Origin of the sequence: Clostridium sp. UBA871 (assembly GCF_002295255.1) — a bacterium.
In the GTDB taxonomy this organism is placed as follows: Bacteria; Bacillota; Clostridia; order Clostridiales; family Clostridiaceae; genus Clostridium_J; species Clostridium_J sulfidigenes.
In genome coordinates this window covers 403699-456728 of the sequence record NZ_DBFV01000007.1, presented here as the reverse complement: position 1 = coordinate 456728, position 53030 = coordinate 403699, and the positions used below count along the sequence as shown (strand labels likewise).

58 protein-coding genes, 2 tRNA genes, 2 rRNA genes, 1 pseudogene and 1 riboswitch (1 of these 64 running past the window's edge) are annotated in these 53030 nt (G+C 29.2%); of the genes and pseudogenes, 35 read left to right on the top strand and 28 right to left on the bottom strand.

Annotated elements, in window-relative coordinates; all coding sequences use genetic code 11:
- Positions 1-23: 23 nt before the first annotated feature.
- A tRNA-Asn gene (locus B3086_RS12960) sits at positions 24-98 on the top strand.
- A gap of 106 nt (positions 99-204) precedes the next feature.
- Here B3086_RS12960 and B3086_RS12955 read toward each other — a convergent pair.
- Positions 205-1089 carry a ComEC/Rec2 family competence protein gene (locus B3086_RS12955; RefSeq protein WP_346890609.1) on the bottom strand — a complete coding sequence of 295 codons (885 nt, stop codon included), beginning with the start codon at positions 1087-1089 and terminating at the stop codon, positions 205-207.
- A gap of 121 nt (positions 1090-1210) precedes the next feature.
- Here B3086_RS12955 and B3086_RS12950 point away from each other — a divergent pair, with 121 nt between their 5' ends.
- On the top strand, positions 1211-1921 hold the full coding sequence (locus tag B3086_RS12950; protein WP_346893614.1) for a lysophospholipid acyltransferase family protein: 711 nt from the start codon (positions 1211-1213) through the stop codon (positions 1919-1921).
- A gap of 57 nt (positions 1922-1978) precedes the next feature.
- Here the strand turns inward: B3086_RS12950 and B3086_RS12945 are convergent, their stop codons facing one another.
- From B3086_RS12945 to B3086_RS12935, 3 genes are all read right to left on the bottom strand, one after another.
- Positions 1979-3424: an NADP-dependent glyceraldehyde-3-phosphate dehydrogenase gene (locus B3086_RS12945; RefSeq protein WP_346893612.1), complete on the bottom strand. Its 1446-nt coding sequence runs from the start codon at positions 3422-3424 to the stop codon at positions 1979-1981.
- A gap of 88 nt (positions 3425-3512) precedes the next feature.
- Positions 3513-4178 carry a DUF2284 domain-containing protein gene (locus B3086_RS12940; RefSeq protein ID WP_346893610.1) on the bottom strand — a complete coding sequence of 222 codons (666 nt, stop codon included), beginning with the start codon at positions 4176-4178 and terminating at the stop codon, positions 3513-3515.
- Positions 4179-4332: 154 nt separating this feature from the next.
- Positions 4333-4557: a DUF378 domain-containing protein gene (locus B3086_RS12935; protein ID WP_035134290.1), complete on the bottom strand. Its 225-nt coding sequence runs from the start codon at positions 4555-4557 to the stop codon at positions 4333-4335.
- A 193-nt stretch (positions 4558-4750) separates the two neighbouring features.
- Here B3086_RS12935 and B3086_RS12930 point away from each other — a divergent pair, with 193 nt between their 5' ends.
- Positions 4751-5128 (top strand): hypothetical protein, encoded by a 378-nt coding sequence (locus tag B3086_RS12930; RefSeq protein ID WP_346877175.1) that lies wholly within the window; start codon positions 4751-4753, stop codon positions 5126-5128.
- Positions 5129-5210: 82 nt separating this feature from the next.
- Here B3086_RS12930 and B3086_RS12925 read toward each other — a convergent pair whose 3' ends face one another.
- A complete protein-coding gene (locus tag B3086_RS12925) occupies positions 5211-6815 on the bottom strand; it encodes an amidohydrolase (protein WP_346890613.1) in 1605 nt (534 codons plus the stop codon).
- A 483-nt stretch (positions 6816-7298) separates the two neighbouring features.
- Between B3086_RS12925 and cysS the strand changes: the two genes are divergently transcribed.
- Positions 7299-8705 carry a cysteine--tRNA ligase gene (cysS, locus tag B3086_RS12920; protein ID WP_346893608.1) on the top strand — a complete coding sequence of 469 codons (1407 nt, stop codon included), beginning with the start codon at positions 7299-7301 and terminating at the stop codon, positions 8703-8705.
- A 51-nt stretch (positions 8706-8756) separates the two neighbouring features.
- Here the strand turns inward: cysS and B3086_RS12915 are convergent, their stop codons facing one another.
- Positions 8757-9221: a hypothetical protein gene (locus B3086_RS12915; RefSeq protein ID WP_346846310.1), complete on the bottom strand. Its 465-nt coding sequence runs from the start codon at positions 9219-9221 to the stop codon at positions 8757-8759.
- 384 nt (positions 9222-9605) lie between these two features.
- On the opposite strand from B3086_RS12915, the gene rrf (B3086_RS12910) reads away from it, so the two are divergent.
- The 9 genes from rrf (B3086_RS12910) to B3086_RS12870 all read left to right on the top strand — a co-directional run bounded on the left by rrf (B3086_RS12910) (position 9606) and on the right by B3086_RS12870 (position 15972).
- Positions 9606-9722 (top strand): 5S ribosomal RNA (gene rrf, locus B3086_RS12910).
- 5 nt (positions 9723-9727) lie between these two features.
- Positions 9728-9803, top strand: a tRNA-Lys gene (locus tag B3086_RS12905).
- A gap of 409 nt (positions 9804-10212) precedes the next feature.
- Positions 10213-10312: riboswitch (glycine riboswitch) on the top strand.
- 90 nt (positions 10313-10402) lie between these two features.
- Positions 10403-11140 carry a trimeric intracellular cation channel family protein gene (locus B3086_RS12900; RefSeq protein WP_346846311.1) on the top strand — a complete coding sequence of 246 codons (738 nt, stop codon included), beginning with the start codon at positions 10403-10405 and terminating at the stop codon, positions 11138-11140.
- A gap of 308 nt (positions 11141-11448) precedes the next feature.
- Positions 11449-11790, top strand: a complete 342-nt coding sequence (locus tag B3086_RS12895) for a hypothetical protein (RefSeq protein ID WP_346893606.1) — start codon at positions 11449-11451, stop codon at positions 11788-11790.
- Between the two features lie 138 nt (positions 11791-11928).
- Positions 11929-12276: a PH domain-containing protein gene (locus B3086_RS12890; protein ID WP_346846313.1), complete on the top strand. Its 348-nt coding sequence runs from the start codon at positions 11929-11931 to the stop codon at positions 12274-12276.
- Between the two features lie 79 nt (positions 12277-12355).
- Positions 12356-12473: ribosomal RNA gene (gene rrf / locus B3086_RS12885) — 5S ribosomal RNA — on the top strand.
- 346 nt (positions 12474-12819) lie between these two features.
- Entirely contained in the window at positions 12820-13506 is a 687-nt protein-coding gene (locus tag B3086_RS12880) for a polyphosphate polymerase domain-containing protein (RefSeq protein WP_346846314.1), read from the top strand.
- Between the two features lie 26 nt (positions 13507-13532).
- Positions 13533-14219: a DUF4956 domain-containing protein gene (locus B3086_RS12875; protein WP_346877171.1), complete on the top strand. Its 687-nt coding sequence runs from the start codon at positions 13533-13535 to the stop codon at positions 14217-14219.
- A gap of 19 nt (positions 14220-14238) precedes the next feature.
- Entirely contained in the window at positions 14239-15972 is a 1734-nt protein-coding gene (locus tag B3086_RS12870) for a CotH kinase family protein (protein ID WP_346893604.1), read from the top strand.
- Positions 15973-16068: 96 nt separating this feature from the next.
- Here B3086_RS12870 and B3086_RS12865 read toward each other — a convergent pair whose 3' ends face one another.
- The gene (locus B3086_RS12865) at positions 16069-17277 is read right to left on the bottom strand and encodes a HAMP domain-containing sensor histidine kinase (RefSeq protein ID WP_346846317.1); all 1209 of its coding nucleotides are present in this window, start codon (positions 17275-17277) and stop codon (positions 16069-16071) included.
- A 1-nt stretch (position 17278) separates the two neighbouring features.
- Positions 17279-17950: a response regulator transcription factor gene (locus B3086_RS12860; protein ID WP_346846318.1), complete on the bottom strand. Its 672-nt coding sequence runs from the start codon at positions 17948-17950 to the stop codon at positions 17279-17281.
- A 225-nt stretch (positions 17951-18175) separates the two neighbouring features.
- Here B3086_RS12860 and B3086_RS12855 point away from each other — a divergent pair, with 225 nt between their 5' ends.
- The 4 genes from B3086_RS12855 to B3086_RS12840 all read left to right on the top strand — a co-directional run bounded on the left by B3086_RS12855 (position 18176) and on the right by B3086_RS12840 (position 23005).
- Entirely contained in the window at positions 18176-20236 is a 2061-nt protein-coding gene (locus B3086_RS12855) for a methyl-accepting chemotaxis protein (RefSeq protein ID WP_346893602.1), read from the top strand.
- 264 nt (positions 20237-20500) lie between these two features.
- Complete coding sequence (locus B3086_RS12850) at positions 20501-21130, top strand: lytic transglycosylase domain-containing protein (RefSeq protein WP_346846320.1); 630 nt, start codon at positions 20501-20503, stop codon at positions 21128-21130.
- Between the two features lie 151 nt (positions 21131-21281).
- Entirely contained in the window at positions 21282-21725 is a 444-nt protein-coding gene (locus tag B3086_RS12845) for a DUF805 domain-containing protein (RefSeq protein WP_346877167.1), read from the top strand.
- A gap of 167 nt (positions 21726-21892) precedes the next feature.
- On the top strand, positions 21893-23005 hold the full coding sequence (locus B3086_RS12840) for a sensor histidine kinase (RefSeq protein WP_346879346.1): 1113 nt from the start codon (positions 21893-21895) through the stop codon (positions 23003-23005).
- A 66-nt stretch (positions 23006-23071) separates the two neighbouring features.
- Here the strand turns inward: B3086_RS12840 and B3086_RS12835 are convergent, their stop codons facing one another.
- From B3086_RS12835 to B3086_RS12800, 8 genes are all read right to left on the bottom strand, one after another.
- On the bottom strand, positions 23072-23818 hold the full coding sequence (locus B3086_RS12835) for an ABC transporter permease (RefSeq protein WP_346877166.1): 747 nt from the start codon (positions 23816-23818) through the stop codon (positions 23072-23074).
- Entirely contained in the window at positions 23818-24471 is a 654-nt protein-coding gene (locus B3086_RS12830; protein ID WP_346846324.1) for an ABC transporter ATP-binding protein, read from the bottom strand. Before B3086_RS12830 ends, B3086_RS12835 begins: the two co-directional genes overlap by 1 nt.
- Before the next feature lie 169 nt (positions 24472-24640).
- Positions 24641-25765 carry an ABC transporter permease gene (locus B3086_RS12825; protein ID WP_346877165.1) on the bottom strand — a complete coding sequence of 375 codons (1125 nt, stop codon included), beginning with the start codon at positions 25763-25765 and terminating at the stop codon, positions 24641-24643.
- Complete coding sequence (locus B3086_RS12820; protein ID WP_346879345.1) at positions 25765-26874, bottom strand: ABC transporter permease; 1110 nt, start codon at positions 26872-26874, stop codon at positions 25765-25767. Before B3086_RS12820 ends, B3086_RS12825 begins: the two co-directional genes overlap by 1 nt.
- Positions 26875-26883: 9 nt before the next feature.
- Positions 26884-27816, bottom strand: coding sequence for an ABC transporter ATP-binding protein (locus B3086_RS12815; protein WP_346877163.1), 933 nt, complete (start codon positions 27814-27816; stop codon positions 26884-26886).
- Between the two features lie 173 nt (positions 27817-27989).
- Complete coding sequence (locus tag B3086_RS12810; protein ID WP_346877162.1) at positions 27990-28616, bottom strand: response regulator transcription factor; 627 nt, start codon at positions 28614-28616, stop codon at positions 27990-27992.
- A gap of 323 nt (positions 28617-28939) precedes the next feature.
- Positions 28940-29479: a rubrerythrin family protein gene (locus tag B3086_RS12805; RefSeq protein ID WP_346893599.1), complete on the bottom strand. Its 540-nt coding sequence runs from the start codon at positions 29477-29479 to the stop codon at positions 28940-28942.
- 154 nt (positions 29480-29633) lie between these two features.
- Entirely contained in the window at positions 29634-30002 is a 369-nt protein-coding gene (locus tag B3086_RS12800; RefSeq protein WP_346846330.1) for a hypothetical protein, read from the bottom strand.
- A gap of 207 nt (positions 30003-30209) precedes the next feature.
- Here B3086_RS12800 and B3086_RS18050 point away from each other — a divergent pair.
- From B3086_RS18050 to B3086_RS12780, 4 genes and pseudogenes are all read left to right on the top strand, one after another.
- Positions 30210-30314: pseudogene (locus tag B3086_RS18050) on the top strand (CPC_1213 family protein); the annotation flags it as partial.
- Positions 30315-30728: 414 nt separating this feature from the next.
- Positions 30729-32651 (top strand): cell wall-binding repeat-containing protein, encoded by a 1923-nt coding sequence (locus B3086_RS12790; protein WP_346846332.1) that lies wholly within the window; start codon positions 30729-30731, stop codon positions 32649-32651.
- Positions 32652-32792: 141 nt separating this feature from the next.
- Complete coding sequence (locus tag B3086_RS12785; RefSeq protein WP_346846333.1) at positions 32793-33941, top strand: PdaC/SigV domain-containing protein; 1149 nt, start codon at positions 32793-32795, stop codon at positions 33939-33941.
- Between the two features lie 136 nt (positions 33942-34077).
- A complete protein-coding gene (locus B3086_RS12780; protein ID WP_346893597.1) occupies positions 34078-36054 on the top strand; it encodes a glycoside hydrolase family 25 protein in 1977 nt (658 codons plus the stop codon).
- Between the two features lie 45 nt (positions 36055-36099).
- Here the strand turns inward: B3086_RS12780 and B3086_RS12775 are convergent, their stop codons facing one another.
- The 8 genes from B3086_RS12775 to B3086_RS12740 form a co-directional block, all read right to left on the bottom strand.
- On the bottom strand, positions 36100-36450 hold the full coding sequence (locus B3086_RS12775) for a hypothetical protein (protein WP_346846335.1): 351 nt from the start codon (positions 36448-36450) through the stop codon (positions 36100-36102).
- A gap of 81 nt (positions 36451-36531) precedes the next feature.
- Entirely contained in the window at positions 36532-36855 is a 324-nt protein-coding gene (locus B3086_RS12770; RefSeq protein ID WP_346846336.1) for a hypothetical protein, read from the bottom strand.
- A 96-nt stretch (positions 36856-36951) separates the two neighbouring features.
- Entirely contained in the window at positions 36952-37707 is a 756-nt protein-coding gene (locus B3086_RS12765; RefSeq protein ID WP_346846337.1) for a TSUP family transporter, read from the bottom strand.
- A 125-nt stretch (positions 37708-37832) separates the two neighbouring features.
- Positions 37833-39005: a toxic anion resistance protein gene (locus B3086_RS12760; RefSeq protein ID WP_346893595.1), complete on the bottom strand. Its 1173-nt coding sequence runs from the start codon at positions 39003-39005 to the stop codon at positions 37833-37835.
- A 100-nt stretch (positions 39006-39105) separates the two neighbouring features.
- Positions 39106-40386, bottom strand: a complete 1281-nt coding sequence (locus tag B3086_RS12755; RefSeq protein ID WP_346893593.1) for a 5-bromo-4-chloroindolyl phosphate hydrolysis family protein — start codon at positions 40384-40386, stop codon at positions 39106-39108.
- 297 nt (positions 40387-40683) lie between these two features.
- Positions 40684-42039 carry a radical SAM protein gene (locus B3086_RS12750; protein WP_346880092.1) on the bottom strand — a complete coding sequence of 452 codons (1356 nt, stop codon included), beginning with the start codon at positions 42037-42039 and terminating at the stop codon, positions 40684-40686.
- Between the two features lie 15 nt (positions 42040-42054).
- Positions 42055-42633: a manganese efflux pump MntP family protein gene (locus tag B3086_RS12745; protein WP_346879339.1), complete on the bottom strand. Its 579-nt coding sequence runs from the start codon at positions 42631-42633 to the stop codon at positions 42055-42057.
- Between the two features lie 451 nt (positions 42634-43084).
- Positions 43085-43651 carry a TetR/AcrR family transcriptional regulator C-terminal domain-containing protein gene (locus B3086_RS12740; RefSeq protein ID WP_346877154.1) on the bottom strand — a complete coding sequence of 189 codons (567 nt, stop codon included), beginning with the start codon at positions 43649-43651 and terminating at the stop codon, positions 43085-43087.
- Positions 43652-44199: 548 nt separating this feature from the next.
- Between B3086_RS12740 and rlmD the strand changes: the two genes are divergently transcribed.
- Positions 44200-45552, top strand: a complete 1353-nt coding sequence (rlmD, locus tag B3086_RS12735) for a 23S rRNA (uracil(1939)-C(5))-methyltransferase RlmD (protein ID WP_346893591.1) — start codon at positions 44200-44202, stop codon at positions 45550-45552.
- Between the two features lie 83 nt (positions 45553-45635).
- On the opposite strand, the gene B3086_RS12730 is transcribed toward rlmD, so the two are convergent.
- The 3 genes from B3086_RS12730 to B3086_RS12720 are packed head-to-tail and all read right to left on the bottom strand — an operon-like array spanning position 45636 to position 47734.
- Positions 45636-46775, bottom strand: a complete 1140-nt coding sequence (locus tag B3086_RS12730) for a site-specific integrase (RefSeq protein WP_346893589.1) — start codon at positions 46773-46775, stop codon at positions 45636-45638.
- A 58-nt stretch (positions 46776-46833) separates the two neighbouring features.
- The gene (locus tag B3086_RS12725) at positions 46834-47271 is read right to left on the bottom strand and encodes an ImmA/IrrE family metallo-endopeptidase (protein ID WP_346879336.1); all 438 of its coding nucleotides are present in this window, start codon (positions 47269-47271) and stop codon (positions 46834-46836) included.
- A 25-nt stretch (positions 47272-47296) separates the two neighbouring features.
- Positions 47297-47734, bottom strand: coding sequence for a helix-turn-helix transcriptional regulator (locus B3086_RS12720; RefSeq protein WP_346877150.1), 438 nt, complete (start codon positions 47732-47734; stop codon positions 47297-47299).
- Positions 47735-47942: 208 nt separating this feature from the next.
- Here B3086_RS12720 and B3086_RS12715 point away from each other — a divergent pair, with 208 nt between their 5' ends.
- The 3 genes from B3086_RS12715 to B3086_RS12705 are packed head-to-tail and all read left to right on the top strand — an operon-like array spanning position 47943 to position 48574.
- Complete coding sequence (locus tag B3086_RS12715; protein ID WP_346877149.1) at positions 47943-48134, top strand: helix-turn-helix transcriptional regulator; 192 nt, start codon at positions 47943-47945, stop codon at positions 48132-48134.
- 10 nt (positions 48135-48144) lie between these two features.
- A complete protein-coding gene (locus B3086_RS12710; protein ID WP_346893587.1) occupies positions 48145-48351 on the top strand; it encodes a helix-turn-helix domain-containing protein in 207 nt (68 codons plus the stop codon).
- 49 nt (positions 48352-48400) lie between these two features.
- Positions 48401-48574 carry a hypothetical protein gene (locus B3086_RS12705; RefSeq protein WP_346893585.1) on the top strand — a complete coding sequence of 58 codons (174 nt, stop codon included), beginning with the start codon at positions 48401-48403 and terminating at the stop codon, positions 48572-48574.
- Here B3086_RS12705 and B3086_RS12700 read toward each other — a convergent pair.
- Positions 48564-48758 carry a hypothetical protein gene (locus tag B3086_RS12700; protein WP_346893583.1) on the bottom strand — a complete coding sequence of 65 codons (195 nt, stop codon included), beginning with the start codon at positions 48756-48758 and terminating at the stop codon, positions 48564-48566. The genes B3086_RS12705 and B3086_RS12700 overlap by 11 nt on opposite strands.
- A gap of 107 nt (positions 48759-48865) precedes the next feature.
- Here B3086_RS12700 and B3086_RS12695 point away from each other — a divergent pair, with 107 nt between their 5' ends.
- The 10 genes from B3086_RS12695 to B3086_RS12650 form a co-directional block, all read left to right on the top strand.
- Positions 48866-49558: a phage antirepressor KilAC domain-containing protein gene (locus B3086_RS12695; RefSeq protein WP_346893581.1), complete on the top strand. Its 693-nt coding sequence runs from the start codon at positions 48866-48868 to the stop codon at positions 49556-49558.
- Positions 49559-49560: 2 nt separating this feature from the next.
- A complete protein-coding gene (locus B3086_RS12690) occupies positions 49561-49803 on the top strand; it encodes an AbrB/MazE/SpoVT family DNA-binding domain-containing protein (RefSeq protein WP_346893579.1) in 243 nt (80 codons plus the stop codon).
- A 112-nt stretch (positions 49804-49915) separates the two neighbouring features.
- The gene (locus B3086_RS12685; RefSeq protein WP_346893577.1) at positions 49916-50116 is read left to right on the top strand and encodes a hypothetical protein; all 201 of its coding nucleotides are present in this window, start codon (positions 49916-49918) and stop codon (positions 50114-50116) included.
- 29 nt (positions 50117-50145) lie between these two features.
- Positions 50146-50661: a host-nuclease inhibitor Gam family protein gene (locus B3086_RS12680; protein WP_346893575.1), complete on the top strand. Its 516-nt coding sequence runs from the start codon at positions 50146-50148 to the stop codon at positions 50659-50661.
- 11 nt (positions 50662-50672) lie between these two features.
- Positions 50673-51287 (top strand): ERF family protein, encoded by a 615-nt coding sequence (locus B3086_RS12675; protein WP_346893573.1) that lies wholly within the window; start codon positions 50673-50675, stop codon positions 51285-51287.
- On the top strand, positions 51280-51507 hold the full coding sequence (locus B3086_RS12670) for a hypothetical protein (protein ID WP_346893571.1): 228 nt from the start codon (positions 51280-51282) through the stop codon (positions 51505-51507). Before B3086_RS12675 ends, B3086_RS12670 begins: the two co-directional genes overlap by 8 nt.
- A 9-nt stretch (positions 51508-51516) precedes the next feature.
- The gene (locus tag B3086_RS12665) at positions 51517-52269 is read left to right on the top strand and encodes a DUF4373 domain-containing protein (RefSeq protein WP_346893569.1); all 753 of its coding nucleotides are present in this window, start codon (positions 51517-51519) and stop codon (positions 52267-52269) included.
- Between the two features lie 11 nt (positions 52270-52280).
- Positions 52281-52580, top strand: a complete 300-nt coding sequence (locus B3086_RS12660) for a hypothetical protein (RefSeq protein WP_346893567.1) — start codon at positions 52281-52283, stop codon at positions 52578-52580.
- A gap of 35 nt (positions 52581-52615) precedes the next feature.
- The gene (locus B3086_RS12655; RefSeq protein WP_346893565.1) at positions 52616-52939 is read left to right on the top strand and encodes a hypothetical protein; all 324 of its coding nucleotides are present in this window, start codon (positions 52616-52618) and stop codon (positions 52937-52939) included.
- A 27-nt stretch (positions 52940-52966) separates the two neighbouring features.
- Positions 52967-53030, top strand: partial view of a single-stranded DNA-binding protein gene (locus B3086_RS12650; protein WP_346893563.1) — the start only. It continues 320 nt past the right edge of the window; the window shows 64 of its 384 coding nt (coding positions 1-64); it begins with the start codon at positions 52967-52969; its stop codon lies beyond the right edge, outside the window.

The following is a 53030-nucleotide window of genomic DNA, read 5'->3' as shown; positions in this document are numbered from 1 at the left end:
GTAGGTTGTTGCCAGGTCAATGTTCCGCGATAGCTCAACGGTGGAGCACTCGGCTGTTAACCGATAGGTTGGAGGTTCGAATCCTCTTCGCGGAGCCATTTTTAGTCTTACAAAGTAAGGCTTTTTTTATTTTTTGATAATATATTTGAAAAGTATGCAACATAGCTATTAATTAAATATTAGCTATGTTGCATACTTTTAATATTAGCTACCTTCATGTTCAGTAGATATCATTAATTTATCATTATTTGTTTTTATTATAATGTTTCCATTTATATCAGTCCTAAGTATTTTAGAATTTAGATTTTCCAATGCTTTTAAAGTATTTTTATGAGGATGACCAAAATCATTTCCCATGCCACAACTTATTACAGCTATTCTAGGGTTTACTTTAGATAAAAATCCTTTGGAAGATGAAGTCTTACTTCCATGGTGTGCTACTTTTAATACAGTAGATTCTAAAGATTTTTTACTAGCTAATAAAATATTTTCAACTTCTTCTTCCATATCTCCAGTAAACAAAAATGAGGTATTTTTATTTATATATTTTATTACTATAGAATGATTGTTTAAATTATCATCGGAGATATCACCGGTCCATAGAAAATCTATATAATTATCCTCTGAAAGTTGAATTTTAAGATCGTCATTAATATTTCTAATTGTAAGTCCTTTACTTTTAAGTGCGTTTACTAAGTTAGAAAAATTCTTATCTGTGGATAAAACTTTAGGCATAATAAACTCTTCTATATAAAAATTATTAACTATATCATCCATAGAACCAATATGATCTTCGTGAGGATGAGATGCAATAAGGTAATCTAATTTTTTAATTTTATATTTTTTAAGATAAGAAATTAAAGTGTCTTTAGCGCTATTTGGTCCACTATCTATTAAAATATTAAAATTATTATTCTCAATAAGAATAGAATCTCCTTGGCCAACATTTATAAAATGTATCCTAGTTTCTGAATCCTTCAATTTAGTATTAATACTATTTTTGCTAGTATAACCTAGTAAGAAAAAGGAGACAAAAAATATTATAGATAATATAAATAGAGTTCTATTACTTTTATAAAATTTTTTCATGAGACCTCCTTAAGTAGTACATGTAATATATAAAGTATTGACAAAATTTCAATATATACTTCACCAGAATACATATTATTGATATAATTAAATGTAAACATTAAAAAAGGACGTGAATTATTTGAGAAAATTAAGATTTGGAATAAAATTTTCTTTTAAAATGCTTGAAATTGCCATTAAAAGAATTACATATTCAATATGTAAAAATAAATTAACAGAAGAAAAAAGGGAAGAATACTTATATAATTTAGAGAAGGACTGGGCTGCTGCTACAATTAAATATTCTGAATTAAAAGTTCATGTTGTAGGTAGTGAAAACTTATTAAATCAAACATGTGTTTATGTTTCAAATCACCAAAGTATGCTAGATATACCTGTAATAATGATGAATATAAAAGATACTGCAGGAGCTGTGGCTAAAATCGAAATGAAGAAAGTACCGGTTATATCCTATTGGATGAAGGAATTAGGATGTGTATTTTTAGATAGAGAAAATGGACGGGAAGGTTTAAAGGCAATCCTTCAAGCTATAGAAATAATAAAAAGTGGCAGATCTATGCTTATATTTCCAGAGGGTACAAGAAATAGAGACAAGGGTGTAGGTGATTTTAAAAAGGGAAGCCTAAAACTTGCAGTTAAGGCTAATGTACCAGTGATACCAATTACGGTAAATGGAACCTATAAGGGATTAGAGGGAGAGCCAGAAGATTTAAAAGCTCAAATTATTTTTCATAAACCAATTTATATGGAGGACTTAAGTAAAGAGGAAAAAGCTAATTTATCTGAGATATGTAGAGAGATAATAGCAAGACCACAAGATGGGAATATATAATATATAAATAAAAAGCTTCAAAGAAAATTTCTTTGAAGCTTTTCTATTAAGTTTAATTTAGTCTATGGTTAATACTATGGATTTAAGTCTAGTCATAGCTTCAATACTATATTTTATGCCTTGAGTACCCATACCTGAAGCTTTAACACCGGAGAATGGGAAGTGATCTGGTCCTCTTTCAGACTTATTATTTATTTGAACAGCCCCCACTTCTAATTTGTTAGCTACATAGAAGGCATCATTAATATTTCTTGTAAATACACTAGATTGAAGTCCATATTGAGATTTATTAGCAATTTCAATTGCTTCATCTTTATCCTTTACTCTAATTATAGGTAGTACAGGACCAAAAGGCTCTTCCCATGCAATACGCATATCACTAGTTACCATATCAAAAAGAGTTGGGTGTAGTAAGTTACCCTCTCGCTTATTACCATATAGTAATTTTGCACCTTTACTTAAGGCATCTTGAATAAGCTCTTCAACAAAATCAGCAGATTTTTTATCAATTAAAGGAGTAATTTTAGCTCCAGATTCAGGAGTGCCTATAGTGAGTTTTTTTACTTGTTCCAAGATTTTAGAGGATAATTCATCGGCAACATCTTCTGTAACTAATACACGTTTAATAGCTGTACATCTTTGGCCAGAATAACTATATGCACCTGAAACAATTTCTCTAGCTGTGTCATCTAAATCAGCATCTTTTAGTACAATGGCAGCATCCTTTCCACCCAGTTCCATAATCATAGGTACCATACCAGCAATTTTAGCTATATGTTTACCTACTTCTGTAGAACCGGTAAAGTTGATAAAGTTTATATTGTCGTTAGTAACTAGATAGTCACCTATTTGAGAAGATTTACCAGTAACAGAGTTTATTACCCCATCAGGAACACCTGCTTCTTGAAATATCCTAATAAGATGAAGAGCACTTACAGCACCCTGTGTTGGAGGTTTAAGAATAACACTGTTACCACCAACTAAGGCAGGAGCAATCTTGGAAGCTGATAGGTTAATTGGATAGTTAAAAGGTGATATAGCAAGGACTAAGCCTATAGGTACTCTTTGAACTAGACTCATCTTATTTTTTTTAAATCCTGGGAAAGTATCAGCAGCTATTGTTTCTCCTTCTAGATTTTTACCAGCATCTGCAGTAAATCTTATAAAATCTGCAGTACGCTTTACTTCAGAAATAGAGGAATTAATATCTTTGCCTATTTCCATCATAAGAACTTTAGATAATTCATCACAATTTTCTTCAAGCAAAGTTGCTGCTTTATGTAAGATTTCAGAACGTTTACTTACAGGTACATCACTCCAGGAATTTTGGCTTTCTTTAGCAAAACTTATTATCTTATCCACATCATCTTGACTCATTTGAGGTATAGTACCTATTAATGAGTTATCGCTAGGAGAAAAAATATCTATAGTATTTTCCGTTGTCATCCATTGACCATTTACTAAATTACAGTAATGATTTTCTTTCTTTACACATTTGAACAAAGAAAAACCACCTCTTTCATATTTTAATTTATTAATAATATTATTATCAAAGAGGTAAGTTTAAATACTAGAAATAGAATATTAAGTTTTAATTACTATGCAATATTTGCAAAATTTTATCTTCAGAAATATCTAAATTGGAAAGTAATCCAGATACGCAGGTTACATATTCTGGTGTTGAGTTACTGCTCCATTGAATTTTATCATTAATAATATTTTCAACTATCCCGCATACATCAAAACCAAGACCTTCTAATGAATATCTTAATTTCCTTGGGAATATACAAGGCATGTTATTGCTACGAGAGCAGTTGTTGCAAATTAGGCATCTTCCAGAAAATAGTGCAATGCTGTCATTATAATAAGATTCTAAGGAGAGTATTTTATTATCATTAAATTCTCTAAAACTATAATAAAGACCATTAAAAGTATTAGTAAATTCATCAGTGCTATTACTTATATCACTATATTTACTTAGAGAGTAGGTAACAATATTATTTAGTTCTTCCTTTGGAATTTGCTCTATATAGGTTTTACCACTAATTACATAACAATATTTGAACTTAGAAACATATTCTAAATCACTAAAAGAGAGTGGAGGACAAGACCATACCTTATTAAATTTATTACAACTTTCGCAGTATTTATTTACTATCTCAGGAGTATAATACTTTAATAATTCATCAATACTACACTTTTTAACATTATAAGAAATATATTTTATCATTTTTAACACCTCAGCTAAGTTTTTCATAGGATATTTAGGCATAGAGCATTTTTATATAAGTTAAAAAATTTATTTAAATTACATTATGCTATTGCCAACCTATCTAAACTATTATAAATTAAAAACAAAATAAATCCTATAAAATTATAAAATAAAAAAGCCGCAATTGCGGCTTTAGAAATTATTCCACATCAGTATATTTACTCTTTGCAAAGAATGATATAGCATAAAGACCTGCTAATCCTACTATGGCATAAACAATTCTACTAAATGTGCTTATAGCACCGAAGGCACTAGAACCTGCAAATAAAATTGCAACTAAGTCAAATTGGAATAATCCTATTAGGCCCCAGTTTACCGCACCAACAATAACTAAAATTAGTGCAATTGAGTCTAATACTTTCATAAAAACATCTCCTTTTAAATAGATTACAGTTGATAGTATTACCATTAGTTTTAAATTTTAAACAAAAAATCATAAAAAATCCTATTGTTAATATTTTGTGAACATATTAAAAATCTGTTATAGTAAGTACATTTTTATAGATATATATTATATAATACTATTTAGTTACAATATATTTGAAAGAAGGAATTTTATGAAAAATGTATTAATATTTTTAGGAAGTATTTTATTATTTTCAATTATAGTATTAGGTATATATGCTTTACTAAAGAAATTTGTATTTAATAAAATAAAAATAAACAAATGGTTAGTACTTATAATGGCTTTTATTGTGTTTGTAGTACCACCACTAGTATTTACAACATTACCAGTGTTAGTAACAAATTATGTAATACCAGGTATATTCGTTATATTATTTCTATGGTTTTGGGATTTGTGTGGCTTCATGTCTAAGACTCAAAATAAAATTGCCAAGGCTGCTTATAATAAACCTAAGAGTAAGAAAAATGATATAGTAATAAAACCAAAGGCAAAACCTAATAGAGTTAAAAATAATCCTAATAATAAATAAAAATATAGTTGAATTAGATAAAGAAAAGGATGCAAGTATAATTAAATACTTACATCCTTTTCTTTATTTTTTTATAAATATGCTATAAAACCTTTATTCCATTAACATAGGTTTCTAAAATTTTGGTTTCTTTAATTTTGTTTTTAGGTACAGCAGTTATATCTTGAGATAAAACTACAAAATCAGCTAGATAATTTACTTTAATTTTACCTTTTATATCTTCATCAAAGGACATGTAACTAGGTCCTGTAGTATAAGCTTTTAAAGCATCTAAAGGGGTAACACCTTCATCAATATTAAAGCCATCTATAGGTTTATTATTTAGATCTGTTCTATTTACAGCTCCATGGATTCCTTGGATTATATTAAAACTTTCAATAGGAGCATCAGAGCTAAAGGCTACAGGAATGCCTTTCTGTATCATAGAATTAAAGGCATAACTACTTTTAGTTCTAGCTTTGCCTACTGCTTTTTCAACTATAGGATAATCACTCATAACAAATGCTGGTTGTACATTAGCTATTATATTGAGCTCCTTGAATCTATCTAATAAATCCTCATTAGTAAATTGACAGTGAACTATAACAGGTCTAAGATTATCATCAGTATCTTTAGAAATTTTTTCATAGGAGTTTAATATCATTTCACAAGCTCTATCTCCAATACCATGGATAATAATTTGAAATCCTTGTTTAAAACCCTTAGTAACAAAACTATCTAAATCCTCTTGAGAATAAATACTAATACCATTATCAGGAGTATCCTCATAGTTGTCTATCATAGCTGCAGTACGAGCACCTAAAGAGCCATCTTGAAAAAGTTTAAGACCTCCAACTTTAAGAAAATCACTACCTACCTTTGATTTCAAACCAAAACTATTAGCTTTCTCTAATAATTCATCAGTATTAAGGCATAGCTGAAGAGTTATTCTTACAGGGAGGTTGCCTTCTTCTTCTAACTCTCTATAACTTTGAATTAAATTAGGTAAACTTCTACAGTGAGTTAAGTCTTCAGTTTGAACAGAGGTTATGCCACATTTAATTAAGTCATCAAAGGTGCTATGGAGAGAAGCTTTTATTTCTTCCACAGAAGTGGGAGGAACCTTACTAAGTGCAATATTTAAAGCATTTTCACGAAGAATTCCAGTAGGAACTCCATTTTCTCTATCTATAGCACCACCAGTAGGATTTTCTTTCATTTTATCTATACCTAAGAGTTCAATAGCTTTTGAGTTAATTACCCCTATGTGACCACATATTCTAGAAAATATAATTGGATGATCACAGGAGATTTTATCCAGATCATATCTATTAGGAAGTCGTTGTTCTTTAAAATAGTTATCATTCCAGCCTCTAGAAATTATGTATGTATCCTTTGGAATATTGTTTTTATTAAGATAAGACTTCACAACACTAATCATTTCATCTATGGAGGATAAGTTATTTAGCCTTACTGCAGTCTTTTGAAACCCATAATTAAGTAGATGCATATGAGCATCATTAAAACCTGGAACTACAGTATTGCCTTTTAAATCTGTAACTTTGTAGCCCTCTTTAGAAAATAATGACAGTAAGTCGTCATTACATCCTACCGCTAGAAATTTTCCATCTCTCACAGCAAAGGATTCATAAACCTTATTGTTATCCAAGGATATAACGTTTCCATTAACGTATATATCTATAGACATATAATCACCACCTATTATAATATAGTTAAATAATATATATAGTTATTCTTTAGAATAATATAAAATCCTCTTTAAAACTTGTAAAGGTTTTAGTTGTTGAGAAATTTTAAATAAATTGTAGTGTTATTTATACATATAACTTGTAAAATTATTATTATATGATAAAATTTAAATATAAATTATTTTAAAGGAGAGCATTATTATGTGTAGATGTTGTTGTTGCTGTTGTAACATATGTATAATTTAACAAGATACTACTGAGCTATAATAATGTAATTAATAATTGATATAAATTTTAATCGTTATTTAAGCTACAGTTGGTTCTGTAGTTTTTTATATTTTATACTAATATGATTTAGAATAAGAACAGTTTAATGTTATGTAAAGTATAAATATAGTTAAGCATATATTATATAGATAAGTTACAGAACAGTAATTATCATTAAAACATTAGTTATAAGAAATATGTAAAGGAGACATGAGATGAGTTTTTATTTATACAACACCATGACTAGAAATAAAGAAGAATTTATTCCTGCCAATAAAAATAAAGTTGGAATGTATACTTGTGGCCCTACTGTCTACAATTATGCCCATATAGGAAACTTAAGAACATATATATTTGAGGATGCATTAAAAAAATCCTTAGAGTATGTAGGTTATAAAGTTAAGCATGTTATGAATGTAACAGATGTAGGTCATCTTCAATCAGATGGAGATGAAGGTGAAGATAAAATGGCTTTAGGTGCAAGTCGTGAGCATAAAACAGTATGGGAAATCGCAAAATTTTATGAAGATGCTTTTTTTGAAGATTGTAAAAAGCTAAATGTAAAAAGACCAACAGTGGTATGTAGAGCAACAGAACACATAGAGGATATGATCAAATTTGTTCAAAAGCTTGAAGAACGTGGTTACACATATGAATCAAATGGAAATGTATATTTTGAAATAGATAAATTTGAAGATTATACAAAGCTTGCAAATCTAAGTATAGATGAGTTAGAAGCTGGTAGTAGGATAGAAATAGATCCAAATAAGAAGAATCCTTTAGATTTTGTACTATGGTTTACAAATTCTAAATTCTCCAATCAAATAATGCAATGGAATTCTCCCTGGGGTAGAGGATTTCCAGGATGGCACTTAGAGTGCTCAACCATGAGTATTAAATACTTAGGTGAGAATATTGATATTCACTGTGGTGGAATAGATCATATACCAGTTCATCATACAAATGAAATTGCTCAATCAGAAGCAGCTTTGGGTCATAAATGGGTAAATTACTGGGTTCATGGAGAATTTTTAGTGTTAGATGGAGGCAAAATGTCTAAATCAAGTGGAGACTTTTTAACAGTATCTAAACTTGAAGAAGAAGGATTTAGTCCATTAGATTATAGATATTTCTGCTTACAATCTAAGTATAGAAAACAACTGGTATTTAGTTTTGAAAGTCTAAAAGATGCCCAAAATGGCTATAAGGCATTAAAGAAAAAAATAGGGACTATATTAACTAATATTGAGGAAACCAATAATATGAATAAGGAACTTATTAGCGGATATCAAGAAAAGTTTAAAACTCAAATAAGTGATGATTTAAATATAGCCAATGCATTTACAGTGCTTAATGAGGTTATAAAAGATGGTGAATTAAATAATAAAGAGAAAGCATTTTTAATTGAAGATTTTGATAAAGTTTTCTCACTTAATTTAATGACTATTGAAAAAGAGTCTATTGAAGTGGATGAGAAACTAATAAATCATCTTATTGAAGAAAGAAATATTGCAAGAAAAGAAAAAAACTATAAAAGATCAGATGAAATTAGAGCACAGTTATTAGAGATGAATATAGAGGTGCTAGATAGTAAAGAAGGAACTTCTTGGAGAGTAAAGTAAATAAAATAAAAACACATGGGGTGAATTTGAAAGTAACTCCATGTGTTTTTGTTAATCCTCACAATTGCATATGTTATTAATAAAGTTATATATTCTACATTCCAATACAGGATATATACAGTTAATTTGCTCAAGAATTTTATAGGCAGTTTTTTCAGCTTTTTTCAATTTAGAGGTTTTTCTTTTAGTGATAGTAGAATTATTTAATAATTGTGTTGTGCCCATAGTTAGATAAGAAGTATTAGAAAGCTGAATTAATATTTGAAGCAAAGGTGATATACAATTAGCTACATATAAAACTTCATAATCATTAAGAGATAATAAGTTAAGCTGAGTTTTTAGCACATTTAGGCTAGTAGTAATTTCAGTTAAAGAAAGCAACTCACTTTTAAGAGAAAGTAAAGTGCTGGGATCAGAAGCAGATTCTGAAGAACTTTCATTTATTTTATCTAGGCTAGATGATATTAGTGCTGTTAAATTGTCTATGCTAGTAGATATTTTGCTTATATCCTCCATAAAATACTCCTTGGAAATTTAAAATTCATATATTAAGTATATTAAATAGAGTATATATATATTCATTTTACATGTGATTTCAACTATGGCAAAATATATATAGGCAGAAAAATGTATAAAAATATAGATAATATTATTGACATGGGATAAATAATCGAGTAAAATAATAAAAGTCATTGAGAGTATTCGATGATAAAGAAAATAGTTATTTTCTTAACTGGGCGATGATATTGCAGACTTTTTCTATATGAGCAATATCCGTATATCAACAACTAAGTTAGTGGTATTATCGCAATGCTAATGAAAAATTAAAAAATTCTTCATTAAAGACAAACTTATTTAGTTTGTATAAGTACAAAGATAATTATAATTTCTATGTACTTATCTGGTAAGCATATCTTGAAGGTAACACCCGTAACCATGCCGAACACGACGGTTAAGCTTCAAAGAGCCAAAAGTACTGCACGGGAGGCTGTGTGGAAGGATAGGTTATTGCCAGGTAGTTTGGTTCACTAGCTCAGTCGGTAGAGCACATGACTTTTAATCATGGTGTCCGGGGTTCGATCCCCCGGTGAGCCACCAAAACACCTTATTTTATAAGGTGTTTTTTTATAGGTTGATTACAAGGTCTTTACTCCTATGTCTTTCAAAGTGAGAGTAAAGAGGAGTTAAGTCCATAGATATCCATTGCTCCTAAAGGAGAACCAGTTCTAAGTATGGAAAAAGCTCTGTTGAAAATTACAGGGATAGAATATATTGCTTTTAAATTTTGAAATCGTATAGATAATCAATTTAGTATTTAATATTATAAAATGGCTTGATTTATATGAAAAATTCATATAAATTAAGTAAGGAAGAAAATTAAATTTAATATTGTATGGATGAATGTTATTGAAGATACTTAGTTTTTTAAAGACTAAGTAACCGTAGGAGAAAGAGTTAATTACAAGCTTTTAATTAACTTGAAACTTTCAGGTTGAATACAATAGCAGGACATAACCCTGGAGAGACTCTTTACATTAATAATTAAAGAGCATCAACGAAGCAACCTTTATAGGGAATCTTTCAGATAAAAGGACAGGGAGTAAAAAGCATTTATTAATTATGTTTTTTACTCCTTTTATAATGCAAAATATTAAATTGGAATATTATTACATATAAGTAGAGAGGAGAATATAATTATGCTATTAATTATTTTTGAAGTTGTTGGAACAGTGGCATTTGCATTTTCTGGAGCTTTAGTAGGGATGCAAAAAAAATTAGACTTATTTGGAGTTATATTTTTAGGAATTATTACAGCTATTGGGGGTGGAATATTTAGAGATATAACCTTAGGACAAACACCACCAACTGCTTTTATAAACCCTACTTATTTTATTATAAGTATAGTGGTATCTATTATGGCTTTTTACGGATATCCTAAATTATCTAGTATGTACACTACATCTAAAAGAAAAGAAATTATTTCTGAATCTCAGGGTAATAAATATATGAGTGAGGAACAAGTACTTAAAATAGCTAATAGGAGAAAGCAAATAGCTATCTTAAAAAAAGTAATATTAATTTTAGATTCAATTGGACTTGCTACATTTACAATATTAGGTGCAAATTTAGCTTTTAAGCAAGCTCATAGCAATATATTTTTAGTAGTTTGTATGGGATTAATTACAGGTGTTGGAGGCGGAATTTTAAGGGATACCTTTGTTCAGGATACTCCAATGATCTTTAAAAGGGAGATTTATGCAGTGGCATCAATACTTGGAGCATCGGTATTTTACTTATTTAACTATTATGAAGTGAATTACGATATAACTTTTTGGGTATGCTTTACAATAATATTATTATGCAGAGCTATATCTATAAGACTCAAATTAAATTTACCAATATCTAATTCTGACAAGTATGATATAAACTTATAGGGCCAATAATTAAGTAAAGAAAAAGCTCATATAGATTTTAATAGTACATTACGTGAATATATCTACTGGATATATTGCAAAAAGTAGTAACTTCTTATTTCTAATATTTTTTATAAATAAACATCACATAATTATTATGAGTACATATTATATTATTAGGAACAGCTATTGAAGCTAATTCTTAATGTAAATAAACATTAATATACTAGATCTAGACAGAAATATTTTATAGTATTATAGGTTCCTATAAAATGTTTAGTTGTTAGAAACTATTATAAAATTGATTAAAAAGTGGGGAGAAATATAATATGTTAAATAATAATGAATTCTTCTATTATGATGAAAATAATGAACAAGACTATTCAGCAGAAATGTTTGCTCAAGATTTCAGATATGGACAACCGGATGGAGTAGATTTTGAACAAGAGTCCTTTAGAGGCAAAGATGGAAATTGGGGACATGATTGTAAGCCATCACATCATAGACCATGTCCACCATGTCCAAGACCATGCCCACCATGTCCAAAACCATGTCCACCATGTCCAAGACCATGCCCACCATGCCATTGTCAATGCTCAAGCGGAGATGATTGGTGGATAATTTTAATACTATTATTCTGCATATGCCCATTTGGTGGATTTTTCTGGTAAAATATAGTATTATCAATAACTTAAATGCAAATATTTATAGATAAAATATTAAAATAAACATGTATCAAATATAGAAATGGTCATCACTGTATATTAATATATATATAGTGATGACTATTATTTTAGGAGGATTGTAAGATGACTAGACGAGAAAAATTGATAAAACTAATTGAAGAGAGGCTTAATAAAAATGAAGTTATAAATTATTATGTGGAAGGTGCTTTTGAAAGTACTGTAAATGGAAGACAAAATACAATGACAGGGATACTAGTAACCACTAATGAAAAAATCAGATTTTGTGGTAAAAGATTTTTCCTAGTTTATGATGACATTATAGAATATAAAGATATTGAATATGTAGAGGCTAATGAAGAAAAACTTGGCCATAAAATTTTTATAGCTGGAAAAGAAAAATCTTATTCAATGAAATTTATCATAAGTAAAGATGTACATAATTTTGTAGATAGTATAAATAAAAATTTATAATAAAATAAGTAGCCAAAAGAAACTTCAAGGTTTAATGATTATTATCTATAATAATAGTAAATAATAATAATAATTTAAATCTGGTGAGTATACTATTAGAGGCTACACCCGTATCCATTCCGAACACGTAAGTTAAGTTCTAATAGGCTATATATACTACATTAATGAAAATGTGGGAAAAGTAGTTATTGCCGGGTATAAAACAGAAGCTAAAAACTTTAAAGAAGCAAGATAAAAGGATGTATAATGGTTTATTATTAATATGCTTAACATATTTATTAATGAATCTATTAAAATCTTAAATTAACTAAAGATATAATATACGGTGACTTTAAAATATAAAGAAGAAGAGATAGTTTTTTATCTCTTCTTTTTTGTGCAAAATCAGCTATTATTAGCCAAGTTTATGTTATTAGACAATCATTTGTAAATAAAGATTAAAACTAAATATATAGGTAATGTAGATAAAAATAAATTTAAGATAAATTTAAGCTAAGTAATTTAGTATAGGATTGTACTAGATGACACAAGGAGGTGATTTATATGAAACAAGTTAAATTTAGACACGAGATAAAGCATTTAATAAATATTTCAGACTATTTGGCAATTAAAAACAGATTAAAAAATATTGCACAGTTAGATGAGAATGCAGGAGATAAGGGTACTTATACTGTAAAGAGTCTATATTTTGATAATATTAATAATAAGGCATTAATGGAAAAAATTAATGGAGTAAATAATAGAGAAAAATTTAGATTAAGAATTTATAATGATAACCATTCTTTTATAAAATTAGAGAAAAAAAGTAAAGTTAATGGATTATGCAGTAAGATTGCAACAAGTATATCTATGAATCAATGTGAAGATATAATAAAAAATAATATTGATGACATATTTAAATACAAGGAGCCTATTTTAACAGAGTTATACTCAAAGATGAAATATGATTTATTACGTCCTAAGACTATAGTTGAATATACAAGGGAAGCATATGTATTCAAGCCAGGAAACGTGAGAATTACCTTTGATAGTAACATTAAGAGTGGTTTATATTCACAAAATTTTTTTAATGATAACCTTGCTACCATAGGAATGCCAGGAAGGAGTCCTATAGTTTTAGAGGTTAAGTTTGATGAGTTTTTTCCTGAAATTATTAGAGATATGATTCAAAGAAAAGATAGAGAAAGTTCTGCTTTTTCAAAATATGCAGCTTGCAGAATTTATGAATAAAATTAAGTTATTTGGAGGAGATAAAAATGGATAAAGCATTAAGTTTTAATGATATTTTAAAATCAAGTTTTTTAGAAAAGGCATCAAGTTTTTCAATTGTAGATGTAGCTATAGCCCTAGGACTAGCTCTTGCTATTGGACTATTCATATTTTTAGTATATAAGAAAACTTTTAAAGGCGTAATGTACTCAGAAAGTTTTGGTATTTCACTTATTGCAATGAGTTTAGTTACAACATTAATTATTCTTGCAATTACTTCTAATGTAGTACTTTCACTTGGTATGGTTGGTGCTTTATCAATTGTAAGGTTTCGTACAGCAGTTAAAGAACCTATGGATATTGCATTTTTATTTTGGTCAATAAGTGTAGGAATTGTTGTAGGCGCAGGATTAATACCTCTTGCAGTATTTGGCTCAGCATTTATAGGAATTATGATTATGGTATTTGCAAATAAGAAAAGTATTGATAATCCTTATATCTTAGTTGTAAGTTGTAAGGGAGATAGAAGTGAAAATAATGCCATGGAGTATATTAATAAATATGTTAAAAAATATGTGGTGAAGTCTAAAACCGTTTCTGCAGGGAGCAATATTGAATTAACAGTAGAAATAAGATTAAAAGAAATGTCTACTCAATTTGTAAATGAAATTAGCAGTATATCAGGAGTAAACAATGCAGTGTTAGTAAGTTACAACGGAGAATACATGTCTTAATATTTAGGTGGTGTATGAAGTGATTTCAAATAAGTATATAAATATTTTTATAGCAATAATTATGGCATTAAGTCTGGCATTGGCTGGAGTAATGGCAACTATTGATATGTCTACGGTTGAAGCAAATGCTACAGAGAAAACAACCCGACCAGAGTATATAACAAATCTTTTTAACAAAGATGATATTATGGAAATTGATATAGATATAGATGAGAAACTTTGGAATGAACTAGCAGATAATGCTATGGAAGAAGAATATTATAGTGCCAATATAACTATTAACGGAGAAACTTACTATAATGTTGGGCTTAGAGCTAAGGGAAATACAACATTATCACAAATTGCTAATGATGATACTACGGATAGATATAGTTTTAAAGTTAAATTTGATGAATATATCGATGGACAAACTCTTAAAGGCCTTGAGAAATTAGCATTAAATAATATGATGCAGGATACAACTTATATGAAAGAATATCTTTCCTATGATCTATTAAACAAAATGGGAGTTTCTACTCCAGCGTTTCAGTATGCTAGCATCACCTTAAATGGAGAGCCTTGGGGTTTATACTTAGCCCTTGAGGTTATGGAAGAAAGCTATATTGAAAGATACTATGGAACAACAGGTGGAAATTTATATAAACCTGAAACTACTAATATGGCAAAAAACAATATGCCTATGGAAAAAGGCAAAGAAATCAATGGGCCTATGGGAAGAAATACTGGTGGAGCAGACTTAGTATATTCTGGAGATGAGCATTCTAATTATTCTACTATATTTGAAAATGCGATTTTTGATTATACAAATGAAGATGACTACGATAAAATAATAGCCATGATAAAAAGCCTTAATGAAGATATTGATGACATAGAAAAATATTTAGATGTAGATGAAGTATTAAGATATTTTGCAGTAAATACTTTTGTTGTAAATTTAGACAGTTATGCATCAAACATGAAACATAATTATTATCTATATGAACAAGATGGAATATGTTCAATACTTCCTTGGGATTATAATTTAGCCTTTGGAGCATTTCAAGGAGAAAGTGCAAGTAATGTTATAAACTTTTCCATTGATAATCCTGTAGCCGATAGTTTAGAAAGTAGTCCACTTATAGGAAAGCTTCTGGAAGTAGAAGAGTATAAAGAAAAATATCACGAGTACCTTAATGAAATAGTTCAGGATTATGTAAATAGTGGAGTATTTACTGAAACAATTAATAATATAGATAATTTAATTGGTGATTATGTGAAAAATGATGCTACAGCCTTTTATACTTACGAAGAATATGTAGCTTCTATTCCTGAGTTAATTACCTATGGAGTAGACAGAGCTAAGAGTATATCTGCTCAACTTTCTGGATCCCAGTCCTCTACTTCTACTGGAAATATGGCTACTAATTTAAATTTATCTGCCCTTGGTAGTCAAGGTGGTGGAGGTAATAGAGAGGGAAAGGATATTCCTCAAGATATAAAAGAGAATAATAATCCTGAAAAGGGAATGGGGATTGGAGAAAAAGCAAACAATATGCAGAATAATCCTGAAAAAGGAGCTCCTCAGGGTACCTTTAAGCCAGGAAATAATCCAGGTGATATTAATAGAGAAAATTCTCTAAATAATATGAGGATAAATACGTCAAATGATACAAATATTAAATCTAATTTGATAATATATGGCATATGTCTCCTAGGAATTATTTCAGCAATAATAGTAGTGCTAAGGTTTAAAAGAAAAAAATATCATGTATAAAATACTAAAAGCTATCTAAGAGTATATATCTAAGATAGCTTTTAAACTTATATAATTTAGATTATAGTACTTTTCTGTGTTTAATTATAAATTCTCTTATTCTAAAATAGGAAGTTCAACAATAAAGGAAGTATCTTTTCCTGCATTACTTCTGGCATAAATCTTTCCTTTATGGCTTATTACTATAGAATTTGCAATAGCTAAGCCTAAACCATAACCACCAGTTTTCCGTTGTCTAGACTCATCAGAACGATAAAACCTTTCGAAAATTTTTTCTAGGTCTTTATCAGGAATTCCTTCTCCAGTATTAGTAATAATGATTTCCATCTTAGATTTTAATTTACTTGAAGTGATGGTAATAGTTCCATTTGGAAAAGTGTGTTTAATAGCATTATCCATTAGAATATTAAAAAGCTTTTTAATTTCTTCTAAGTCACCATTTATAAAAAAATTATCCTTTAAATTGTTTTGTAATTCTATTTTATTTTCAAAGAAAACTGCTTCAAAGGACATAAGTAAATTTTCTAGTATTTTATTTATATTTATAGGTTGTAGGTTAAGTACTTTTTTATCTTCATCAAGCTTTGCTAAGGAAAGCATATCATCTATAAGATGAGACATTCTATCAGTTTGTAGATCTATATAATTCATCCATTTGCCTTGACTTTCAATAGTTTTATCTTTATTAGATGAAACTAAAGCTAAATTAGTTTTAATAATAGCAATAGGTGTTCTAAGCTCATGGGAGGCATCTGCAATAAATTGTTTTTGTTTTTCGAATACCTCTTTAATTGGCGCTATGGTTTTATAAGCTAGATAATAGCTTATAGTAAACAATATAATCAAACTGATAAAGCCAGTTATGAAAAAAGTCTTTAAAAGGTTTTTTAATAGATTTTGCTGAGGTGACTTATTTATTAAAGCAATTCTATTAATCTTACCATCTAAGCTTTTAAAGTATGCAAAATCAGTATTTTCAATTTTTATAACTCCTGATGAAGATTCTTTGGATAGAATATTAACTGCTAATTCAACAAGAATATCTTTATCAACATTATATGGAGTAATAATATTTATCACGTTTAAATTATGGTCAAGATTTATTAGTATACCATTGTTAAGAGGACCACCTTTACTGGGTCCACCATTGTTAGGTTCATGGATTAGTGCATTAAGAGAAAAGTTAATCTGTCTTTCTCCACTATTCCAAGTTATAAAGTATATGACTCCAAATATACAAAAAAATACAAAGGTTAAAAGAGACATATTTATAATAATAAATTTATATTTTAATTTTTTAAACATACTACTCCTCCAATTTATAACCAATACAACGAAGGGTAGATATTTTGGATTTAGAGCCCACATAGGATAATTTTTTTCTTAAAAAAGATATATAGACCTCGATATTATTATATTCAGCATCTGAGTCATAGCCCCAAACCTTTGTAATTAAATCATCTTTAGTAACTATTAAAATAGGTCTTTCCATAAAGTATTTTAGAATTTCGAATTCCTTTGAGGTAAGTCGGACAGAGTTACTATTTCCTTCAAGTTCATAAGTAGATAGATTTAAGGAAAAGTCACTAAAATGAAGAGCATTATCATTTATAACTTCAGCTTTTCTTCTACTAAGAGCTCTTAATCTAGCAAGAAGTTCTTCATGAGAGAAAGGTTTTACTAAGTAATCATCTGCTCCATAGTCTAATCCCTTAACTTTATCTTGAATTTCACCTTTAGCAGTGAGAAGAAGAATAGGAGTAGATACATTATTAGCTCTTAGCTCCTTTAGAATCTCTAATCCATTAACTTTGGGGAGCATTATGTCTAATATAATCAAATCATATATTCCTGTAAGACCATAATCAAGACCTGCTTCACCATTATAAATGCTATCTACTATATATTTATTTTTACTGAGAATTTCTTTTAGAGCTTCAGCAAGGTGTATTTCATCTTCAACTAATAATAATTTCATAATTCATCACCCTTTAATTACAAATTTTTAGATAATATTACGTTTTTTTATTTAATTTTATCATACAAATCTTAAATTCATATTAAAATTATTATTTATTTTTAGAAAATAGTAAAAGTACCATATCGTGTAGTAAAGGATATTATTTTTTGTTTCGATTATATCTATGTACAGAGTGTATATATAGCTGTAAATTTTTTTTGTATATAGTAAGGTGGGGAAGATATGAAGGTCAGGAAAAGGGCAAAGAATGAACTGAAAAGTAAGAAAATTAAAAATACTAAAAAAGGAAAACAGAAAAGGATTAGAGGAATAGGAATGCAACTTATGTTAAGTTTTACAGTAATCATAGTATTAGTTGCAGCATTTCTATCTGCTTTTTCTCTTTATATGAATAAAAAAATTATTACTGACAAATCTAAAAGTCTCCTAGAAAATGTAGCTACATCTATGGCAGGAGAAATAAATCAATTGACAGATAGTTATGGAGTTATAGTAAATCAAATAGCAATAAATGATTTTTTAATAGATGATACAGTAGATATGAAAGAAAAGTTAACAAAATTAAAGAATATAGCTGAAAAAATAGAGTTAAAAGAAATTGCTATAGTAGATGCTGAAGGGAATTGTGTAGATACTTCAGGAGAAAGTACTAATATTAGTGATAAGGACTATTTTTCAAATGGATTAAGTGGGCTTACATTTGTTAGTGAACCATACTTAGGTACAACTGATAGTATGTTAGAAATAGCTATAAGTACCCCAATAAAAGAAAATGGGAATATAAAAGGTGTTTTAATAGCTTATCTAGATGCTAATAAATTATCATCAATAATATCAAAGGTATCCATAGGTAAAAGCGGAAATGCTTATTTAATAAATAGGGAAGGAAATATAATAACTGATAATGATTCCTTGCTTATAGGAACTAAACTATTAGATACAGTTAAAGATAAAAATGGTTCTGAAAATATGAAACAGATTATAGGAAAGATGACATCGGGAGAAAGAGGAGCCAGTGAGTATAGACAAGGTGCAGATGAAAAATATATTGGATTCGCATTTATAGAATCAACAGGGTGGTCTGTAGGTGTAGAAGTAAGTGGAAGTGAGCTATTAGCAGAAATACCAGAACTTCAAATAAAAGTAGTAATTGTATGTATTATTTTTATAGTGTTAGGTCTAATATTTGGATACCTAGTAGCTAAATCTATGACTAAAAGATTAGGCAGAATAGGTACTATTGTAGAAGATATGGCAAAGGGTAATTTCACTAAATCCAATATAGGCAAAATGAACAATGATGAAATTAAAGATATATATACGGCTGTAGAAAAAAGCAAGGAAATTATAGGTGGAATGATTCTAAATGTTAAAGATAGTTCCATGGTTATTGAAAGCGAGGCTTCATCTCTAGCTGCTTTGGCAGAAGAATTTGTATCAGGAGCTCAAAGCATAAGTGAAAGTATAGAAGAAACTGCTACAAGCTCACAAAGGCAGGCAGAAGAATTGGAAGATGTAACTAAAGAACTAGAAGAATTCGATAATAAACTTTCTAATAATATTAGTAACATATATAATATTAGTGATATGGCGGAAAATATTAATAGCAAAGCGGATAAGAGTAATGAGGATATGGAAAAGTTAGCCATGGCCATGAATGAGTTAAGTAAATCCTTTAAAGAGTTTAATAGTTCAATATATAGTATGAAATCTAGTATGGAAACTGTAACAGAAATAACAGAAATTATTAATAGTATATCTGAACAGACAAATCTTCTAGCACTAAATGCGGCTATAGAGGCTGCAAGAGCTGGAGAAGCTGGAAGAGGTTTCTCAGTAGTAGCTGATGAAATTAGAAAGTTAGCAGAGCAAAGCAAGGAATCTACCCAAAATATTTATAATGTAATAAATAATGCTATTAAAGAGAGTGAAACTATAGAAATTAAAAGCAACAATATAAATGGTGAATTAAATAACGGACTAATTAGCGTAGATAATGCTATAGATTCATTTAAAAATATTGCAGCATTAGTTTTAGATATGGTACCTAAAATAGAACATGTAGCAGTTAGCTCTAAAGAAATTATAGAAGATAAAAATTCTATTACTGAAAATATAGAAAATTCAACGCAAATATCTTCTGAGGTTTCAGGAAATACACAACTAATAGCTGCATCTACAGAAGAACTTACAGCTTCTAGTGATGAAGTTGCAAATGCAGCAGAAAAGTTACTTGGACTTACAGAAAATATGAAAGAGTTTATGGAACAATTTAAACTCTAGTATAAGGGTAGTCATCGGATAAACAGAGTTCTTAGCTTCTTTGAAGGTTAGAAATCGTTATCCAGGGACGTAGCAGCTCTTTACTCCCATTTTGAAGAAAATGGGAGTATTAGAGCTGGTAGTCATCGGATAAATTAAGACTTTAAAATAAATTAATTTTTATTTTAAGGTCTTTTTTGTTTATTTTATGGGAAAGGTGAAATACTAATTAATACATGAATTCTGATTTAAATAATAAAGTTATACATTGTTAGTGGAGGTATAATGGAAATATTAGAAGAAAAGCAGTTAAATCTTAAGTTTATTAGTATAACGGCTATTTTATTTATAGCAGGAATATGTATTAATTTATATTTTATGAATTTGCATGAAAATGAAAAAACTAAGGAAGTAGATAGTAATGAAAAAGATATAGTAGAGAATCATATACAAGTACCATATAGTGAAGAGATTGAAGCATATAGTGAAATCTATGGACTAGATCCTTATTTAGTTGCAGCTATAATCAAAACAGAAAGCGGGTTTGATAAGGATATTGTTTCATCTATGGGAGCTGTAGGATTAATGCAGATAATGCCAAGTACAGGAGAATGGATAGCCAGGCAACTAAATATAGAAAACTTCTCTATAGAAATGCTGAAGAATGAAGATGTGAATATAGAAATGGGGTGTTGGTATCTAAATTACTTAAAAAATCAACTTAAATATACAAATGAAATGCTAGCAGCTTATAATGGTGGCATAGGGAATGTATGTAAATGGCTTCAGGATCCTAGATATTCCAAGGATGGAGAAGTAGTTCATACAATACCATTTAAAGAAACCGTAAACTATATAGAAAAAGTAGCTGTAGTTTATAAAGAATATGTAGACTTGTATAAAAGTGAAAAGTAACTTTTATAAAGAACTATGCTGTAGTATTAAAATAAACCTCTGGAGATTATTAAAATAATTTCCAGAGGTTTATTGATTTTAGTTATAATATTTGAAAATGTGTATAGAATTATAGTAGGTTGATGTAAAATACTGTTAATGAGGTGATGAAATGAGTGATGACTTATTTTTACTTAACAAAGGAATAGGAAGAAAAAAATATAGTATCTATGTACTAGCTTTCTTAATAGGATTTATAATTTTAGAGATTATTGGAATATTTATTACTTTTAAACTTGAAAAAACTGATAATGGGTTGCTAATAGCGGCTTCCATGTCTTTTCAGATTACCCTGATAGTTTTTATAAATATAATGTTATTCATTTTAAGTTATAAAAGATTTAAGGATATAAATTTATCAGGTGTATTTGGAATACTTGCAGCTCTTATATTTGTTCAAATCCCAGTGATAATATTTCTAATGTTTTTTAGAGGAAAAGAAAAATGTGGAAAACAAAAGGAGGAAAGTATGGTAAATACCCTTGAGGAAAATGCAACAATAACGCTATGTGAGGGAGAAGAAATGGAAGTCAGAGAATCTAACTTAGGTCAATAATAAAAAGGGTTTTCACAAAATAAATTAATAAAAATAAATGTTGAGCATGTATTTAAATTATATAAGTACATGCTCAATATTCTATTCCAGATTAGTGATATATTTTGTGAAAGATCTTATTATTGTGATAATATAAAGATATAATATTTAGCAAAGGTGGAAATTGCATGCTTAATAACAGGGATGATTATTTTCTCAATATAAAATTACTTGGGCTCATATTTAGTATCTATGTATATATAAATTGTGGCGGCTTCCAAAGCTCTATAATTATAGGATTACTGTGTTTTATAATAATAAACATAGCTTTATATTACTTAGAGAATATTAAGATAAAGCTATGTTTATCAGCCATGTCTTTCTGTATTTCTTATGGACTAGGCATAAAATACAACAGTATATTTTTCGTATTAATACCATTTACTTTTTTTGATATAGGTATATTGATAAATATAAAGCTTATATATTCTTTTATAGGGAGTATCTTATTTATAACCATGATACCAAAAGACATAGTTATGAATTATTTATTGTTTGCAATATTTTACTATATAGCAGCAAAGATATTAATTAACAAAGTAAGTAAAATAGATAAAATATGGAAAGAAAACTTAATGTTAAGAGAAAAAATAGACAAGTATACTAAAGAGGTAGAAAAAGAAAAAAATTATTCAAAACAGATAATATATACCACAAAGTTGGAAGAAAGAAATAAGCTATCAAAGGAAATGCATGATAAAATTGGACATACTATAGCTTCTAGTTTAATGCATCTAGAAGCCACAAAGGTAGTAATAGATAAAGATAAAAATGAAGCTAAAAATATGATAAATACAACTATTCAAGTTCTAAGGGAAGGTATGGATGATATTAGAAAAACTTTAAAAATAATTAAGCCTTCCGAGGAACAATTAGGTATAAATAGAGTGAAATCTATAATGGATGATGCTTTTAGTCATAATAGTTATGGATATACCTTTAATTACTCTGGAAACATAGACAAGCTTACCTATAGTCATTGGAAGTGTATAATTAATAACCTAATGGAGGGAATCACAAACATAAAGAAACACTCTAGGGGTAACAGTGTTTATTTTAATATTGAAGTTCTAAATAAGATTGTAAGAGTATCTATAAAAGATAATGGTGATGGAGCAGTGAATATAAAAAAGAGCATTGGACTTAAGGCAATGGAGGAGAGAGTAATAGACATTGGAGGAAATATTAGTTTTAATGGAGAAGATGGATTTACTATAATAATGATTCTTCCTTTATCATAACAGAGCAATTAATAAGGGATTGCCTAAATAACTATTTAATTTATTTGGACAATCCTTATATTAATATTATATTTTTAATTGAGATCTTTCATTGAAGAAGCTTTTGTAGGAGATATAGGTTGCTATTAGAGTAGCAATGGAGGTTGAAGATAATATCATAAAGGTAACCATTATTTGAAATTTAATTGCCATAAGTGGAGATGATCCAGCTAAAATCAATCCAGTCATCATCCCAGGAAGAGATACAATGCCAAGGGTTTTAGCAGAGTCAATGGAAGGCATTATTGAGAGTTTTATACTATCTTTAAGAATCTCTTTAGATGCAACCTTAGATGTGGCTCCAAGAGCAAGTTTAACTTCAACTTCATTTCTCTTGCTACTAAAGGTAGTATTAAGGTTTTTGTAACTGAGATTTATAGCAACCATAGAATTACTCACAACCATACCGGCTACAGGTACTATTTCATTAGGAATAAAGTTAATAGCACCAGAAAGTACTAATATAGAAAGGGTTATAAAAGCACCTGAAAATAGAGCAATAAAGGATGTTCTAACAGGATTTTTTATGTTCTCACTACGCTTTTTGGTGTTAAGTGCTGCGTTGATAATCATTAGTGTAACTAATAAAATAGTGAATATAGGATTTTCTAAGCTAAATACAAATTGAAGTATATAGCCTACTATAACTAATTGTATTATGGCTCTAACCATACTAATAAGTATATCTTTACCTAGTCCTAAATCTTCTTTATAGGAGATGAAAATAGGAATACAAATTAATACTGAAGAAACTATAAGTGATAGAGTACTCATTAAAATCCCTCCTTAGAAATTATTGTTCCATCTTCTATAATAATCTTTTTATTGCTTAAGTCCTTTATTTGAGATAAATCATGGGTAATCCATAAGATTGTATGACCTTTATTATTCATATCCTTCATAATATGCTCAACTAAAAGTTTATTTTCTTTGTCTAGTGCTGAAGTAATCTCATCTAGTAGGAGAACAGGACCTGCATGGAGAAGAGAGCGAATAAGGGAAATTCTTTGTTTCTCGCCACCAGATAATTTGTTTATATCTTTAATTAAGTATTCCTTGTCTATATTAAACTTTTCTAAAAGCATATATATTTTCCTATCATCTATATTTTTCTTTCTAATTTCATAGGGAAAAGAAAGATTATCATAGACAGTATTACCAAACAAATAAGGTTGTTGGAAAAAATAATTTATTTCACTGCGCAGTTTAAGAGGGGGGATTTCAGAATAATCCTTATCTCTCAGGTATACATGACCAGAAGTTGGAGAAATTAAGTCCCCTAAAATTCTCAGTAAGGTTGATTTGCCACCACCAGAAGGACCTGTGATAGTTATAAAATCCCCTTCATTGATTTCTAAATTAATGTCCTTTAGAACTTTTGTATTAGCATCTTGAAAAGAAACATTTTTTAAAGATAATATACTCATTATATCCCTTCTTTCAAAGTAAAATTAAAAAATATTATTGCTTAATTATATCATTTAAAGATAAGAATACATATATAAACCCTCACTAATAAATTAAATTTCTTAGTGAGGGTTTATTATAATGGTCTTTAATACAGTATTTATAATACTTACATTAAATATAAAACTTTTATTGAAGTTTGAACTTAAGCTTATAGGCTGAAGCTAAAAATAGCGCAATGGAGAAGAGTAATAATATTCCCAAATTAATAATAATAGAATCTGTTCCCATACCCATCTGAAGTTTAGTTATCCCATTCATTACCCAGTACTGAGGAGTGAAGGGAGCTATAAATCTAACACTTTCAGGTAAAAAATTAATGGAAGTAAAAGCACCTGATACCATGGTAGTGATAGTAATTACAATGTTAGAAAACATACCGTATCCCTTAGAATTAAAAAATAAAGCTATGGAAAAAGTACCAAAGGCCACGGTAACTAGGGCTATTCCTAATAATAGAAGAAACAGAGGAATAAAGCTCACTCCGGTATATATATCTACAAAATAATTTAGAGTTATAAGGGTAATTAGAAGTTGAAAAGCTAAAAGTGAAAAGTTTGCTAAGATATTTCCTCCAATATATTGAAAGGAGGTAACTGGCGTAGTAAATATTCTATAGTAAGTTTTATTCCATCTTTCTGATAATACTATATAAGATATAGAAGATGCCCTCATCATGAGAAAGAAAATTACAAAGGCAATTGCAGTTTGAGTTAAATCAAAATCATTCTCTAAATCTGATAAGGTTTTAGAGGTTATTTTAACTGGATCATCACTATATTTTAATAAAAGTTTTTCATATTCATCATTGCTTTTATTAGAATTAATGCCCAAGTTATATAAATCTTCTACTTGAAGATTTACTATGGAGGTAATAGCATCACCCATAGAACTGTCTTTTTCAGAAAGTACATTAATCTTTTTAGGAGTTCCATTTATAATACTTTCTTCAAAGTCTTTAGGGATTTCAATGGTGACAGGAATAGATGTCTCCATCATAGTTGATTCAACAGTAGAACTTTCAAGAGGTACTGTACTAATTGAAGAATTATTACTTAAACTACTTATTAAAAGCTTTGATGAATCAGAGCAATCTTCATCTATAATCCCAATCTTTACAGTTCCATTGCTGAAACTAAATAATTTTATACTAATCATTATTATTATTATAGGAATAAAAAGTTGTATTATAGAAAGCTTATCTTTAAATATAAGCCTTAGATTTTTTTCCGCCATAACTAATAAAATCTTCATTAATAAGCCTCCTGTTTATTTGATATAGAGAAAGTAAAAGCTAAAAATAAAATTCCCAGTGCTACAGAGTAAAGAATACTTATATAAAACTTAGAATAGTCCTCATAAAAAGCTATGGAAAGAATAGATTTATTTATTAAGGTTAAAGGTGAAATATAGCGTACTATATCAAGCAGCTTATTACCATCTTCTAAATATATATATCCTCCACCTAAAAATGTCATAACAGGTATAATTAAGGTATTAAGAAAGAAGGAACCATGTTTTTCTTCCTTAAAAATATATCCAAGTAAAATCCCAAGGGTAGTGCCAAAGAAATTTAAAGATAAAAGGAGTGCTATAACAGAGAAGTAATCCTCACCCCAATAAGCTTTTAAAACAAATATGGAGTAAAGCATTGCAGGAATTAGTGATATCGCTGTTACAATAAAAGTTGAAGTAACTTTAGTTATTATATAGGAATTTTTAGAAAGGTTCCCTTGAAAGCACCTAGCTTCTATTTTGTTTCTTCTATTATTATAAATGGTATAAAACCCATAGCCCGAACCATAAAGGACCATCATAGTTATTTCCACGATGCCATAATAATCATAGGAGGTAAACCCTTTTTTAGGCTGAAATTCAGTAGCAGTAGTAAAGCCTTCTTCTAAGGTTTCAATATTACCATTGGTGATACTTTTTAGAGTGACTTTTTTAGATATGGAAGTTAGCATACTTATAACTATATTTGTGGAATATTTATTCTTAGAATTTTTATAAACTATAATATTTTTATCCTTAAGTTCTAGGAATATAGAATTAGCGGTTTGAACTTCTTTTTGACCTTCTTCTACAGATGAAATTTCTTTAAAGGTTATATTATTATTTTTCCCCAGTTCTAAGAAATTGTTTAATATAAGTTTTTCTTCACTATAATCAGAAGTGGTAGAAAGATTGTTCACATATATCACTGTTTTAGGTTTAAATTCATAGCTTGAAGAAAAGGCTCCACTTAAAGTTATTCCAAGGGTAGTCATAAATAATATAGGGAAAATTATCATGGATAACATGGAGGTTTTATCCCTAACTAGGTCTAATATATCATAATAAACAACATTTAAAAATTTCATAATTTCCTCCTAATCCCTAAGCTTTTTGCCAGTTAAAGTTAAGAATACATCTTCTAAATCTAAGGTTTTATAACCCATATTTCTAATTTCTATATTATTAGAAGTAAAAAAGTTAATAATGGAACTTAAATTTGATACATCTTTACTGGAGGTTATCAGTACTTTATTTTCATTTAAGGAATAACTTTTTACTCCCTTTATTTCCAAAAGCTTTTCTAAAACAGATTCATTAATATCATAGCCTTCAATTTCTAAAGTGGAGTTATCAGAAATTAAAGAGATTAAATCATCCTTAGTTCCCTTTGCTATTAGCTTTCCATTATCCATAATAACAATTTTATTACACAGCTGTTGAACTTCTTCCATGTAGTGAGAAGTATAAATAATAGTGCAACCTTCTTTATTAAGCTCTTTTGCCATATTTAATATATGATTTCTAGATTGAGGATCTATTCCCACGGTTGGTTCGTCCATAATTATAATTTCTGGCTTATGAGCTATGGCGCAACCAATATTTAATCGACGCTGCATTCCACCAGATAGATTTTTACACTTAGTTTTTTTATGATCCTGTAAAGAGATAAAATCTAGAGCATAGTTTAAACCCTCTCTCAAAGAAGCTCCCCTTAACCCATAAAGTTTTGCAAAAAAACTTATATTTTCTTCTACTGTAAGGTTTTCGTATAAAGATATGTATTGAGGTACAATACCCATACGAGCCTTAATTTCTGATCCATACTTATAAAGAGACTTTCCAAAGATTTCTACATTACCTTTAGTAGGCTTTAGTATGGAGGTGATTATATTTATAGTAGTAGTTTTACCTGCACCGTTAGGACCTAAAAGACCTAGAATTTCACCTTTTTCAATGGAAAGAGTTAAGTTATCTACAGCAATATTATCACCAAAGTTTTTAGTCAGGTTTTCCATATTTATTAACATTATAACAACCCCTTTTTTAAGCTAAAAAATTATTAAGTATTTTCTAAAAATAATATTGATATTTCTTAGCTGAAATTTAAATATAATTAGAATATCCTATAATTAAATTATATAAAAAACCTTTCCCACTAATAAGTGGAAAAGGTCATAACTTTATATGACTTTAGTCATACCTAAATTTTTCCTTTTAAATAACAAACTGCAATTTGGGTTCTATGCTTTAAATTAGTTTTAGTTAATATGTTTGTAATATAATTTTTCACAGTACCTTCAGAGATATATAGCTTTTCAGAAATTTCCTTATTACTTAAACCTTCAGCAATAGATTCTATAATTTCCACTTCTCTTTTAGAAAAATTATTCATATTAGGGTTAGGACATACTGGAGAAGTTTTAGAAAGAAGCTTATCTATAATTCCATTTTCCACTACGTCACTTCCATTATGAACTACTTTTATGGTGTTAATAATAGTATTAGGAGAATTGCTTTTTAACAAATAACCCTTTGCTCCATTCCTTAATGAAGAAGAAATATATTCATCCTCATCAAAGGTGGTTAATATAATGACTTTAGTTGATGTGACTTTACAAATCTCCTTAGTTGCCTCTACACCATTTAATTTAGGCATACGAACATCTAAAAGTGCCACGTCCACAGAGTTATTACAGCAATATTTAACAGCTTCCAAACCATTTTCACAAACATGTACAACATTTAACTCCTCATCCATGGATAATATAATCTTTAAACTTTCTCTTATCAGTGCATCATCATCACAAATTAAAATTTTAATACTCATAATAACTCCTATAATAAAAAAATATAAACTTTTAATAAAAAACATGATATCTTCAATTAATGTATAGTAGAAGATCAAAATTAATATGTATAAATTTAGCTCCATAGTATATAAATTAAATATTTCTATAAAAATCATTAAAAACCTTTATATTATAAAAATAAAATAGCGAGATTACCCTGGGGGTGGGTATCTACGCTATTTTAAGGCATTTATCCGATGACTACCAGCTCTAATACTCCAGTCTTCTTAAAAGAGGGAGTAAAGAGCTGTTACGTCCCTGGATAACGATTTCTAATCTTCGAAGAAGCTAAGAACTCTGTTTATTCTAGAGGGTTACAATATGTCTCAAACCATCCTTGAGGGAATTTACAAAGAGGACATACTTTAGGTGCAGTGTCACCTTCATGTATATATCCACAGTTAGTACATTGCCATAGAGAATCAGAATCTCCTTTATACAAGGTACAGCTAAGTAATCGGTTGTAAAGAGCACGGAATCTTAAATCATGCTCAGCTTCCACTTCTGCAAGTTCTTTATAGAAGTCTGCGATTTCTTCGAACCCTTCCCTTCTTGCGACTTCTTCATATTCTTTATAAATTGCAGTTGCTTCAGCAGTTTCGCCCATAAAGGCATTCATTAAGTTTTCTTCTGTAGAGTTTACTTCACCTAAAAATTCTCCAAATACCCTTCTAGCATGGGCAAGTTCATTAAATGCAGTTTCATCAAAAACTTGGGCTACATAGTGAAGACCTTCACTTCTAGCTTTTTCTGCATATAATGTATATTTAGTGTTAGCCTTACTCTCACCAGTAAAAGTCTTTTTCAGATTTTTTTCAGTTTGACTTCCGTAAAATTCCATATAAATCTCCCAAAAAGTACTATCTATATATAATATATTAGTAGGTACTTTAAAGGTTACAAAAAATAGACTATGAAACATGAAATTAAGTTTCATAGTCTATTTTTTATTTATGCACTCATCAATATCCATAATAAATCCTTACATAGAAATTTTACTCTTCATAGTAACTAAAACAATAAAATAAGCAATTTTTATAATGTGGTAGATCACTTTCAAGGATAACATGACCATTGTCAGGCATCTTTGAATAGAATTTCTTAGTACCATCTTCAAATCTAATTTCTATAGTTCTAAGTCTTTTGAAAAGTTCATTAGCTAGTTCATAATCAATAGGCTTAATTATTCTCCATGTATCATTAAGACTTACATGCTTATCTTTTGCAAGTTTTACACGTCTGTGAATGATAAATTTTTCTGGACCTCTAAGTTCTAAAGTATGACCTTCAGAATTAATAGCTCTGTAAGTAGGATGAGAATCTAAAACTTGAAAAGCTTCTAAAGTTGATAAATTGTATTCCATAATGTAATAACCTCCTTTAAACCATTTTTATTATATTAAGTTTACTCTTAATATATGAGTATAATACTATAATTATATCATAATATGATTATAAGTGCAGGTAAATATTAGAAATTATCTTATATTTAAATTTAAGAAACTTTAAAAAGTATAAACTAAAGATTTGTGGTTACTCTAATATTACAAAGGGGTGATACCGTGACAAATATGAAAAAAACACAAAATAATAAAAAAGAAGATGGACATTTTAAGAAAAAAAATATAAATCATGATCCACAAGTAGAAAGTGCTAAAGCTGTATTTAATGGACCTAAGTCTGAATACAATGGTCCTAAAGCAAAGGAGCATGATCCAAAGGATTTTATTATTTAAAGTAAGAATTAAAAGGTATATCATAGTGATGAAAGTCATTAGGATATACCTTTTATAAGTTATAGCTCTAATTAAATCCATTACTACTAGCTTTAATACTCCATCTGAAGCTAAAAACTCTGTTTACCAAGATTTAAATTCATATTAATTATTGCATGAGGAAGCTATATTATAAAAGTTTACAAATTACTCCCAATTTATATGTTATAATGTATAAGTAACACTGTAAAAGTAAAAATTCCACATAATTTATCAAAAATCAAAAGGATATGAATGATATATGTAGAATAAAATTAATGGTGACTATATTTTAGTGATAAAATGTATAATTATGTATAATAGGGGGAAAGAAGAGTGAAAAGAAGTAAAAGTCGTATTAGAAAGCTACTATGTGCAATAACTGCAATGTTAACAATTACTATGGTATCTCCAGTTAGTAGATTAGCTGCAGCAGAAGATGGTGGTATAAGTAATACAGAAAGTCAATTAAAAACTATACTAAGTGAAAATGAAGGGGCTAATGTACAAGTGAAAAATGGATTATCCATTGATGTTGGACAAGCAATTGACCATACTAGCCTTTTAGTAGAAGAAGAAGCTTCAATTCCTTTTAAATTAAGTTCTAGAGATGAAAGTATAGTCAAAGTAGACGAAAATGGAAAATTTGTGGGTGTAGCTACAGGGGAAACCTTTATAACCCTTGAAAGTGAAGGCGGTACTTATGTTTATGAAGTATTAGTAAAGGAGCCAACTAAAGAAGTAGCATCAGCTAGAACTTTAACAGCAACCACTGCAAAAGCTATAACAACTAACAGTAACTATAGAGTATTTATTGATGCAGGACATGGTGGTGATCCGAGATATGGTGGTGATCCAGGAGCTTGTGCGAATGGATTAGAAGAAAGACATTTAACTTTAGCGATAGCTCTTAAGGTTCAAAGAATTCTTCAATCTCAAGGAATAGAAGTAGTAATGAGTAGAACTACGGATAAGTTTTTGGAGCTTAGAGAAATTAGTTCCCTTGCTAATAATTCAGGAGCTGATGCCTTTGCATCAATTCATATAAATTCAGCAACTACAACTGCTGCATATGGAATAGAAACTTATTATTATCCTAATAGAATGGATTCAAAGCCACTTGCAGATTCTGTGCAAAAACAATTAATAAGCAGTACAGGAGCTTATGATAGAAAAGTAAAGACTGCTGATTTTCATGTGGTTAGAGAAACTAAAATGCCATCAATTTTAGCAGAATGTGGTTTTATAAGTAATAAAAGTGAAGCAATTAAAATGAGCACTAATTCTTATCAAGAATTATTAGCTAGTGGTATAGCTAATGGTATAAATAATTATTTAAAGGCTAATGTAACCCTTTCTTCAACCCCTGGTGAGAGAATATATGGAGCTACAAGATATGAAACTTCTTATTTAGTGGCAAAGAAGGGGTGGTCTTCTTCTGATACAGTTGTAATAGCACCTGGAACAGATTATCCAGATGCTCTATGTGCAGGTCCGTTGGCTGCTAAAAATAAAGCACCAATACTATTAGCTAGGAATCAATCTTTAAATGAACAACAAGAACTTAAAAATTTATTATCTAACCTAAAGGTTAAGAATGTATATATAGTAGGAGGAACTGGTGTTCTTTCATCTGCTTTTGAAAATCAAATTAAAGCAATGAATATAACTACAAAAAGGTTAGGTGGAGCAGATAGATATGAAACTTCTTTAAAAATTGCACAGCAGATTGGAATTCAAAGTGAAGTTGTAGTTACAACTGGGGAAAACTTTGCAGATAGTCTTTCCATATCATCCATTGCAGGTATTAAAGCCATGCCGATACTTTTAACTAGAGACAGCACTATACCAACTAATATAAAAAGCTATTTAAGTAATAAAAATATTACTAAAACTTATGTAATAGGTGGTTCTGGTGTTATATCAGATTACACAGCGAAAACTTTAATTAATTATGAAAGAATTGGTGGAGTAGATAGATATGATACAAATCAAAAAATATTTAATAGATTTAAAAGCATATTAAATATTAGTGAGATGTATACTGCTCTAGGAACTGATTTTCCAGATGCTCTTTCAGTATCAGCTTTAGCAGCACAAAGAAAATCTTTTGTACTATTGATGGATCCAACTGAGGTGAATATATCAGTAATGAATTTAGTTACGCAAAATAGAAATACTATAAATAAAATGTATATATTAGGTGGACCACAGGTAATAACAAGTACTATATTAAATAAATTAAGAATTAAATTATAAAAAATTAATTTGAAAAAATGTCTTAACTAAAGGTTAAGGCATTTTTTTATTAAAAATTAACAGGTGTACACAAGATTTATATGGGCAAACTAATATAAAGTTATTTTATTTAAAATATATTTTATAGAAGGGAGAAATGTTATGAAGAAAGTTATATATTTAATTTTAGTTTTATTATTAACTACTAATTTTCATGGAGCATTTGCCATAGATACACACAGTGATCCTGATTCCGTAGAGATATCTTTACCAAGAATGGTTAATAATATACTGAAAGATGAAGAAGGTGCCACAATAGAAAACGAGGAAAAGGTATATTCTAATAAGTATGTATCTGTAAATATCAATAGGCCCATTGTAAAGATTGTTAAAAATAAAGAAGCAGAAGGGATTATAAATAATAAGATATCAAAAAGAATTAATGACTTTGAAGAATATATAACAAAGCTATCTATTAGAGACAATGAATATAATATAAAAGTTGGGTTAGAAACAAAACCCTATGTAATTAATGTAAACAATAATGTGACTTATAATAAGAATAATATCCTTTCAATAACACTAAACCTATATAGTTATACAGGTGGAGCTCATGGATCATCAGTAGATGAGTCTTTTAACTTTGATATAAATACAGGAAATAGAGGAGTCATTGAAGATTTCTTGGGTAATAATAGGAATTATAATAAAATTATTTTAGACAATGTGAAAGCTACTATAAATAAAAATCCTGAATTATATTTCAAAGAAGCTGTAGATAAACTAAATGTAATCCCTTATAATCAAAAGTTTTTCTTAACAGATAAAGACTTAGTTATATATTTTGATGAATATGAAATTGCTCCCTACGTAGCAGGAATTCCTAAATTTTATATACCTCTAAGTAAATTTCCTAAAGGTTTAAATAAAGTAAATATTCAAGTGGAAGCCCCAATAATAAAAACAATAAATTATGAAGAAAGTAGTGAAGATTTTAATCAGTATTTATCTTATCCTAAAATTGAAAATATGATAAACAAGGATATAGAGATGAAAATTAATAACTATATTAAAGATGAAGTTTTTAAATTTATAAAAGATATAAAGGCATCAAACACTCAAAATAAAGATTCCGATAAATATGTAAAAGGAGTTACCACATACTACAAGAGCTTATTTAAAGATAAAAATAGCATAATTTTCTATATAACCTATTCAGGAAATAATAGAAGGGATGAAAATATTTTCTTAAACAATAAAATATATGAGGTAAACTTACAGAGTGGAGAAATTAAAGTAAAGAATCAGTAGATAATTAGGTTCTATATATTAAAATCTAATGAGAGTAATTTTAAAAAAATCATATAAATTCAAATAAAAATGTTGTAACACATTGGATATATGACTAGTAATATAATAAGTGAAGCATTCAATTTCGGAGGAGAGTATGCAAAATAAAACTAGTCGTAACATAATAGGTCCTGATTTAAATGAATATAGGGGCGATGTAAATTATACTCTACTTGCAACACAAACCCCATATGCTTATTTACGTGGTTCTGGTTATGGTACTGGTAGATTTAGAATAGACAGAAAATTTATTGAGTATGTAAACGGATTAAGAAATGTGGGAGTAAAAACAGGAGCATATCACTATGCAGTACCTTCCACAGATTTAACTACCGCAGATGTTCAATGTGATGGATTTATAGACATATTACAACAAGCTTATGGACCAGGAAGATATGGAGATCTATTCCCTGTAATTGACATTGAAGCACCACTAGATAAATCTATATCTACAGATGCATTACTAGATTGGGTAGACAGATTTAGAAAGAGATTTGAAAGAAAAACTAGAAGAAAAATGATGTTATATACTGGAGCATTTTTTATTGATTTATATAATAATTTCTACCATACTAAGAAAGGCTTTATTCTAGCAGATATGCCTCTTTGGATTGCTATGTATCCAGAATTACCAACAAATCCTCCATATCCAAGGGATCAAGGTGGATGGACTAGATGGAGAATGTGGCAATTTACTGAGAATGGAACCATGCCTGGAGTAAATCCACCAGTAGACTTAAACTATGGACCAGAAAATTTAGATTTATTAACGCAACCTAGAAGTGTAAGAGACTTTAGAGCAGTAGCAACAGGCCAAGAAATAAGAATGAATTGGACTAAAAATACTGATATAGATTTAGGTGGATATAATATATTCATAAACTCCAACTATGTAACTACATTAGGCAGAGATGCTAACTCCTATGTTTTAAAACTAGCTAACAAACCAAGTCTAGGAGAAAGGTATATAATGTCTATTGAAGCCTTTGATACCGACGGAGATTTTTCACAAGAGAGAGCTAGTGCTAATGTTACCTTTGGCAGGGAGATAGTATTTAATAATGAAAATTCACCTGAATGTCAATGTAGTAACAGATGGGATGTAGAAGCTCATGCTGATGTAAAATCTGTAGAATTTAAGGATCCTGTAGATAGTTTAGCAAAAAGATTTATTAAACCTATTGAAAGAAAAGAAGATTTTGATATCTATGACGATTTTGTAGAAACAGATGATGAATTTGATGATATTTTATATATGAAGAGATTAGAAGCTGAAAGAGCATATAAAAAATATTATGATAATAGAGAATCTAGGAATAAATTTGGTCTTAATGAAGTTAATAGGGATTATAGATGTGAAGATGATTGTGAATACTTAGAAGAAAAATCTAAGTACATTTGTCCAAAATGCAAGAAGTGCAATGAAGAACACCATGAACACCATGACGAACATCATGAACACCATGAAGATGATCACGACCACCATCATGAACACCATGAAGAGCATTGTGATCACCATCATGAACACCATGACGAACATGATAAACATGATAAGTGGAATAAGGATGATTACCATTGCAAGAAAGAATACTATAATGGCCAAAATAATTATAAAGATGATGATTATCTAGAAAATCATAACTTCCATAATAATGATGAGCTATATGAACACCATGAGGATAAATCAGAATTTATAAAGGAATGGGACAAAAAACCTATAAAATGCAAATGTGAAAGAGAAGAAGATAATCAAGACATAGTTTTAAATGATGATTGTAATAGGTATGAAAAACCAGTATATGATGACATCCTAAGAGAAGAATATGAAGGAGACCGTCGTAGATTAGAAAATCGTGATCCAATAAGTTATAAGGTATGTGAGGAATGTGTGCAGCCTAAGAGCAACTGCATGAAGTGTGAATATTTACTTCAAAACATGTATCTAAATAATTGTGATTATGGACACAAACATCATAAAAAGAAATACTATGATTATAAAGAATATGATGAATGTTATCCAAGTAAGAAGAAGAGCAAGAAGAACAAAAAACATCATAAAAAACATCACAGATAATTAAAAAGTCCACTTTCTTTTAAGGAAGGTGGACTTTAATACATATTATACTTCTTTTGGTGTATCCGTAATAGGTTCAGTTTTTATAGCATACTGAAAAGCACCTTCGTCACTATCTTCATATTGTTTTATGTCAGGGAAAGCTTCATAATCAATTTCAGAATCTTCACCACAGTGACAAGCATTTAGATTTTCTTCATAGTCATCATCTAAGAAGCTACATTGACATAGGTCTGATTCTTCATCTCTATCTTCATCTTCATTTAAATCACCCTTCATAAGAGCCTCACTTATAGACTTTATGCTCTTGTTTGAAACGGCATTTACAATTTTATCTACAACCACAACAGCACCTACAATAGCTAAAGTATTTGTTATTAATTTTTTTAAATTCATAATATCATTCCTTTCTTAAGATTCCCATTTAGTTTATGTATAATATGAGAAATTATATCTAAATATTTATTAAAATATTTTTTATTGCATTATATTAGTTTTTTGTGCCCTTATTTTTTTCATAATAGACTCTAGATTAAACATATGGCTTTGAAGTATGTTAAGATTCTTACCTAAAATCATGCTTCTAGTTATTATTCCATCAAATAGATCTGATTCCTTTTGAGTAAGAGAATCCTTAAACCTTCCTCGTTGTTCAAAGTTAAGTTTTTCAAATTCTACAACAATGTGATAACAATACTCTAATAAGTTGCCATTAATATGACTAGCTCTATTTTTATAATTTCTCTTACAAACTAAAAATCCAATAATAATTATAATAATTACAACAACAAATGAATACATGAGCATAAAGCCTCCTTTTTAGCACACATTAATAAGTATAGGTTAAGGATAAGTTCCTGTAAAGAAAATTATTCCTAATATATAAAATATTTAATATTAGAATAGTTGTAATAACATTTTTATAGCTACCGCAAGGGACATAGTAACAAAAATAGGCTTAATAACCTTTGAACCCTTATTAATAGCTAACTTTGTTCCAAGCTTAGCTCCTAATATCATAAATACACAAACAGGTATACCAATTAGATAATTTATGTTACCACTAAAGGCAAAGGTAACAAGAGCAGCAATATTACTAACAAAATTTAAAACTCTAGCATTTGCTGAAGCTTTAAGAAAATTAAAACCTAAAATATTAATAAGACCAAAGATTAAAAAGGAGCCTGTACCAGGTCCAAAGAATCCGTCATAGAATCCTAGTGAAAAAGCAAAGATTATAGAAATAGTCATATTCCTTTTATTTAATCCCTTAAAATTATCCTTTTCCCCAATGGATTTAGAAAAGAATGTATAAACACCTATGGCAAGAACCAGCACAAGAACTAAAGGTTGAAGAAAACTTTCATCCAATAGAAGTACAGCCTTAACTCCTAAAATAGAGCCTATTAAAGTGAAAGGTGCCACTATTTTAAGAAACTTAAAATTGCAGTTACCTGACTTTATAAAATTAATAGAACTAGTAAGCGAGGCCATAGAAGCTGTAAACTTGTTAGTTCCAAGAACCACGTGAGGAGGCAAACCAGCTATCATATAAGCAGGAACGCTTATTATCCCACCACCACCAGCAATGGAATCTACAAAGGCTGCCAGAAAACCTGCAAAGCATAAAAAAATAAAAGTAAGTGTATTCATAATTCCTCCAGAAATTTAATTTTTACAAGCTTCATATTAAAGAATATATTATAAATTTATGAAGCATAATCTACTCTTATATTATAAGGGGAAAAGGAAGAAAAAGAAACAGAATAGAATTTAAATTAATAACGAATATCTAGAAGCTTTTTCTTAAGCTCTCCTTCCATACGTCCAATTTCAAGTTCAGCCTCTTGACGTTTTTGACGGCCTTGCTCTTGGATTTTAACTACTTCATCTAGGGTAGATATAAGAGTTTGGTTAGTGTGTTTTAAAGTTTCAATATCTGCAATTCCACGTTCACTTTCTTTTACAGTTTCAATAGTAGCTGTTTTTAATGATTCAGCATTCTTACGTAATAGTTCATTAGTCATATTTGTAACTTCTCTTTGAGCTGCCATTGCTTGTTGAGAATGAGCAACACCTAAGGCAATAACCATTTGACTCTTCCATAGAGGAATAGTATTGACTAAGGTAGATTGTATCTTTTCTGCCATAAGAGTATCATTATTTTGAACTAATCTAATTTGAGGAGCCATCTGAATAGATATTACACGAGTAAGTTCTAAATCATGAATTTTTTTCTCAAAACGATCACAAAGATTAGCCATGTCATTAGTAGCTTGAGAATCTTCAGGTAGATTAGATGTATTAGCCTTTGCAACTAATTGGGGTAACACTACTTTACGAACTTCCTCAAGTTTTTTCTTGCCAGCAAGGATATACATAGAAAGTTCTTTAAAATATACTAGATTTATACTATACATTTCATCTAACATGGCAATATCCTTTAATAGCTGAATTTGATGTCCTTCTAAAACATTACATATTTTATCTACATTTACTTCTGCCTTATTATATTTAGTTTTAAGATTTGATATATTATTAGCTGCTTTTTTAAATATTCCAAAGATACCCTTTGGTTTTTCTTCAGTATTAAAGTCTTTAAGTTCACCAATTAAATTAGTTATCATATCTCCAACTTCACCTAAGTCCTTTGTTCGAACATTTTTAAGAGCACTTTCAGAGAATCCAGCTATTTTTTTTTGAGATGCAGCTCCATATTGAAGGATCATATTTGTATTAGTAATATCAATTTTTTCTGCAAAATCACTTACAATTTTCTTTTCATCATCACTTAATGAGCTATCATCAAGAACTTCAGGTTCCACATCTGGAGCTAGTTGTGGTTTAACTTCAGGAGTTGCCTCAGTAAAAGTATCTAAGGTAAGTGAAGGAACTATATTTGATGTATTAGAATTTGTATATAATATATCTTTGTTTTCAGTATTTGTCATTTAATTATCCTCCTTGATATTAAAATAAATATATTTCTCTATACTTAAGTAAGCATAAAATTTAAACACGTATAATTTGAAAAAATTTATATGAAACAAATTATTTCATAAAACCATCACTAGTTAGACCTTCTTGGACAAGCATAGCCTCTAGTACTTTAATGTCAGTAGATATATCTAGAGCATCATCAGCAAATAGATTATCTAATTGTTTTTCAAAGGCATCCGCTATAGTAGAAAGAATGCCTTCAATGTTTTCTATGGTAGTAGATATGTTACCACCTTTAATACATTGTCCATTTAAACTTATATATGAATTCAATAGTTTTAAAAGTGTAGGTAAATAATAGCTCATAAATTTACTTATTTGAGATGCATCTTCAGGATGTTTTGCAATGTATCTAAAAATCTTGTCAGTAGCTACTTCCATACGTGTAATTTGATTAGTAATCTTCTCATCAGGAATTTCATCATTTGCCTTTTTAATTTGATTAAGATAAGCAAGTCCTTCAGCAATAATAACATCTACAGCTTCATCACCAGAAGAGATTATTTCATCGGTAGAAGAAGGCAATTCTTTAGCAGAAGAAGTTGTTTTAACATTGTTCTTTTTCCTATAATTTTTATAAATAGAAGATTTAGAAACACGTTTTAAAAAATAAAAAAATAAAAATGCAAAAAGTAAAATTATTCCTAAATATTTCATAAAAGGTACGCCTGAGTTATCAGAATTACTTTTATTATAAGTATTATTTATATCATAAGAATTATTTTTATCAATAGTATCAATCTTAGTAGCTAAGCTTGATACCACATTGCTAAGATTGTACTTATTATTATGGGTACTTAGGGATGTAGCAAACTTTTTTTCTATAGATTTATAGACTGTTGAATCCGTTAAAGCACTTTTTAAACCAGTACCTGTAGCAATGAAAGTCTTATTTTCACCAGAAACAATAAGAAGTAATACTGCATTATTTTTTTCTTTTAAGTCCATATCCCATTCATCAAAAACTTTATAAGCATAGGTTTCTATGTCATTACCTTCTGGTAAATTTTCAATAGTTAACACTGAGATTTCAGCATCACTAGTTTCAGTAAACTTCTTGTTTCTTGTGATTATATATTTTATACTACTATCAGGCAATACATCAGCATTATCCGTTACCCACATAAGCTGAGAACGGGTAGGAATTAGTGAATCACTAGAACTCTTTTTAGATGTATTTATATCATTTTTAGCATCATTAGTTGCATATAAAAGTTCAGGGGAGTCAAGTATATTGGATTCAGCATTAGCAGATGTGTTAAAGAAACTTGTGGTAAATGCTAATACAATAACAAGTATTAAGGATTTTAAGTTTAAAAGTTTTCGTTTCATAAATATCTCCTTTAAATAAAGATTAAAATAAATATAATATAGTTTATTAGTTATGTATTCACAACCTTTGTAAAATATATATTATAGATACTATAATTGTAAATACATTTAGAATTAGTGTCAATGAATATTGGGATTATAAGAATTTTACTAAATTAAAAATAAAAAAAGATTTTCGCAAATATATTACTAATCTTATATAGAATGCTGAGCTTGCACTTTATATTATTGTTTGCGCATGCTCAACACTTATCTTAGATTAGTTTATTAGCGAAAATCCATTTTATATAGTTGTTTTTATTTATTTTTACACATTAAATTTTCTTCCCATAGTGGTTCTGCTCTCTTAGCCCAAGTTTCACCATAGTCTATAGTTTTAGCTACTAAATCTTCTACATTTTCAGGATCTACATACTCTGTAGACTTAGCCCCAGAAGCCTTAACCATTTCTGCAATCTTTGGAGCATTATCAAGAATTGGGCAAGGTCTAAATTGATTATTGTTAAAAGGTTGATTCTTTTGATATTCCATAAACAGTGGCTGTCCTAAAGCTTCAATTAAAGGAACTTCCTTTATATTAGCACTGGAGTAGTGGCAGAATACACAAGGTTCCACATCACCATTAGCATTAATATGGCAGTATCGTCTTCCACCAGCCACACAACCACCAACATATTCAGCATCGTGCCAGAAATCCATATTAAAGATTGGTTTAGTTGAGCGCCAACCTCTTATAGTACGATAAAGTTTTTCTCTTTGATCAGGATTAGCCATTAAGGAAGTATCTGTTTTGCATCCTATAGGCATAAAGGTGAAGTACCAAGAGAAATAAGCACCCATATCTATCATCATATCTATAAATTCTTCAGATAAAACGCTATCACAGTTATTAGTTGTAAAGCAAGTTGAGAATCCAAAAGGAACTCTATTTTCTTTCATAAGAGCCATAGCACGAGTAATATCCTTCCAGGAACCATTACCACGTCTTGCATCAGTAGCATCATCAAAACCTTCAACACTAATAGTAGGAACTATATTTCCAACTTCACATAGGTCTTCACAGAAAGCCTGGTCAATTAATGTTCCATTAGTAAATATCATAAACACACAATCATTATGTTTCTTAGCTAGTTTTAAAATATCATTCTTTCTAACTAAAGGCTCACCACCAGTCATTATATAAAAGAAGATACCCAAATCCTTACCTTGAATAAGTAAACTATCTAATTCATCATAGCTTAAATTTAAAGCCTTGTTATAATCAGCAGCCCAACAACCAATACATTTCTTATTACAAGCAGTAGTAGGGTCTATAAGTAAAGTAAAGGGAATTTCATATCCATATTCCTTAGATTTTTTCCTAGATTCACTCCAACCTCTAATAGAAGAATTAAGAAGAAAGTTACTAAACACAGTCTCTAAAATATGAGGATTCACTTCTTTGGCTAATTTAGTCATAAGCTCTACCCAGTTATTATCCTTCTCCTTTAAAAATCCTTCAACGGCATCATATTGAGGAGTATATAAATTTTCTGTATCAAACTTCCTTAACCAATGAACAATTTTCTCAAAGTTTTTCTCAGGATTTTTCTTTAAGTATCCAAGTCCCTGCTTTAAAGCAACCTTTTCAATTTTATATTTTACATTTAACATAAGCCAACCCCCATTTTAAATAATTTTAAAGTAAGAAAGTATCATTTTTACTCCCATAATAAGTAATATAACGCTACCACAGATATTAACTGCAACTCTGTACTTATCACCCACACGGTAGCCTACCCTTAGTCCAATAATAGATGAAATCCCTGTTATTACAAATATGATAAACATATCTATAATAATTTCAGTGCGCAGTAGAGCAAAGCCAATTCCTAATACTAAAGCATCCAAACTAGTTGCAAAGGCTAAGGAAAAAATATTTCTATAATTAAAACTTTCCCTTTGCTCATTGATGGATTTAATAGTAAGTGCATTTTTTATCATCTTCAGTCCTAAGAAAATAAAAATAATTGCAGAAAACCATTGATTGATGGATTTAAAAGTTTCAGAATAAATTGAGCTTACTGGAAACTTGGTAATCATCATTCCAATAGTAAGCATAATAGCTTGTATTCCCCCAAATGCAAGGCCAACAATAAAATCCATACGCTTTTTAAGATAAGGTTGAGTTGCACCTGTACATACTGTCACTGTAAATGCATCTAAAGATAATCCTATTGATACTATGATTACTTCCAGAACACTCATAAGCATCTTCCTTTCATAATCTGTTTTCTTAAATTATAGCCAATGTAGATTTTTATGTAAAAATACACTTCGCCCTAAATGTATATCAAAAAAAACAAAAAGCAACTTATGTAGTTGCTTTAAAACAAATCTATTTAATTGTTTTATGATAGGTTAAGTAGGGGCTTTAACAAAATAAGCTAATCTAAATAAATATTGAATAAGCACTTATATTATTAACGCTCAGCCGTTTCGGAATATTGATTTACTAAAGCATTTATTCAAGGTAAAATCTACAACACAACAACTCGTATACACTCAAACAAGTTGTGTTGCTTAACGATTTTACCATTCATAAATACTAAGTAAATCTAATATCCCTGCAAATGGCATTCGCTAACAATAATATTAAAGTGCATCTTCAATATTTTATATAAGATTAGTAAGATATTTTGTTAAAGCCCATAACTTTTTATAATGGCTTGAATACAATATCTTCTAAGGAATTAGAAAGTAGTAAATAATATTTTTCAGCTAACTCATGAGCAGGAACTTGTACACCTTTTTTAAGCCAAGTAATTAAAAAATAGGTTAGACCTCTAGAATAGTAATTAGCAATTTCAGAAGCGGTGAGAATTCCTTCAAAATTCATATTTTCTATATCTAGCACAGAAAATAATTCTTCAAACATCTTAAGAAGAAATTTATATATTATACTCTCAAAGGAATTTTGTCCTTCTATTTTCATAGCTTTAACATAAAACTCTTTATTATTTTCTATCCTAGTAAGAATAAATAGAATTGTCTCATTAAACATTTTATTATCTATAAGAAGGGTTGCACCTTCAAATATATCCTTATAACAAATCCATTCAAGTAATTCATACTTATCAGCAAAGTGGTTATAAAAGGAGGGTCTTATTAACTTTGCCTCATCAGTAATCATTTTTATAGTTATCTTATCAAAGGAATGTTGAGTCATTAACTTTTTAAAGCTATCAACTATTAGTGCCTTAGTATTTTCTTTTTTAGATCTCACAGTATAACCTCACCCCTTTAAAGATATTCTAAAAGTTAACTCAAAGTTTTCCACAGTTTTAACCATTATATCAACTTCCTATATTTTATGTCAATTAAGCCACATATATACCACAATACTAAGAGTTGCCACATTGAGTGTAAGGAGAAGCTTTAAAATTCCTAGGGATATACCATAAAAGCCTAGATAAAATCTGGGGGATAATATATAATAAACTAGGTAATTTCAAATAAACATATACCTATTTAACTAGGGAACAATATATCTAGAAAACTATGAACCTATAGATATAGTAAAATAGTTAAATAGGGAACAATAAAACAATATACCTATATAACTATATAACTAGGAAACTATATAACTAGTTAACTATTTGTTCTGTTCATGCGGGTTTCAGAGGTTTTTGTGATTTTCAGAGTCATATTTTAAGCCCCCAAATAGAGGGTAAAATTACTTTAATAAAACTTAAAAGTATACCTAATAAATGAAATTATTTTAAAATAAAAAATTAAAATTAACATAGAATTTTATTAGATAAGGAGATAAAAATGAGAAAGAGAAAAGAATATGAATTTATCATAGAGGGTACAGAATTTCCAGGAAAGGGAGTTGCCTTCCATGAAGGAGAAAAAGTAGCTATAAAAAGTGCATTGCCCGGGCAAAAGGTTAGAGCAAGAGTAACTAAAAAAAATTCCAATGGAGTAGAAGCTAAACTTCTTGAAGTTTTAGAAGATGTAGATTACAAGGTAAAGCCAGCCTGCGATATCTTTGGAATTTGTGGAGGATGTAGCCAAGGAGACTTATCACTAGACACTCAACTTAAATTTAAAGAAGAACAAGTAAAGGCACTTTTAGCAAATAAGGGTATAACAGATTATGAGTACCTAGGAATAGAAAGCAGCCCACTTCACTATGAATACAGAAATAAAATGGAATTCACCTTTGGAGATTTTGAAAAAGGTGGAGAACTAACCCTAGGAATGCATGCTAAAGGAAAAAGCTTTGCCATAGTATCAGTACATAACTGTCAAATAGTAGATGAAGACTTCAGAGCTATAATAAATGCAACCATAAACCACTTCAGAGGAGAAAACCTTCCTTATTATAGAATCTTAAAACATGAAGGCTTTTTAAGAAATCTAGTAGTAAGAAAAGCTATAAACACTGGAGAAATATTAGTTAACATAGTTACAACTACCCAAGTAGAATATGACTTCACAGCCTTTGTAGATGCTTTAAAAGGATTAAACCTAAAAGGAGAACTCACAGGAATAATCCATACCTTAAATGACTCTCTATCAGATGTAGTGCAAGCAGACTCTGTAGAAATACTACATGGAAAAGACTATATAATAGAAAATCTTCTAGGATTAAAATTTAAAATAAATCCCTTTGCCTTCTTCCAAACTAACACTAAAGGAGCAGAGAAGCTTTACTCTATAGTAAGAGACTTCATAGGAGAATCAGAAGACAAAGTAGTCTTTGACCTATACTGCGGAACAGGAACCATAGGACAAATAGTAGCTCCAAAAGCAAAAAAAGTAGTAGGCATAGAACTAATAGAAGAAGCCGTAGAAGCTGCAAAAGAAAATGCTAAAATCAACGGCCTAAACAACTGTGAATTCATAGCAGGAGACGTAGCAGTAACCATAAAAAACGTAACCGAAAAACCAGACATAATAATCCTAGACCCACCAAGACCAGGAGTACACCCAGTAGCCCTAGACTACGTAATAAAATTTGATGCCAAAGAAATAATCTACGTATCCTGTAACCCTAAAACACTAGCAGTAGATTTAGAGGTATTAACTGCTAATGGATATAAAGTGGAAAAGGTGAAAGTTATGGATATGTTCCCGCATACGCCGCATGTTGAAAGCGTTGTTAAGCTGACTAGATAAATAGCGAGTTTAAGCTAATTTGATGTGAATAAAAATATGATTTGCCACCGATTTGCCACCATAAGTTTTGTAATGGTGGCAAATTATTTTTGTATAAGTATATTTTCAAGAATATTAACAGTATCTTTTTTCATTTTGTTGGTTACATGGGAATAGGTATCCATAGTTGTAGCGAGTTTTGAGTGACCTAATCTCTCTTGAATATCTTTTATATTGGCTCCAGCTTCTAAAAGCATAGTAGCATGAGTATGTCTAAGTGAGTGAAAATTAAAGTTTATACCTAATTCATAATTTATTACCTTAGATAAATACTTAAGACTATCAGTTGTTATATGTTCACCATTTTCTTTAGTACATATAAAATTAGAATCTGCATAATACTTACCATACTTTAACTTATTTTCTTTTTGATATAAGCTGTGTTTCTTTAATATATTTATTAAAGTATCTCCTATAACAATGGTTCTGTTAGAACTTTTAGTTTTAGGTGTACCTAGTTCAAAAATACCTTTTCCTTTACTTATTAGAGTATGATTAACTTTAATTGTTTTATTATTTAAATCTATATCACTCCATTGTAAGGCTGTAACTTCTCCACCACGCATACCAGTATGAAAGGCAATTTGAAGGGGAATATAAAAATTACTTTTTACAGAGAATCTATTGATAATTTTATTAAAGTCTTCAATAGAAATTATTTTTAAATCTTCCTTAGAGCTGTTCGAGTTATTATTTTTGGGTAATTTAACGTATTGTATAGGATTTTCTTTTATAAATTGATAAGGATATACTGCTGATTTTAATGCTCCAGAAAGTACTCCATAAAAATTATCTATACTAGATTTGGATAATCCACTTAAGTATTTTTGATTGATAAATTCTTGCAGTGCTGCTGGAGTTAATGATTTAAGCTTATATACACCCAATGATGGTTTTATATGATTTTTTATTATTCTTTTATAATATTCTTGCGTGTTATATTTGCAGTTAATAAGCACATACTCTTTATACCAATAATCAAAGTAATCTGAAACAGAAATATTACTTTCATCTATAACAGATCCGCATTTTTCATATTCATTTAAAGCAATTCTTAAAGCTTCCTGGGCTTCTTTTTTAGTTTTGAAACCTCCCTTCTCTTTTCTTTTTCTTTTACCTTCAACTATTCCAAGGTCGAAATAGTAACTCCATGTAGAACCACGTTTTCGAGTTCCACCTTGCATAATAATACCTCCTTTGACACACGTATGTTCGCGTGAAACTAAAAAATATATACTTAATTTAAATTAAGTCAAATTTAAGCTTTAAATATTTATAATTAATACCTTCACAATTAGCTACAACTTCAAGACAAAAATCTTCATATCTATTTAAAAGGTTATCGTCAATTAGCAACTCAGCAGCAAACGTGTCGGCTTCAATTTCATATTTACTAGTTGATAGAAGAGTGTTTTTTTCAAGAAATAAAACATTAGATTTATAGTGAAATATTGCATGTCCCAATTCATGCGCACATGTAAAAAATTTATCTATATCACTTAATTTAGAATTTATATGAATAATTTTATTTCTAGGAGCTGCTTGAAAAAAACCATTTGTATTTTTACCTAAATCCTCAAAGAATACTTTTATTCCCAAGCACTCACATAATTCAAAAGGATTACTTGTATTAAATGTCTTTTTTAAATAATTTACCTTTTTATTTATAATATTTTTCAATATCCCCAATCCCCCTAATAGAAAACTACTTTTTATATTTTTTAGGAGTATATTTTTCTTTATTCATTTTTTTAGCATACTCAAGACCATTTTTTATAGCACTTTTAATAAGTTCCCAGTCGTTATCATCTACTGGATTACCAGAAAGCATAAGTCCATCTTGTTCTTCTAATTGTTTAAGAGTAGCGTCAAGACTTTTCTCTATATCTTTTTTATCTTTATCTGTTAAATCATTTTTATCAGGTGACTTTTCTAATGTTTTATTTTCAGCATCAACATAGAATTCACTTGCTGATACTTCTAATACATCAGCTATTGCTTGTAAAATATCAGTTCCAATATTAGTTCTTTTATTATTTTCAATAGAACTTAAATAACCACCTGTTATACCTGCTTTCTTAGCAGTTTCATTTAGGCCTAGCCCTTTATTAATTCTTATTTTTTTAATATTATCACCTAACAACACTATCACCTCACAGTTAATATTATATACTCACAGTTAATAAAAAGCAATGAAAATTTAAGAAAAATAAAGAAAAAATAAGCTATTTACTGATAGTAAACGATAATGATATAATATAAGGTTTAGTGGTAGTTTTGTTTACTGACAGTATATGATACTATTAACACGTAGTAAACATTAATAAATAAGTGAAAGGAGAATTAAATGTATGAACAAAATTGACAGCATAAGAAAGAAGAAATGTTTAAGCTATGCAGATATAGCTAAAGAAGCAGGAATAACATCTGCATATGTATGTTCACTGGCTAAAGGTAAACGAACTAATCCAAGTCTGGATGTAATGAAAGCAATATCTCATGCATTAGATGAAAAAGTTGAAAAAGTATTTCAGATTAATTAAGGAGGTAGAAATGGAAGATTTATTATATACAGTTCCAGAAATAGCAAAGATTTTAAAAGTTGATCAACATAAAGTTTATGAGCTTATAGATAAGAAAATACTGGTAGGTTTAAAACTAGGTAGACTTAAAGTTACAAAAATAGAGTTATTAAGATTTCTTAGAGACTATGCAGGTAAAGATTTGTCAGATTTAGACAATATAAAAGAATTAAATTAGTATTCAAGCAGCTCCAAATGAGGGTAAAGAAATTAAGGAGGAATGAGAAGTGAACAAAGAAAAAATAGAACAAATTTTTAACTTATTTGAAGATATCTCTCTTTCAGAATGGAAAAAATTAAGAGATTGCATTGATAGAGAATACAATTCACAAGTTAATACTTTGAAATTCAAAAAGAGAGATACATTTAAAAAGGATTTAGAAACTGAATTTATTCAGTAACTACTTGAATAAATGATGGATGAATACGATAGTTTTTATCTTTATAACTTACATTTATGTAGTCATATTTAAACATATCCTGTATTTCTTCATCAACATAAGTTAGAGGGTCACGTTGATGTAATAACCCATCATCAGTTATATCAGTCCAGTTGCCAAGTAAACAAGCATATACGCGCTTCATAAAATCCCACCTTTCATAATTATTTCAACTCTGCAAAGTTGATAAATTAATTATAAGTGGGAATTTATAACTAATCAAATACAAAATAATTACAAGGAGGAATGACTGTGAATAGATTAAAAATTTTCAAAGATCAAAGCGGAATTTTTGAGGTGGCAACAAAATTAGAAAATGGAGAATGGATTTTTGATACAGAAACAGTTGCTAAAAGTTTAGGATTTACAGAGGTGAAAAATGGTAAAGAGTACATTAGGTGGAGAACAGTAAATGGATATTTGAAATTTTCGCAAGATGTTGCGAAAGGTGATTTTATTCCAGAACCAGCAGTGTATAAATTAGCTTTTAAAGCAAGTAATGAAGTTGCTGAAAAGTTTCAAGATTGGTTAGCAATAGAAGTACTTCCATCTATAAGAAAATATGGTATGTATGCCACAGATGAATTATTAGATAATCCAGATTTACTAATAGCAGCGGCAACAAAGATTAAAGAAGAAAAGGCAGCAAGAATTGAAGCAGAAAGGCAAAGGGATAAGTTAGTACACCAAAATAAGCTATATACAACAAGCGAAATAGCTAAAGAACTCGGTTTAAGTAGTGCTACTAAGTTAAATAATCTTTTAGCAGATAAAAAAATACAGTACAAGCAGAATAGAACATGGTTACTTTATTCTAAGTATTCTGAGAGTGGATATGTAAGCATAAAGCAAGATGTTTTAGATAATGGACATATTATTTATGATCGTAAATGGACTGGAAAAGGCAGAGATTTTATTTTGAATTTATTCAAGGAGGAATATTAATCATGAAAGCAACAGGAATAGTAAGAAAAGTAGATGACTTAGGAAGGGTAGTATTACCAGTAGAATTAAGAAGGATTTTAGGAATAGACATTAAGGATCCATTAGAAATATATGTAGATGGTGAGCAGGTTATTTTAAAAAAATACGAACCTACTTGTATCTTCTGTGGAGAAGGTAAGGGTATTAAGACGTTTGATGGAAAGAATATTTGTCCAAGATGTATTAAGAAGATTGGAAGGTTATAAAAGTGTCTAAGAAAGAAAAAATAATAGATTTTATCTTAGGTAGCTTAGCAACATGGTTAATATTTGGAGCATTATTTTTAATAGCAGATAGGATTTATTAGGAGGACAAGCTATGATGCTTAAAATCATAAATGATATAGCTAAAGAAGTAGCTATGAAAACACAAGAGAGATTAAAAACAGAAGGAGGAGACTTGCAAACAATAATTTCAGAAGAGCTTTTAAATGAAGTACAAAAGAAAAGTCGCAAGCTTACCGACCAAAGCAAAGCGAGCGACCATAACAAAAATATACAATTCAATTATAACATCTAAAATAGATTAATCAAATGGAGGATTTAATAATGGAGAAATTAGATAGTATTCAAATTGTTAAAAGCGATATAGAAGCAGATAGACTTATAGAGGATATAAAAGAAGAGAAATTAGAATTTCAAAGGCTTGAAGAGTTAGCAGCCCAAAAGATTGAAGCTATTCATGAGGAAATAAAGAGAAAAAGGGTGTCACATGAAAATAGTATAGGTTTCAAGATAGCTCAACTAAGAGCATACTTTAATACTATTAATCCAAAAGAGACTAAGACTCAAAAGAAATATCCACTTATTTCAGGTGAACTAATACTTAAAAAAGAAACACCTAAGATAGATCATGATGATACTAAAATACTTGAATGGTGTAGAGCAGAAAATCAAGATAAATATATTAAAAAAATTGAGACTGAAAAGCTTGATTGGACAAGTTTAAAGAAAGAGTTAGAGGTTAGTGGAGATACCATTATAAATAAAGATACTGGTGAAATTATAGAGTGTGAGGGAATAAAAGTTATTACTGTCCCAGAGCAATTTGATATTAAATTCTAGGAGGTATATATATGAGTCTTTTAGAGAAACTTTCTATAGTACAAAGTGAATTAAACGCTCCTAAAACTCAATTTAACTCCTTTGGTAACTACAATTATAGAAACTGTGAAGATATTCTAGAAGCAGTAAAACCATACTTAAAAGAACAAAAACTTACATTAAAACTTACTGATGAGATAGTTTTAATAGGTAATAGATACTATGCCAAATCTACTGCAAAACTTACAGATGCAGAGACAGGAGATTCAGAGGAGACATTTGGATGGGCTAGGGAGGAAGAAACTAAAAAAGGTATGGATTCTAGTCAGATAACAGGAGCAGCAACTTCTTATGCAAGAAAATATGCCTTGAATGGTCTGTTTTGTATAGATGATAACAAAGATAGTGATACCACTAACACACATGGTAAGGATAAAGTGGATAAGACTAAATCAAATACTAATAACAGTAAACAACTTACAGATAAACAAGTTCAAAGACTATATGTAATAGCTAATAAAGCTGGATATGACGCTGAAAGTATTAAAGTAAAAGTTAAAACTAAATATGACAAGGAAATTAAAGATTTAACTAAAGCTGAGTATGATTATATCTGTAATAGTTTGGAGGGAAAGACTAATGTATAGCATAGATATGGACCTTAGAGCAAATGATGGAAAGCAAATAACTATAAAAGAAGCAGGAGGACACTTAGAGTTAAGAATTGATGATGGAGACATAGAAGGAAATATCAAGATTAACTATGACACATGGAATGAACTTATAGACAGTATTCGTATTCAGCATAACCAAAGAACATATGAAGAAATTGAAGATGAAAATTTAAGACTTAAAGGAATAAGGTAAGGTGAGTTTATGGCAAGACCACAAAAAGAAGGTTTAGACTATTTTCCATTAGATGTAGACATAGATCAAGATGATAAGATTGCACTCATAGAATCACAATATGGTATAGAAGGGTTTGCCGTAATAATAAAATTAATGATGAAAATTTATAAAACATCATACTTCTATGAGTGGACAGAACGTGAACAATTACTCTTCTCAAAGAGGGTTAATGTAGACATTAATCGAGTTAATGTAATCATTAATGATTGTGTTAAATGGGAGTTATTTGATGAAACAGTATTAAAAGACTATCAAATTCTTACATCAAAGGGTATACAACGTAGGTATTTGGAGGCAGTTGGTAGGAGACAAAAGGTTGAAATGTTTAAAGAATATCTCTTATTAGATGAAAAAATAATTGATGCATACAAAAACCTAGTTATTGTTAACATTAATCCAGTTAGTGTAACCAACATGACAACATTAATCCCTAAAGTAAAGGAAAGTAAAGTAAAGGAAAGTAGAGGAGAGGAAAAGAAAGAGAATACTCATTCTCTTCCACCTCTATCCTTTCCTACTCCATATCATTCAAAGATACATGAACAGTATGGAGAGATAACCTATAGGACCTGGTTTATAGATACTGATATAGAGAATAAGGAAAATGAAATAGTTATACCAGTAAAGTCAGAGTTCATACAAGGAGTTATTAATGAGAAGTTTAAAGAACAGTTAGAGATATTGCTTGGTGGAAAGATAGTAGTTAGGTTAAAAGAATAGGAGGAACAGTGATGGCAAATAAGAATGGAGATATAAAGGTAATTGAATTCCAAAGGGAATTTCCAATTATAAATATTGAACTAATGAAAAACAATCCAAAGTATTATGATATGTCAATGTTAGTAGCCTATACACTTGAAACAGAGAGAGGATACATGGTTAAGAAGGTTGGGAAAACATATAAGAAAGGAACTAAAGTTACTTACAAACCTTTTGAATCTAAAGAAGAGGTAATCAACTATAGAACAAAGTTAGATGAATTACTAGAAGAGTATAACACTAAGTATGGCACTAATCATCATTGGGAGTAGTTTGTAATTCAATTAAATCAAGGAGGTAGTTAAAAATGAATATAATTTTAGGCTTAGGAATAGGTGTTATAGGGGTTTTAGTTCTTATGGGATATATTATCCTAGAAAAGAAATTAAATAATCTAGACAAGAAGATGGACAAGCAAAAAGACTATTGGAAAAGTGTTGAGAAGTCTATAGAGATACAATGCAATCAAATTAATGAAGAGATTGTTGAAAGAGGACAATTCAATGAGAAAGCTTTAGGTCAACTAGCGCAGAATGTTGAAGCAAATAGGATTAAGTTAAAAAAAACCATAAAGGATGAATCAGCAAAGATTATGTTTACTCCATTGAAGGTTAAATGTGATTGTAAGTAGTGGTAATAAATTTAGGAGGTATGATTTATGAATAAGGTAGTTGTAATTGGAAGATTGACTAAGGAGCCAGAGCTAAAATTTACTCCAGGCA

Bases quoted from the DNA above. Each gene is read 5' to 3' on its own strand.
- B3086_RS12955 (WP_346890609.1), bottom strand. From the start codon at position 1,089: ATGAAAAAATTTTATAAAAGTAATAGAACTCTATTTATATTATCTATA.
- B3086_RS12940 (WP_346893610.1), bottom strand. From the start codon at position 4,178: ATGAAAAACTTAGCTGAGGTGTTAAAAATGATAAAATATATTTCTTAT.
- B3086_RS12935 (WP_035134290.1), bottom strand. From the start codon at position 4,557: ATGAAAGTATTAGACTCAATTGCACTAATTTTAGTTATTGTTGGTGCG.
- B3086_RS12930 (WP_346877175.1), top strand. From the start codon at position 4,751: ATGAAAAATGTATTAATATTTTTAGGAAGTATTTTATTATTTTCAATT.
- B3086_RS12925 (WP_346890613.1), bottom strand. From the start codon at position 6,815: ATGTCTATAGATATATACGTTAATGGAAACGTTATATCCTTGGATAAC.
- cysS (WP_346893608.1), top strand. From the start codon at position 7,299: ATGAGTTTTTATTTATACAACACCATGACTAGAAATAAAGAAGAATTT.
- B3086_RS12915 (WP_346846310.1), bottom strand. From the start codon at position 9,221: ATGGAGGATATAAGCAAAATATCTACTAGCATAGACAATTTAACAGCA.
- B3086_RS12900 (WP_346846311.1), top strand. From the start codon at position 10,403: ATGCTATTAATTATTTTTGAAGTTGTTGGAACAGTGGCATTTGCATTT.
- B3086_RS12895 (WP_346893606.1), top strand. From the start codon at position 11,449: ATGTTAAATAATAATGAATTCTTCTATTATGATGAAAATAATGAACAA.
- B3086_RS12890 (WP_346846313.1), top strand. From the start codon at position 11,929: ATGACTAGACGAGAAAAATTGATAAAACTAATTGAAGAGAGGCTTAAT.
- B3086_RS12880 (WP_346846314.1), top strand. From the start codon at position 12,820: ATGAAACAAGTTAAATTTAGACACGAGATAAAGCATTTAATAAATATT.
- B3086_RS12875 (WP_346877171.1), top strand. From the start codon at position 13,533: ATGGATAAAGCATTAAGTTTTAATGATATTTTAAAATCAAGTTTTTTA.
- B3086_RS12865 (WP_346846317.1), bottom strand. From the start codon at position 17,277: ATGTTTAAAAAATTAAAATATAAATTTATTATTATAAATATGTCTCTT.
- B3086_RS12860 (WP_346846318.1), bottom strand. From the start codon at position 17,950: ATGAAATTATTATTAGTTGAAGATGAAATACACCTTGCTGAAGCTCTA.
- B3086_RS12855 (WP_346893602.1), top strand. From the start codon at position 18,176: ATGAAGGTCAGGAAAAGGGCAAAGAATGAACTGAAAAGTAAGAAAATT.
- B3086_RS12850 (WP_346846320.1), top strand. From the start codon at position 20,501: ATGGAAATATTAGAAGAAAAGCAGTTAAATCTTAAGTTTATTAGTATA.
- B3086_RS12845 (WP_346877167.1), top strand. From the start codon at position 21,282: ATGAGTGATGACTTATTTTTACTTAACAAAGGAATAGGAAGAAAAAAA.
- B3086_RS12840 (WP_346879346.1), top strand. From the start codon at position 21,893: ATGCTTAATAACAGGGATGATTATTTTCTCAATATAAAATTACTTGGG.
- B3086_RS12835 (WP_346877166.1), bottom strand. From the start codon at position 23,818: ATGAGTACTCTATCACTTATAGTTTCTTCAGTATTAATTTGTATTCCT.
- B3086_RS12830 (WP_346846324.1), bottom strand. From the start codon at position 24,471: ATGAGTATATTATCTTTAAAAAATGTTTCTTTTCAAGATGCTAATACA.
- B3086_RS12825 (WP_346877165.1), bottom strand. From the start codon at position 25,765: ATGAAGATTTTATTAGTTATGGCGGAAAAAAATCTAAGGCTTATATTT.
- B3086_RS12820 (WP_346879345.1), bottom strand. From the start codon at position 26,874: ATGAAATTTTTAAATGTTGTTTATTATGATATATTAGACCTAGTTAGG.
- B3086_RS12815 (WP_346877163.1), bottom strand. From the start codon at position 27,816: ATGTTAATAAATATGGAAAACCTGACTAAAAACTTTGGTGATAATATT.
- B3086_RS12810 (WP_346877162.1), bottom strand. From the start codon at position 28,616: ATGAGTATTAAAATTTTAATTTGTGATGATGATGCACTGATAAGAGAA.
- B3086_RS12805 (WP_346893599.1), bottom strand. From the start codon at position 29,479: ATGGAATTTTACGGAAGTCAAACTGAAAAAAATCTGAAAAAGACTTTT.
- B3086_RS12800 (WP_346846330.1), bottom strand. From the start codon at position 30,002: ATGGAATACAATTTATCAACTTTAGAAGCTTTTCAAGTTTTAGATTCT.
- B3086_RS12785 (WP_346846333.1), top strand. From the start codon at position 32,793: ATGAAGAAAGTTATATATTTAATTTTAGTTTTATTATTAACTACTAAT.
- B3086_RS12780 (WP_346893597.1), top strand. From the start codon at position 34,078: ATGCAAAATAAAACTAGTCGTAACATAATAGGTCCTGATTTAAATGAA.
- B3086_RS12775 (WP_346846335.1), bottom strand. From the start codon at position 36,450: ATGAATTTAAAAAAATTAATAACAAATACTTTAGCTATTGTAGGTGCT.
- B3086_RS12770 (WP_346846336.1), bottom strand. From the start codon at position 36,855: ATGTATTCATTTGTTGTTGTAATTATTATAATTATTATTGGATTTTTA.
- B3086_RS12765 (WP_346846337.1), bottom strand. From the start codon at position 37,707: ATGAATACACTTACTTTTATTTTTTTATGCTTTGCAGGTTTTCTGGCA.
- B3086_RS12760 (WP_346893595.1), bottom strand. From the start codon at position 39,005: ATGACAAATACTGAAAACAAAGATATATTATATACAAATTCTAATACA.
- B3086_RS12755 (WP_346893593.1), bottom strand. From the start codon at position 40,386: ATGAAACGAAAACTTTTAAACTTAAAATCCTTAATACTTGTTATTGTA.
- B3086_RS12750 (WP_346880092.1), bottom strand. From the start codon at position 42,039: ATGTTAAATGTAAAATATAAAATTGAAAAGGTTGCTTTAAAGCAGGGA.
- B3086_RS12745 (WP_346879339.1), bottom strand. From the start codon at position 42,633: ATGAGTGTTCTGGAAGTAATCATAGTATCAATAGGATTATCTTTAGAT.
- rlmD (WP_346893591.1), top strand. From the start codon at position 44,200: ATGAGAAAGAGAAAAGAATATGAATTTATCATAGAGGGTACAGAATTT.
- B3086_RS12730 (WP_346893589.1), bottom strand. From the start codon at position 46,775: ATGCAAGGTGGAACTCGAAAACGTGGTTCTACATGGAGTTACTATTTC.
- B3086_RS12715 (WP_346877149.1), top strand. From the start codon at position 47,943: ATGAACAAAATTGACAGCATAAGAAAGAAGAAATGTTTAAGCTATGCA.
- B3086_RS12710 (WP_346893587.1), top strand. From the start codon at position 48,145: ATGGAAGATTTATTATATACAGTTCCAGAAATAGCAAAGATTTTAAAA.
- B3086_RS12700 (WP_346893583.1), bottom strand. From the start codon at position 48,758: ATGAAGCGCGTATATGCTTGTTTACTTGGCAACTGGACTGATATAACT.
- B3086_RS12690 (WP_346893579.1), top strand. From the start codon at position 49,561: ATGAAAGCAACAGGAATAGTAAGAAAAGTAGATGACTTAGGAAGGGTA.
- B3086_RS12685 (WP_346893577.1), top strand. From the start codon at position 49,916: ATGATGCTTAAAATCATAAATGATATAGCTAAAGAAGTAGCTATGAAA.
- B3086_RS12680 (WP_346893575.1), top strand. From the start codon at position 50,146: ATGGAGAAATTAGATAGTATTCAAATTGTTAAAAGCGATATAGAAGCA.
- B3086_RS12675 (WP_346893573.1), top strand. From the start codon at position 50,673: ATGAGTCTTTTAGAGAAACTTTCTATAGTACAAAGTGAATTAAACGCT.
- B3086_RS12670 (WP_346893571.1), top strand. From the start codon at position 51,280: ATGTATAGCATAGATATGGACCTTAGAGCAAATGATGGAAAGCAAATA.
- B3086_RS12665 (WP_346893569.1), top strand. From the start codon at position 51,517: ATGGCAAGACCACAAAAAGAAGGTTTAGACTATTTTCCATTAGATGTA.
- B3086_RS12660 (WP_346893567.1), top strand. From the start codon at position 52,281: ATGGCAAATAAGAATGGAGATATAAAGGTAATTGAATTCCAAAGGGAA.
- B3086_RS12655 (WP_346893565.1), top strand. From the start codon at position 52,616: ATGAATATAATTTTAGGCTTAGGAATAGGTGTTATAGGGGTTTTAGTT.